Annotated in this window: 57 protein-coding genes, 1 tRNA gene and 1 pseudogene (2 of these 59 only partly in view); 22 read left to right on the top strand and 37 right to left on the bottom strand. The window is 62.9% G+C overall.

The annotated features are described in order from the left end of the window. The 4 genes from pyrC to AC2FMD_RS09870 all read left to right on the top strand — a co-directional run. Positions 1–159: the 3' portion of a dihydroorotase gene (gene pyrC, locus AC2FMD_RS09885; RefSeq protein WP_496741504.1), read on the top strand. The gene continues 1122 nt to the left of window position 1, outside the view; 159 of the gene's 1281 nt are visible here — the last part of the coding sequence; its start codon lies off the left edge, out of view; the stop codon is at positions 157–159. Continuing rightward, positions 159–764, top strand: a complete 606-nt coding sequence (gene plsY, locus AC2FMD_RS09880) for a glycerol-3-phosphate 1-O-acyltransferase PlsY (protein ID WP_496741502.1) — start codon at positions 159–161, stop codon at positions 762–764. The genes pyrC and plsY overlap by 1 nt, the downstream gene beginning before the upstream one ends. Positions 765–936: 172 nt before the next feature. Beyond that, entirely contained in the window at positions 937–1410 is a 474-nt protein-coding gene (locus AC2FMD_RS09875) for a YHS domain-containing (seleno)protein (RefSeq protein ID WP_496741500.1), read from the top strand. Between the two features lie 244 nt (positions 1411–1654). Beyond that, the gene (locus AC2FMD_RS09870) at positions 1655–2176 is read left to right on the top strand and encodes an outer membrane protein (protein ID WP_496741498.1); all 522 of its coding nucleotides are present in this window, start codon (positions 1655–1657) and stop codon (positions 2174–2176) included. A gap of 47 nt (positions 2177–2223) precedes the next feature. Here AC2FMD_RS09870 and AC2FMD_RS09865 read toward each other — a convergent pair whose 3' ends face one another. Continuing rightward, complete coding sequence (locus AC2FMD_RS09865; protein WP_496681786.1) at positions 2224–3207, bottom strand: quinone oxidoreductase family protein; 984 nt, start codon at positions 3205–3207, stop codon at positions 2224–2226. Between the two features lie 192 nt (positions 3208–3399). Between AC2FMD_RS09865 and AC2FMD_RS09860 the strand changes: the two genes are divergently transcribed. Further along, positions 3400–4257 (top strand): DUF2189 domain-containing protein, encoded by an 858-nt coding sequence (locus AC2FMD_RS09860; RefSeq protein WP_496741496.1) that lies wholly within the window; start codon positions 3400–3402, stop codon positions 4255–4257. 20 nt (positions 4258–4277) lie between these two features. On the opposite strand, the gene AC2FMD_RS09855 is transcribed toward AC2FMD_RS09860, so the two are convergent. Then, positions 4278–5264 (bottom strand): NAD(P)H-quinone oxidoreductase, encoded by a 987-nt coding sequence (locus AC2FMD_RS09855; RefSeq protein ID WP_496741494.1) that lies wholly within the window; start codon positions 5262–5264, stop codon positions 4278–4280. 64 nt (positions 5265–5328) lie between these two features. Next, positions 5329–6021 (bottom strand): COQ9 family protein, encoded by a 693-nt coding sequence (locus AC2FMD_RS09850; RefSeq protein ID WP_496741492.1) that lies wholly within the window; start codon positions 6019–6021, stop codon positions 5329–5331. Between the two features lie 112 nt (positions 6022–6133). Here AC2FMD_RS09850 and rpsU point away from each other — a divergent pair, with 112 nt between their 5' ends. Beyond that, on the top strand, positions 6134–6340 hold the full coding sequence (gene rpsU, locus AC2FMD_RS09845; protein ID WP_007818122.1) for a 30S ribosomal protein S21: 207 nt from the start codon (positions 6134–6136) through the stop codon (positions 6338–6340). Positions 6341–6642: 302 nt separating this feature from the next. Further along, positions 6643–7797: a CAP domain-containing protein gene (locus AC2FMD_RS09840; protein WP_496741490.1), complete on the top strand. Its 1155-nt coding sequence runs from the start codon at positions 6643–6645 to the stop codon at positions 7795–7797. Positions 7798–7833: 36 nt separating this feature from the next. Here AC2FMD_RS09840 and ppk2 read toward each other — a convergent pair whose 3' ends face one another. Continuing rightward, complete coding sequence (gene ppk2 / locus AC2FMD_RS09835; protein ID WP_496794970.1) at positions 7834–8796, bottom strand: polyphosphate kinase 2; 963 nt, start codon at positions 8794–8796, stop codon at positions 7834–7836. A 133-nt stretch (positions 8797–8929) separates the two neighbouring features. Then, complete coding sequence (locus AC2FMD_RS09830; protein ID WP_490359842.1) at positions 8930–9388, bottom strand: Lrp/AsnC ligand binding domain-containing protein; 459 nt, start codon at positions 9386–9388, stop codon at positions 8930–8932. Positions 9389–9523: 135 nt separating this feature from the next. Between AC2FMD_RS09830 and ald the strand changes: the two genes are divergently transcribed. After that, entirely contained in the window at positions 9524–10642 is a 1119-nt protein-coding gene (ald, locus tag AC2FMD_RS09825; protein WP_496741487.1) for an alanine dehydrogenase, read from the top strand. A 99-nt stretch (positions 10643–10741) separates the two neighbouring features. On the opposite strand, the gene AC2FMD_RS09820 is transcribed toward ald, so the two are convergent. The 4 genes from AC2FMD_RS09820 to AC2FMD_RS09805 all read right to left on the bottom strand — a co-directional run bounded on the left by AC2FMD_RS09820 (position 10742) and on the right by AC2FMD_RS09805 (position 13467). After that, the gene (locus AC2FMD_RS09820; protein WP_496681805.1) at positions 10742–11548 is read right to left on the bottom strand and encodes a mechanosensitive ion channel family protein; all 807 of its coding nucleotides are present in this window, start codon (positions 11546–11548) and stop codon (positions 10742–10744) included. Positions 11549–11605: 57 nt separating this feature from the next. After that, positions 11606–12034, bottom strand: a complete 429-nt coding sequence (gene mscL, locus AC2FMD_RS09815) for a large conductance mechanosensitive channel protein MscL (protein WP_496741485.1) — start codon at positions 12032–12034, stop codon at positions 11606–11608. A 261-nt stretch (positions 12035–12295) separates the two neighbouring features. Then, positions 12296–12745, bottom strand: coding sequence for a YtoQ family protein (locus AC2FMD_RS09810; protein ID WP_005979113.1), 450 nt, complete (start codon positions 12743–12745; stop codon positions 12296–12298). Positions 12746–12834: 89 nt separating this feature from the next. Next, the gene (locus AC2FMD_RS09805; protein WP_496741483.1) at positions 12835–13467 is read right to left on the bottom strand and encodes a class I SAM-dependent methyltransferase; all 633 of its coding nucleotides are present in this window, start codon (positions 13465–13467) and stop codon (positions 12835–12837) included. 84 nt (positions 13468–13551) lie between these two features. On the opposite strand from AC2FMD_RS09805, the gene AC2FMD_RS09800 reads away from it, so the two are divergent. Next, the gene (locus tag AC2FMD_RS09800) at positions 13552–14436 is read left to right on the top strand and encodes a LysR family transcriptional regulator (protein WP_496681811.1); all 885 of its coding nucleotides are present in this window, start codon (positions 13552–13554) and stop codon (positions 14434–14436) included. A 46-nt stretch (positions 14437–14482) separates the two neighbouring features. Here AC2FMD_RS09800 and pheT read toward each other — a convergent pair whose 3' ends face one another. The 7 genes from pheT to AC2FMD_RS09765 form a co-directional block, all read right to left on the bottom strand. Further along, positions 14483–16879, bottom strand: a complete 2397-nt coding sequence (gene pheT / locus AC2FMD_RS09795) for a phenylalanine--tRNA ligase subunit beta (protein WP_496794969.1) — start codon at positions 16877–16879, stop codon at positions 14483–14485. A 176-nt stretch (positions 16880–17055) separates the two neighbouring features. Beyond that, a complete protein-coding gene (locus tag AC2FMD_RS09790) occupies positions 17056–17463 on the bottom strand; it encodes a hypothetical protein (RefSeq protein WP_496794968.1) in 408 nt (135 codons plus the stop codon). Then, complete coding sequence (gene pheS / locus AC2FMD_RS09785; protein ID WP_496794967.1) at positions 17464–18537, bottom strand: phenylalanine--tRNA ligase subunit alpha; 1074 nt, start codon at positions 18535–18537, stop codon at positions 17464–17466. It abuts the gene before it with no gap. Between the two features lie 73 nt (positions 18538–18610). Beyond that, the gene (locus tag AC2FMD_RS09780) at positions 18611–19678 is read right to left on the bottom strand and encodes a Hint domain-containing protein (protein ID WP_496794966.1); all 1068 of its coding nucleotides are present in this window, start codon (positions 19676–19678) and stop codon (positions 18611–18613) included. Positions 19679–19790: 112 nt separating this feature from the next. After that, complete coding sequence (locus AC2FMD_RS09775) at positions 19791–21161, bottom strand: glutamate--cysteine ligase (RefSeq protein ID WP_496741476.1); 1371 nt, start codon at positions 21159–21161, stop codon at positions 19791–19793. Positions 21162–21238: 77 nt separating this feature from the next. Further along, positions 21239–21766, bottom strand: a complete 528-nt coding sequence (locus tag AC2FMD_RS09770) for a hypothetical protein (protein ID WP_496712247.1) — start codon at positions 21764–21766, stop codon at positions 21239–21241. A 157-nt stretch (positions 21767–21923) separates the two neighbouring features. Beyond that, a complete protein-coding gene (locus AC2FMD_RS09765) occupies positions 21924–22649 on the bottom strand; it encodes a 16S rRNA (uracil(1498)-N(3))-methyltransferase (protein WP_496741474.1) in 726 nt (241 codons plus the stop codon). 12 nt (positions 22650–22661) lie between these two features. Between AC2FMD_RS09765 and ubiA the strand changes: the two genes are divergently transcribed. From ubiA to AC2FMD_RS09750, 3 genes are all read left to right on the top strand, one after another. Continuing rightward, positions 22662–23624 (top strand): 4-hydroxybenzoate octaprenyltransferase, encoded by a 963-nt coding sequence (gene ubiA, locus AC2FMD_RS09760; protein WP_496712245.1) that lies wholly within the window; start codon positions 22662–22664, stop codon positions 23622–23624. A 65-nt stretch (positions 23625–23689) separates the two neighbouring features. Beyond that, complete coding sequence (locus AC2FMD_RS09755) at positions 23690–25621, top strand: OmpA family protein (RefSeq protein ID WP_496681828.1); 1932 nt, start codon at positions 23690–23692, stop codon at positions 25619–25621. A gap of 1 nt (position 25622) precedes the next feature. Then, a complete protein-coding gene (locus tag AC2FMD_RS09750; protein WP_496681830.1) occupies positions 25623–25943 on the top strand; it encodes a hypothetical protein in 321 nt (106 codons plus the stop codon). A gap of 4 nt (positions 25944–25947) precedes the next feature. Here AC2FMD_RS09750 and AC2FMD_RS09745 read toward each other — a convergent pair whose 3' ends face one another. Genes AC2FMD_RS09745 through pgsA form a run of 3 tightly spaced genes read right to left on the bottom strand, consistent with a single transcriptional unit; the run spans position 25948 to position 27313 of the window. Then, on the bottom strand, positions 25948–26391 hold the full coding sequence (locus tag AC2FMD_RS09745; RefSeq protein WP_170342340.1) for a molybdenum cofactor biosynthesis protein MoaE: 444 nt from the start codon (positions 26389–26391) through the stop codon (positions 25948–25950). Between the two features lie 4 nt (positions 26392–26395). Then, complete coding sequence (gene moaD / locus AC2FMD_RS09740; RefSeq protein ID WP_496681834.1) at positions 26396–26641, bottom strand: molybdopterin converting factor subunit 1; 246 nt, start codon at positions 26639–26641, stop codon at positions 26396–26398. Between the two features lie 3 nt (positions 26642–26644). Next, entirely contained in the window at positions 26645–27313 is a 669-nt protein-coding gene (pgsA, locus tag AC2FMD_RS09735) for a CDP-diacylglycerol--glycerol-3-phosphate 3-phosphatidyltransferase (protein WP_496741472.1), read from the bottom strand. A 190-nt stretch (positions 27314–27503) separates the two neighbouring features. Here pgsA and AC2FMD_RS09730 point away from each other — a divergent pair, with 190 nt between their 5' ends. Then, complete coding sequence (locus AC2FMD_RS09730) at positions 27504–28403, top strand: DMT family transporter (RefSeq protein ID WP_496794993.1); 900 nt, start codon at positions 27504–27506, stop codon at positions 28401–28403. On the opposite strand, the gene uvrC is transcribed toward AC2FMD_RS09730, so the two are convergent. From uvrC to AC2FMD_RS09690, 8 genes are all read right to left on the bottom strand, one after another. Further along, positions 28388–30262, bottom strand: a complete 1875-nt coding sequence (uvrC, locus tag AC2FMD_RS09725; protein WP_496712243.1) for an excinuclease ABC subunit UvrC — start codon at positions 30260–30262, stop codon at positions 28388–28390. The two genes, AC2FMD_RS09730 and uvrC, sit on opposite strands and share 16 nt — an antisense overlap. Positions 30263–30552: 290 nt before the next feature. Then, a complete protein-coding gene (locus AC2FMD_RS09720) occupies positions 30553–31332 on the bottom strand; it encodes an SDR family oxidoreductase (RefSeq protein ID WP_496687593.1) in 780 nt (259 codons plus the stop codon). Positions 31333–31353: 21 nt separating this feature from the next. Next, positions 31354–32304, bottom strand: coding sequence for a calcium/sodium antiporter (locus tag AC2FMD_RS09715; protein WP_496687591.1), 951 nt, complete (start codon positions 32302–32304; stop codon positions 31354–31356). Between the two features lie 168 nt (positions 32305–32472). Then, entirely contained in the window at positions 32473–33270 is a 798-nt protein-coding gene (locus tag AC2FMD_RS09710; protein WP_496681844.1) for a S49 family peptidase, read from the bottom strand. 104 nt (positions 33271–33374) lie between these two features. Then, the gene (locus tag AC2FMD_RS09705) at positions 33375–34136 is read right to left on the bottom strand and encodes an ABC transporter permease (protein ID WP_496681845.1); all 762 of its coding nucleotides are present in this window, start codon (positions 34134–34136) and stop codon (positions 33375–33377) included. Beyond that, positions 34133–35062 carry an ABC transporter ATP-binding protein gene (locus tag AC2FMD_RS09700; protein ID WP_496681847.1) on the bottom strand — a complete coding sequence of 310 codons (930 nt, stop codon included), beginning with the start codon at positions 35060–35062 and terminating at the stop codon, positions 34133–34135. The genes AC2FMD_RS09705 and AC2FMD_RS09700 overlap by 4 nt, the downstream gene beginning before the upstream one ends. A 90-nt stretch (positions 35063–35152) precedes the next feature. After that, positions 35153–35677, bottom strand: coding sequence for an SRPBCC family protein (locus AC2FMD_RS09695; RefSeq protein WP_496687583.1), 525 nt, complete (start codon positions 35675–35677; stop codon positions 35153–35155). Positions 35678–35751: 74 nt separating this feature from the next. Further along, positions 35752–37044: a TAXI family TRAP transporter solute-binding subunit gene (locus tag AC2FMD_RS09690; RefSeq protein ID WP_496794965.1), complete on the bottom strand. Its 1293-nt coding sequence runs from the start codon at positions 37042–37044 to the stop codon at positions 35752–35754. A 172-nt stretch (positions 37045–37216) separates the two neighbouring features. On the opposite strand from AC2FMD_RS09690, the gene AC2FMD_RS09685 reads away from it, so the two are divergent. Beyond that, positions 37217–38311 carry a CaiB/BaiF CoA transferase family protein gene (locus AC2FMD_RS09685; protein ID WP_496741467.1) on the top strand — a complete coding sequence of 365 codons (1095 nt, stop codon included), beginning with the start codon at positions 37217–37219 and terminating at the stop codon, positions 38309–38311. A gap of 80 nt (positions 38312–38391) precedes the next feature. On the opposite strand, the gene hemE is transcribed toward AC2FMD_RS09685, so the two are convergent. After that, positions 38392–39426, bottom strand: coding sequence for a uroporphyrinogen decarboxylase (gene hemE, locus AC2FMD_RS09680; protein ID WP_496687577.1), 1035 nt, complete (start codon positions 39424–39426; stop codon positions 38392–38394). 106 nt (positions 39427–39532) lie between these two features. Here hemE and hemC point away from each other — a divergent pair, with 106 nt between their 5' ends. Together hemC and AC2FMD_RS09670 are read left to right on the top strand one after the other, a co-directional pair. Then, entirely contained in the window at positions 39533–40495 is a 963-nt protein-coding gene (hemC, locus tag AC2FMD_RS09675; RefSeq protein ID WP_496681857.1) for a hydroxymethylbilane synthase, read from the top strand. Positions 40496–41049: 554 nt separating this feature from the next. Beyond that, positions 41050–41139, top strand: a tRNA-Ser gene (locus AC2FMD_RS09670). A gap of 201 nt (positions 41140–41340) precedes the next feature. Here AC2FMD_RS09670 and AC2FMD_RS09665 read toward each other — a convergent pair. The 5 genes and pseudogenes from AC2FMD_RS09665 to mgtE form a co-directional block, all read right to left on the bottom strand. Then, positions 41341–42134: pseudogene (locus tag AC2FMD_RS09665) on the bottom strand (IS5 family transposase). A 158-nt stretch (positions 42135–42292) separates the two neighbouring features. Beyond that, positions 42293–43336 (bottom strand): succinylglutamate desuccinylase/aspartoacylase family protein, encoded by a 1044-nt coding sequence (locus AC2FMD_RS09660; protein ID WP_496741455.1) that lies wholly within the window; start codon positions 43334–43336, stop codon positions 42293–42295. 3 nt (positions 43337–43339) lie between these two features. Then, a complete protein-coding gene (gene rimK / locus AC2FMD_RS09655; RefSeq protein WP_496681862.1) occupies positions 43340–44245 on the bottom strand; it encodes a 30S ribosomal protein S6--L-glutamate ligase in 906 nt (301 codons plus the stop codon). Next, on the bottom strand, positions 44242–44727 hold the full coding sequence (locus tag AC2FMD_RS09650) for an ATP-dependent zinc protease family protein (RefSeq protein ID WP_496681863.1): 486 nt from the start codon (positions 44725–44727) through the stop codon (positions 44242–44244). The genes rimK and AC2FMD_RS09650 overlap by 4 nt, the downstream gene beginning before the upstream one ends. A gap of 3 nt (positions 44728–44730) precedes the next feature. Then, positions 44731–46104, bottom strand: a complete 1374-nt coding sequence (mgtE, locus tag AC2FMD_RS09645) for a magnesium transporter (RefSeq protein WP_496741453.1) — start codon at positions 46102–46104, stop codon at positions 44731–44733. Between the two features lie 82 nt (positions 46105–46186). Between mgtE and AC2FMD_RS09640 the strand changes: the two genes are divergently transcribed. From AC2FMD_RS09640 to AC2FMD_RS09620, 5 genes are read left to right on the top strand one after another with little or no spacing between them, the layout of a single operon-like run. Then, positions 46187–46474 carry a hypothetical protein gene (locus AC2FMD_RS09640; protein WP_496687571.1) on the top strand — a complete coding sequence of 96 codons (288 nt, stop codon included), beginning with the start codon at positions 46187–46189 and terminating at the stop codon, positions 46472–46474. 26 nt (positions 46475–46500) lie between these two features. Next, positions 46501–47118, top strand: coding sequence for a paraquat-inducible protein A (locus AC2FMD_RS09635; protein WP_496687569.1), 618 nt, complete (start codon positions 46501–46503; stop codon positions 47116–47118). Next, positions 47085–47720, top strand: a complete 636-nt coding sequence (locus AC2FMD_RS09630) for a paraquat-inducible protein A (protein WP_496687568.1) — start codon at positions 47085–47087, stop codon at positions 47718–47720. The genes AC2FMD_RS09635 and AC2FMD_RS09630 overlap by 34 nt, the downstream gene beginning before the upstream one ends. Continuing rightward, the gene (locus AC2FMD_RS09625; protein ID WP_496794964.1) at positions 47717–49801 is read left to right on the top strand and encodes an MlaD family protein; all 2085 of its coding nucleotides are present in this window, start codon (positions 47717–47719) and stop codon (positions 49799–49801) included. The genes AC2FMD_RS09630 and AC2FMD_RS09625 overlap by 4 nt, the downstream gene beginning before the upstream one ends. A gap of 1 nt (position 49802) precedes the next feature. Beyond that, positions 49803–50360 carry a PqiC family protein gene (locus tag AC2FMD_RS09620; protein WP_496794963.1) on the top strand — a complete coding sequence of 186 codons (558 nt, stop codon included), beginning with the start codon at positions 49803–49805 and terminating at the stop codon, positions 50358–50360. A gap of 242 nt (positions 50361–50602) precedes the next feature. On the opposite strand, the gene gyrB is transcribed toward AC2FMD_RS09620, so the two are convergent. Together gyrB and AC2FMD_RS09610 are read right to left on the bottom strand one after the other, a co-directional pair. Further along, entirely contained in the window at positions 50603–53020 is a 2418-nt protein-coding gene (gene gyrB / locus AC2FMD_RS09615) for a DNA topoisomerase (ATP-hydrolyzing) subunit B (RefSeq protein WP_496687563.1), read from the bottom strand. Positions 53021–53145: 125 nt separating this feature from the next. After that, positions 53146–53718, bottom strand: coding sequence for a TetR/AcrR family transcriptional regulator (locus AC2FMD_RS09610; RefSeq protein ID WP_496741445.1), 573 nt, complete (start codon positions 53716–53718; stop codon positions 53146–53148). Positions 53719–53815: 97 nt separating this feature from the next. On the opposite strand from AC2FMD_RS09610, the gene AC2FMD_RS09605 reads away from it, so the two are divergent. Beyond that, a complete protein-coding gene (locus AC2FMD_RS09605; RefSeq protein ID WP_496794962.1) occupies positions 53816–54382 on the top strand; it encodes a carboxymuconolactone decarboxylase family protein in 567 nt (188 codons plus the stop codon). Between the two features lie 5 nt (positions 54383–54387). Here AC2FMD_RS09605 and recF read toward each other — a convergent pair whose 3' ends face one another. Together recF and dnaN are read right to left on the bottom strand one after the other, a co-directional pair. Next, on the bottom strand, positions 54388–55488 hold the full coding sequence (recF, locus tag AC2FMD_RS09600; protein WP_496794961.1) for a DNA replication/repair protein RecF: 1101 nt from the start codon (positions 55486–55488) through the stop codon (positions 54388–54390). Between the two features lie 59 nt (positions 55489–55547). Beyond that, positions 55548–55913, bottom strand: partial view of a DNA polymerase III subunit beta gene (gene dnaN / locus AC2FMD_RS09595; protein WP_496712189.1) — the 3' end only. Its footprint extends 756 nt past the window's final position; the window shows 366 of its 1122 coding nt (coding positions 757–1122); its start codon lies beyond the right edge, outside the window; it ends in the stop codon at positions 55548–55550.

The raw sequence follows: 55913 nt of genomic DNA, 5'->3' as shown, positions 1-55913 counted from the left end.
CCGGCTGATCTGGTGCTGTTTAACCCGGATGTGCCCTTCGTGCTGGACCGGTTCACGCTGAAATCGAAATCGCAGAACACGCCGTTTGACGGGCAGCGGATGCAGGGTAAGGTCACAGCAACCTACGTTGCAGGCAAAGAAATCTACCGGAGACCCTGATGCCCCCTCTCGACAGCACGACGACCCAACTGATCATCTGGGCCGCGATCGGATACCTGATGGGGTCCATCCCCTTCGGTATGCTTGTCGCGCGCCTGATGGGGTTGGGCAACCTGCGCAGGATCGGATCGGGCAATATCGGCGCCACGAATGTTCTGCGCACCGGGAACAAAGCGGCGGCCGCGCTGACCCTGCTGTTCGATGCGGGCAAGGGCGCGCTGGCGGTTCTTCTGGCTCGGGCGCTGGCTGGCGAGGACGCAGCGCAGATCGCGGCGCTGTCGGCTTTTGTCGGCCATTGCTACCCGGTCTGGCTCGGCTTCAAGGGCGGCAAGGGTGTGGCCACCTTTCTGGGTCTCTGGTTGGCGCTGGACTGGCGGGTCGGCGTTGCTTGCTGCCTGACCTGGCTGGTGGCGGCGATGATCTGGCGGATTTCATCCATCGGTGCCCTTGCGGCGGCGGCGCTGTCGACCATCTGGATCACCCTGCTGACCAACGGCGCCACCTTTGCCCTTGGCGCGGTGCTGACGCTGTTGATCTACTGGCGGCACCGTGAAAACCTGGCCCGCATCAAGGCCGGAACCGAACCCAAGATCGGCAAATCCTAGCGCCGTCTGCCCGTCCACGGCCCAATCACGTTTGATTGCTTTGAACGTGATCGGCGCCTTTCCCACCTGAGGTGTCGTGACACCCGATCACCGGGCGCACGATACGCAATTTCGGAGCCGGAACACCCGCGCGTGGACATGCCGGGCTGGCCCGATCAGGAAAGGTGGAACCATGAACAAGATCAAATCCCTGTTGGGCGGCGTGGCGCTGTCGGTCGCAATAGCAAGCTCGGCCCTGGCGGCCGGGGTCGAAATCAACGCCTCGTCGACCGGTCTGGCCATGCAGGGCTATGACCCGGTGGCCTATTTCACCGAAGGCGAGGCGACCAAGGGCAGCTACAAGATCACGGCCCTGCACAATGACGCGCTGTACCGCTTCGCGACCGAGGAACACAAGGCAGCCTTCGAGGCCAACCCCGAGGCATATCTGCCGGCCTATGGCGGCTATTGCGCATTCGGGGCCGCGATGGGCTTCAAGTTCGACGGGGATCCGACCTATTGGAAGATCGTCGACAACAAGCTGTACCTGAACCTGTCGGAAGACATCCAGCAACGCTGGGAAGGTGACATTCCCGGCTTTATCGAAAAAGCCAGCGCAAACTGGGAAACCATCGCCGACAAGGATCCGGCCGAACTGCAGCAATAATCCGCTGACACCCCGGCGGCAGTTCGCCTCTGCCGCCGGGTGTTGCTTGAAAGCCGTGTGCGCAGGTCCATGTATTCTCAATGAAGACAGCGCATTTCTTCCCCAAAAGAGGGCGTCATATGGCCCGAGCGTCAGACCAGATTGATCCACGGCCGGCGACCGGCCGTATACGATTTCACGGACCGCCGGCGACCTGTGGCCGCGGCACATCATTTGACTGAAAGGAACGAAGATGACGGGAAAATTGGCACTTCTTTCTACGGTTGCGACCTTGGCTGCCAGCACCGCGATGGCGCAATCCTCGGGCGATTGGACCGGTTTCTACGGCGGCGCGCAGATCGGCTATGCCGATATTGGCACCAGCCTGTCCGGGGTCGATGGCGACGGCGTGATCGGCGGTATCATCCTGGGCTACGACTATGATCTGGGCGATTGGGTCGTCGGCGGCGGATTCGACTATGACTGGTCGGATGTGGATCTGTCGGGGGCCGCGACGGTCGAGGATGTATGGCGACTGAAAGCCCGTGCCGGCTACAAGGTTAACCCGCAGGGCCTGCTTTACGGCGTGGCCGGGTACGCCGAGGCCGGTACCGACACACTGGGCAGCGACGACGGCTGGTTCATCGGCGCAGGCTATGAACAGATCATCGTTCCGAACGTCTCGATCGCGGGCGAAATCCTGTACCACGAATTCGACAATTTCAATTCGACCGGCGTGGACGTGGACGCCACGACGTTCCAGATCCGCGCGGCCTACCGGTTCTGACCCCTCCCCCTAAATCGGAAGGCTCGGCCAGATGCGCCGGGCCTTTTTCATGGCAGCAGGATCGTGCTGCCGGTGGTCTTGCGCGCCTCGAGCGCGCGATGCGCCTCGGCCACTTCATCCAGCGCAAACCGCTGGTCGATGTGGATCTTGACCTCGGCGCCGGTGACCTTGTTGAACAACCGGCGGGCCATTGCCTGACAAACCGCGTGGTCGGCGATGTGGGTGAACAGCGTTGGGCGGGTGATCTTCAGAGATCCTTTCTTCGCCAGAATCCCGATGTCGAATAGCGGCACCGGGCCGGAGGCATTCCCGAACGAGATCATCATACCCAGCGGCTTGAGGCAGTTCAGCGACCCGTTGAACGTGTCGGCCCCGATCGAATCCATCACCACATCGACACCTTTGCCGCCGGTGATTTCGGCCACGCGGGATTCGAAATCTTCGGTGCGATAGTTGATGCAATGGGTCGCACCGTTGAACATCGCCAACCGGCACTTGTCGTCGGTGCCCGCGGTCCCGATCAGCTTGATGCCTTCGGACTTGGCCCACTGACAGGCGATCAGGCCCACGCCCCCGGCAGCGGCGTGGAACAGGACCGTGTCGCCCCGCTTGAGCGGCGTGGTGCGGTGGAACAGATATTCGACCGTCAACCCCTTGAGCATCATGGCCGCCGCCGTCTCGAATGAAATCCCGCCCGGCAGCGGGCAGACTTGGGCCGCCGGCATCACCCGCGCCTCGCAATAGGCGCCCGGCGGCATGGCGGCATAGGCCGCGCGCTGGCCGGGTTGCAGATGGGTTACCCCCTCGCCCACGGCCTCGATGACGCCGGCGCCCTCCATGCCCAGCGCATGCGGCAGGTCCAGCGGATACAGGCCCGAACGTTGGTAGACATCGATGAAATTCAACCCGCAGGCATGGTGCCGGATCAGAACCTCCCCCGGCCCGGGATCGCGCAGAGGCCTGTCCTCGATCTTCAGAACCTCGGGGCCGCCGGTTTCATGGATGACTACGTTACGCGCCGATTGCTGCATGCTCACCTCCTGAAAACTGCTGCCAAGCTAGCACGCCTGCGCCACAGGGCAATCACCCGATCTCGGAACAGTGAAGTGCATGACTGCCGGAATGTGGTAAATTGAAATAGGGCGTTGCCGGGTCATCCGGCCACGGGCAACCCGATGCCGGATGCATTCCGCGGCGCGAATGGGCCAAGGAAAGGGATCAAGATGGCAAAAACGATCGGCAATCCAGTCAGCTGGGCCGCCCGCAATCTGGGTGCGACCACCGAGCATATCGCGGAAAACGTCACAGGTATCGGCAGCGCGGACACACGGCACCTGCCGCAGGTGCGCAGGCTGACCCTGCAGGACCTGCGAGCCTGCCTGAAGGCCGGGTACGAGGATTTCAAGGCGGGCCGCGCCGACGCGATCTTCATCGTCCTGATCTATCCGATCGCCGGGCTGGTGATGTTCGGGCTTGGCATGCAGGCCGACATGGTACCGCTGCTGGCCCCGCTGATCGCGGGCTTTGCCCTGATCGGACCGGTGGCGGCCCTTGGCCTGTACGAAATCAGCCGCCGACGCGAACAGGGGTACGAGGTGCATTGGCTGGACGCGTTCGGCGTGTTCCGCTCGCCGTCACTGGGCGCGATCCTGGCGCTGGGCTTCTACCTGGTGATGTTGCTGCTGGTGTGGCTGGCGACGGCGCATGCGATCTTCTTGCACACGATGGGGCCACAGGCGCCAACGGCGCTGAGCCAGTTCCTGATCCAGGCCGTCACCACCAGCGCGGGTTGGACCATGATCCTGGCCGGCACCCTGGTGGGCTTTGGCTTTGCGCTGGTCGCGCTGGCCATCAGCGTGGTCAGCTTTCCCCTGCTGCTGGACAGGAAGGTCGGCCTGCCGGTGGCCGTCGTCACCTCGGTCCGGGTGCTGCGGCGCAACCCCCGGGTCATTTTGACCTGGGGGTGCATCGTGGCCGCATTTCTGGTGCTTGGCGCGCTTCCGCTGATGCTGGGGCTGATCGTGGTGATCCCGGTTCTGGGTCACGCAACCTGGCACCTGTACCGCCGGGCCGTCGCCTGAAGCACGCGGGGCTGCCGCCCTCAGCCCGAAACCTTCAAAACGATCTTGCCGATATGGCCCGAGCTTTCCATCCGCGCATGCGCGGCCGCCGCTTCGGCCAAATCGAACTCGCTGTCCATGACCGGCGCAACCTTGCCCGCCTCCAGCAGCGGCCAGACCGCCTCGCGCAGGTCCTGCGCGATCCGGGCCTTGGCCAGGTCGCTTTGCGGGCGCAGGGTGCTGCCGGTCAGGGTCAGACGCTTGACCATCATCAGGGCAAAGTTCAATTCGGTCACCGGCCCCTGCAGAAAGGCGATCTGGACCAGCCGCCCATCCTCGGCCAGCGCCTTGACGTTGCGGGGGATATAGTCGCCGCCCACCATGTCAAGGATCAGGTCGGCCCCGCCCTCGGCCCGCAGGGCGGCCACGAAATCCTCGGTCTTGTAGTTTATCGCCTTTTCCGCCCCCAGCGCCACGCAGGCCGCGCATTTCTCGTCAGACCCGGCGGTGGCAAAGACCCGGGCGCCGAACGCGTTGGCCAACTGGATCGCGGTGGTGCCGATACCGCTGGAGCCGCCATGCACCAGGAACCGCTCGCCCGCCCTGAGCCCGCCGCGGGTGAAGACGTTGGACCAAACGGTAAAGAAGGTTTCGGGCAAGCAGGCGGCCTCTTTCAAGCCCATGCCGGTGGGCACCGGCAGACAATGCGCAGCGGGCGTGGCGACATATTCGGCATAGCCGCCACCGGGCAGCAGCGCGCAGACCTTGTCGCCCAGGACCAGACCCGAGACCCCCGCGCCGATGGCGACCACCTCGCCCGACGCTTCGAGCCCCGGAAGATCGCTGGCCCCCGGCGGCGGATCGTAGGCCCCGGCCCGCTGCAACGCATCAGGGCGGTTGACGCCGGCATAGGCCACTTTCAGAACCACCTGACCATGGCCGGGGTCGGGTATGGGGCGTTCGGTCAGTTGCAGAACATCCGGGCCGCCCGGCGAGGTGATCTCGACAGCGCGCATCATCTTGGTCATCGGCAAATCTCCTTTGCGCAACTGGTATCAGTCAAATCGGCAAAGGCCCAGCGGGAACAGCTGCTTACTTGCGCGGGTGCAGCATGCCCGGCAGGTCGGCGCGCATCCGGATCGGAGCCCGCACCTGGCCCGCCAGCCAGTTGGGAACGGCCAGAAACGGCTTGAGAAGCGGGTTCTTGTTCACCTGCGCCTTGAGCTTTTCGAACTGCATCACGTTTTCGATGCGACGGTCCAGAAATTCCCATGTGCGCTGATGGTCGGGGCTGTCATCGCCCAGCCAGAACAGCACGGTCGAGGAATATACCCCCGAAAGCGTCGCGCGTTTAGTGTACCAGTTCACGTCTTCGGACGTGTCGCCCAGCGCATCCCAGATCAGGTCACAGGTGCCCCAGACCGCCTTGGCGCCGTCACCGGCATAAATGGGCAGGGAAAACAGGGCCACGCCCCGGCGCACGGCCTCTTTGTCGGGAACCGCCTGCAGGCGGAACCGAACCGCCGCCGCGATCCGGTCGCGAAACTTCAGATCGCTCAGATCCTCGGATTTCAGCCGATCCAGCATCGCCGCATCGCCCCGGTCGTGAAAGGCCAAGGCCAGATCAACCGCACCGCGCGGACAGATCGCGCGCGCCAGCCCCTCGTCCAGGCCACAGTCGGCAATCGCCGCGCGAAAACTGGTGTCCGACCATCCGTCAAAGGGCACATGGGTCAGGATGGCGTCCAGCAACTGCTGCTTGGCGTCCTCATAGATCACGGTCATGGCGGCTCTCCAACTGTCTGGCATAGTACTAGACAAGTTAGGTCCGCTTTGCTATACGGCCAATTCCTGCAATTTCCTTGCAACTCGAACTTAGAAAGGTGGTGACAACCACATGCAGGTTAGTGTTCGCGACAACAATGTCGATCAGGCGCTCCGTGCCCTGAAGAAAAAGCTGCAGCGCGAAGGCGTGTTCCGTGAAATGAAGCTGAGGCAGCATTTCGAGAAACCGTCCGAGAAAAAAGCGCGCGAGAAAGCTGAAGCGATCCGCCGTGCCCGCAAACTGGCACGCAAGAAAGCCCAGCGCGAAGGTCTGCTCTGAGCAAACCTCCTCCAGCTTTGGATGACACTATTGACGACCCCCGAGGCCTTGCCCGGGGGTTTGTCGTTTGCGATTGCCGAATTTGACCGCATTCCTTGTCATGTCCGGTGCAACAGCAGGGCAACGCGCATAGGCAGATTGCCGCACATTGCCGCGCATGTCTGAGTGGTGATCTGCCCAGCGGCGATTTCAGCAGGCTTTCTGCGTTCCATCGTCAAATTGTCGCCACTATGGTCCGGCCAGAATAGACCCGAGTCACTGGAGACGGAACTTTGTCAGTCGCGAGCAACCTTGAACGGCAGATGCTGGACCTCATCAATGCCGAACGCAGCAGTCGAGGCCTTGCTCCTGTCCAACTCGAGCTGCGCCTGAATGACGCGGCCGAAGGCCACAGCCGATGGATGCTGCAGGTGGACCAGTTCAGCCACACCGGCGCCGGCGGGTCGGACCCGTGGGACAGGATGGCCAGCGCCGGGTTTTCGTTTTCGGGCAGTTGGCGCGCGACCGAAAATATTGCATGGCAAAGCGTGCGCGGAGCCCCCGGGCTGAGCGACGACGTGCAGGACCTGCATACCGCCTTGATGAACAGCCCCGGACATAGGGCGAATATTCTGGACCCCAATGTCACGGTTGTCGGAATCGGCATCGAACTGGGCAAGTACCTGCACAATGGCGTCAACTATGACGCGGTCATGGTGACGCAAAATTTTGCGCGCACTGCGGCGCCTGTCCAACTGGATACCGGTACCGCCCCAACACCGCCCGCCCCGACGGACCCACAGCGTCAGATCGTCGCCGCGGGGACGGTGGGCAGCGACGGCGACGACTGGCTGGTTCTGCAAGCCGGAGATTCCGGACGCATCGATGGCGGCGCCGGCGACGACATAGTGATCGGGCAATCCGGGCGCGATGTCCTGATTGGGCGCAACGGGGCGGACACGCTGAACGGGCGTGGCGGCAACGACCTGATCGCGGGCGGATTCGGCGACGACCGGATCAACGGCGGCGACGGCAATGACGTGCTCAAAGGACACGGCGACAACGACCGGCTGGTCGGGGCGGCCGGCATCGATCGCTTGCTGGGTGGCGGCGGGAATGACCTTCTGCACGGCGGCGCGGGCAATGATCTGCTGCTCGGCGCGACCGGAGACGACCGGCTGGTCGGAAGCAGTGGCAATGACAGGCTGGTCGGCGGCGGAGGGGCTAACACCCTGGTCGGCGGTGGCGGAGCCGATCAGTTCGTCTTTTCCAGCGGCATCGACCGGGTCATCGATTTTGGCGCCGGCGATCTTGTCGATCTGCGCGGCAGCGACGCAATCGCCAACTATGCCGATCTGATGAACAACCACGCCGTTCAGTCAGGCAACGACGTGATGATCGACGATGGTCTGGGCCACCAGATGATATTGGAAGACATCCTTCTGGCCGACCTCGGACGCGGCGATTTCCTGTTTTGATCCCGTGAGAGGCGCGCCCCGGATCGGGGCGGTCCATCAATAGATTTTGGGCACGTACAACTCGTCGGGCAGCACACGGCGCTCGTATTCGGGGTTGTATTTGCGGTCGGGCAGCGTGACCTTTTCGTGCGGGACGTCCTCATAGGGGATCTTGGTCAGAATGTGCTCCATGCAGTTCAGGCGCTCGCGCTTCTTGTCGTTGCCTTCGACGATGTACCAGGGCGCCTCGGGGATGTTGGTACGGAACAGCATGTCCTCCTTGGCCTTGGTATAGTCCTCCCAGCGGATGCGCGATTCGAGGTCCATCGGCGACAGTTTCCATTGCTTCATCGGGTCGTGGATCCGCATCAGGAACCGCAGCTGCTGTTCCTCGTCGGTGATCGAGAACCAATATTTCAGCAGGATGATGCCGGACCGGACCAGCATCCGCTCGAATTCGGGAACGTCCTGAAAGAACTGTTCCACCTGGTCTTCGGTGGCAAAGCCCATCACACGCTCAACCCCGGCGCGGTTGTACCAGGACCGGTCGAACAGCACGATCTCGCCCGCGGCCGGCAGGTGCGGCACATAGCGCTGGAAATACCATTGGCTCTGTTCGCGCCGGCTGGGGGCCGGCAGCGCGACGACCCGTGCGACGCGGGGGTTCAGGCGCTGGGTGATTCGCTTGATCACACCCCCCTTGCCCGCCGCATCGCGGCCTTCGAACAGAATGCAGACCTTGGCGCCGGTATGCTGAACCCAGTCCTGTACCTTGATCAGCTCGGCCTGAAGGCGCAGCAGGTTGCGAAAATAGACCCGGCGATCCAGCATGTCGGGGTGCTGCTCGCGGTAGATCTTGCGCACCTCCATCGACAGCATCGGCTCGCTGAACTCGATCTCGATATCCTCGTCCAACGTGTCCTGAAGCTCGGCCTCCAGCCAGTCGGGGGTCTCGTCGTCGGCGTCGCGGCCGTTTTCATTCTGGTCGGCCAACGGGGTTTGTTGTTCTTCTTCGGCCATTGGGCTGCTCCTTGTCTTTCGTGGCTGAGGGTCTTAGCCATCCCGTGTAACCGGGACATGACGCGGCGACCGCTACCGCCGGACCCCGATCTTGGCCCGACCGCCCGGCGGATACAACCGCCGCCGGCCGCGCTTAGACCGGCAAAGCCGTGGTCTTGAACACCGTTCGCAACGCGAACGAACTTTGCATCTGCGCCACGCCCGGCAACCGAGACAGATACTGGCGGTGGATGCGCGCGAAATCCTCGGTGTTTTCGGCCACGACCTTCAGCACATAGTCGGCGGTTCCTGCCATCAGGTGGCACTCCAGCACGTCGGGGATGCGCCGCACCGCCTTCTCGAAAGCCTCCAGAACCTCTTCCGCCTGACCCTGCAGGGTGATTTCGACGAACACGGTCGTCGGAACGCCCAGCTTGCGCGCGTCCAGCAGGGCGACATAGTCGCGGATATAGCCGTCGGCCTCCAGCCGCTGCACCCGACGGTGACAGGCCGAGGGCGACAGGTTGACCTGTTCGGACAGTTCCGCATTCGACATCCGCCCCTTGCGCTGCAGAGCAGCCAGAATCTTTCGGTCGGTCGCATCCAGGCTCATTGGCGCACTTTCTTTGCAAGTTTGTCTAAGTCTATCGAATATTGTCCCGCATTTTAGTTCGAATGCGCATCGAGTTTCACAAAAATTGCGCCACAAACTGCACATAATTTGTGCAGTTTGTGAACGGAGAGCCCAATGAAAATCGGTTGCCCAAAAGAAATCAAACCGCAGGAGTTCCGCGTCGGCATGACCCCGAACGCCGCGCAGGAGGCCGTCGCGCGCGGGCATGAGGTCATCATCGAACGCGGCGCCGGCCTGGGGTCGGGGTTTGACGACGAGGCCTATGTCGCCGCCGGTGCCCGCATCGTGGACACCGCCGCCGAGGTCTTCGCCACCGCCGGGATGATCGTCAAGGTCAAGGAACCCCAGGCGGTCGAACGCAAGATGCTGCGCGAAGGCCAGGTGCTGTTCACCTATCTGCACCTCGCCCCCGATCCCGAGCAGACCAAGGATCTGCTGGCGTCGGGCTGCACCGCGATCGCCTATGAAACCGTGACCGATGCCAATGGCGGGCTGCCGCTGCTGGCACCGATGTCCGAAGTCGCCGGGCGCCTGGCCCCGCAGGTCGGCGCGTGGACGCTGCAAAAGGCCAATGGCGGGCGCGGCGTGTTGATGGGCGGCGTGCCAGGCGTGGGGCCGGCCAAGGTCGTGGTGATCGGCGGCGGGGTGGTCGGCACCCACGCGGCCCGCATCGCTGCCGGGATGGGCGCGGATGTCACGGTTCTGGACCGCTCGCTGCCGCGGCTGCGGTATCTGGACGATGTGTTCCGCGGCCAGTTCAAGAACCAGTACTCGACCGCCGGCGCCACGGCCGAGCTGATCCGCGATGCCGACATGGTGATCGGCGCGGTTCTGATTCCGGGCGCGGCCGCGCCGAAACTTATCAGCCGCGCTCAACTGTCGACCATGAAGCCCGGCGCGGTTCTTGTGGACGTGGCCATCGACCAGGGCGGGTGTTTCGAAACATCGAAACCCACCACCCATGCCGACCCGATTTACGAGGTCGACGGCATCATGCACTACTGCGTGGCCAACATGCCGGGCGCGGTCGCCCGCACCTCGACCATCGCCCTGGGCAACGCAACCATGCCCTTCATGCTGGCGCTGGCCGACAAAGGCTGGCGGCAGGCCTGCCAGGACGACCCGCACCTGCTGGCCGGGCTGAACGTCCATGCCGGGCAGTTGACCTACTACGCCGTCGGCAAGGCGCTGGGGATCGACGTGGTTTCCCCGTCGGTCGTGATCAAGGGCTGATCCCGCCTCGGCCAGAAACAACGGCGCCGCGCGAAACGCGCGGCGCCACGCCCAACCGAAACAGGGCATTTCCAATGCCCGACTGACGGGCGGGAGCGCTCAGCCCTCTTTGTGGATCTCCACCGAATGCGGATAGGGGATCGAGATGCCCTTGGCATCGAACGCCTCTTTCACCGCCTTGGTCAGATCGAACTTGACGTCCCAATAGTCGGCGGCGGCACACCACAGGCGCGCGGTCAGATCGACCGAGCTGTCGCCCAGGTTGGTCACACGCACCCAGGGCTCGGGGTCGGCATGAACGCGGCCATCCGCCTTTGCGACATCCAGAATGATCTTCATCGCCTCGTCGGCGCTGTCGCCATAGTCGATCCCGAACACCAGGTCGACGCGCCGCGTGTCATGGGCCGAGTAGTTGGTGATGATCGACCCCCAAGCCTGACCGTTCGGCACGATGATCTGAACGTTGTCCGGCGTCACCAGTTCGGTGGTGAACAGGTTCAGGTCTTTCACCGTTCCCGCCGTCCCGCCGATATCGACAAACTGACCCAGCTTGTAAGGCCGGAACACGACCAGCATCACACCGGCGGCAAGATCGCTGAGCGTACCTTGCAGCGCAAGACCGATCGCCAGCGAGGCGGCGCCCAGAATGGCCACGATGCTGGTTGCCTGAATGCCGAAGATGCCAAGGACGGCGACCAGGACAATGGCCAAGATCACCCATTTGACCGTACTGGCGGCGAAATTCCCAAGGGTCGGGTCTATCTGCGGGGTCCGGTTGATACGATTTCGGACAACGCCCGAAATCGACCCCGCAGCGATCCACCCTAAAACCAGAACGATCAGCGCCTTGCCCGCGCTGATCACCAACGGCCACGCCTGGCCCGCCATATCCATTGCTTGATCCATCTGTCCCCTCCCGTCTGTTTCGGAACGGCAACCCCGAACGGGTTGCCGAAAGCGCACTTATGTTTTCAAAGCGTCGCGGATCTCCATGAGAATATCCAACTCGCTGGGTCCTGCCGGCGCCTCTTCCGCTGACTCTTCTTGTTTCGCAGCGGCATCCTTCACCCGTTTCACCATCTTGACCAGAAGGAAGACCACCCAGGCGATGATCAAAAAGTTGATGACCGCCATGATGAACGCCCCATAGGCAAAAATCGAAGCGCCGGTTTCCCTCGCAGCCTCGAGGCTGGCACCTTCCGGAACATCGCCGGCCAGAACGGCATAGTTGTTGGTAAAGTCGACGCCACCCGTGAACAGCCCGATGAGCGGGTTGATCAGATCGCCGACCAGCGAAGTGACGATTGCGGTAAAGGCTGCCCCGATGATGATACCGACAGCCATATCCATGACATTGCCCTTGGCAACAAATGATTTGAATTCCTCGAGCATTTCGTCCCCGTGCGTTTCAATTCGCGCATATACGCATCATTCGATATCTCTTTTCCACGAACCTTGTGCAGTATTTCATGGGAAACAGCACAAACTTTTCCCCAAAATGCATCTTTTGGGCATCGTTCATGCTTGGGGCGCACGGCCGAATTTCAGAACCAAAAAATCCTCCGGACCGAGATGCCGCCCGGCCTGCCGACTGTCGCCGCGGCCAGCCTGTAAATATACCGAACACGTGTCGGGCTGCAGCCTCTGTTCCGGTCAACCGGGCAGCTTCCCGGTCAGAACATATCGCAGGATCTCGACCACCTGGCGCGGCTCTTCGGCCACCGCCAACGCGGCAGCATCGACCTCTTTCAGCGCATGCTGATGTTCGGGGCCGTGCAGCACGATGATCGACTTGCCCAAGGCGGCAGCATAGCCCGCATCAAAAGCCGCGTTCCACTGTTTGTACTTGTCCCCGAACCGCACCACGACGACATCGGCATCGGCGATCCCCTTGCGGGTTCGGATCGCGTTGACCATCGCGCCTTTGTGGTCGTGCCAGTACTTGTTCGGCTCGGCCCCCAGAATGGCGACTCCGCAATCGTCGCTGGCCGCATGATCGGTCACTGGGCTGTTGAACGTGACGTCCAGCCCTTGCGCGCCTTCGATGATCTGTTCGCGCCAATCCGTGTGGATCTCGCCCGACAGGTAGACATTCAATCCCATTGCAGCCTCCTCATTTTGCTTCTGGCCCTGTTTACTGCCCAATCCCGCAAAGCCCAACGCGGAAGTTGCCTGCCGATGCGGCGCTGGCTTCACAGCTTGCGGGCCACCAGATAGCGCGAGGGCGGTTTCACCGGGAAATTCCCGCTTTCGATGATCTCGAACCCGGCCCTTTCAATGGTCGTTTCCAGCGTCTTGATGTCGAACTGGCTGACGAATGGCGCCTTGCCCAAAAGCTGCATGACCGGCAGCAGCAGCTTCAGCAAGCCGAACTTGAACCCCAAACCACCTTGGGCAAGACACGGCGTTTTTGAAATGAACAGGCCGCCGGGTTTCAACACCTCATGAACCCCGGCCAGCGTCGCGTCGAGATCCCGGATCAGGTGTAGCAGATTGAACGCCATTACCACATCAAAGGTCCCATTCGGGGGGCGGTTCGCGTCTGCCTCGACAAAGACGACGTTTTCGATCTGCTCCTCTTGGGCCAGCCTCTGCCCCACGGCCAACATGCCTGGAGAGACATCGCTCGCCGTGATCGTAGCCGCATGGCGGGACAGCCGCAGCGCGGTGCGCCCCGTTCCGCAGCCCAGTTCCAGCACCTGATCGGTCGGCTTCAAATAGGACACCGTGCGTTGCAACGTGTGCTCGTAGGACTCCATGTCCCGGATCGGGGATTTCGCGTATTTCTCGGCGATACCATCCCAGAATTTGGTTGTGGCGGTCATGTCGGCTCTCCTTTGAGCGCAAGGTAGTGATACGCGTTTCAAAGGTGAATTGCCGAAATTCGCAGAATCTTTATACATTCATGCATGGATGATCCGCGCAAATTCGACTGGAACCATATCCGCGCCTTTCTGGCCACGGCCGAGACCGGCTCGCTTTCGGCGGCGGCACGACGATTGGACCAGACACAACCGACCCTCAGCCGCCAGATCGCCGCGCTTGAATCCGACCTGGGCGTGATGCTGTTCGAACGGGTCGGCCGGTCACTTCAGATCACCACCGCCGGGATCGAGCTGTTGGAGCACACACGGACCATGGGCGCAGCTGCAGATCGCATTGCGCTGGCGGCGTCCGGTCAGGCGCAGTCGATCGAGGGGCAGGTGCGGATCACCGCAAGCGACGTGATGTCGGCCTATATCTTGCCGGATCTGCTGCGCAAGATCCGCGCGCAGGCTCCGAAACTGCGGATCGACGTGATCGCCGCGAACGACATCCGCGATCTGATGCGGCGCGAGGCGGATATCGCCATCCGCCATGTCCGCCCCGACCAGCCAGACCTGATCGCAAAACTGGTGCAAGAAGCTGACGGGCATTTCTATGCCGCCTCCGCCTACCTGAACCGCGCTGGACGTCCCAAATCACTGTCAGACTTGTCCCGGCACGAGTTCATCAGTTTCGGCGACACAGCCCAGATGATCGCCTATTTCGAACCGATCGGCCTGCACCTCACGGAAGAAAACTTCCGGCTGGGGTCGCAGAACGGCATCGTCGCGTGGGAGTTTGCCCGGCAGGGCTTTGGCATCGCGCCCATGTCCGAGCCGGTGGGCAATGCCACGCCGGGTATGGAGCGTGTGCTTCCCGACATGGAGCCGCTGCGGTTCCCGATCTGGCTGACCACCCATCGCGAACTGCATACCAGCCGCCGCATCCGGCTGGTCTTTGACCTGCTGGCGGAGTTCTTCGCAAAATGAAACACGCGCGCCACAGGCGCGCGTGTCACTTCGGGTTCACGCCACCTCAGCCGCGCAGAACCCCGCCGGTGGCCTTGGTGACCTTGGCGATGATCTTTTCCGCCACCGTCTCGATGTCTTTTTCCTTCAGAGTCTTTTCCGTCGGCTGCAGACGAACGGTGATGGCCAGAGATTTCTTGCCCTCACCCAAGCTGCCGCCGATGAACTCATCGAACACGCGCACCTCTTCGATCAGCGCCTTGTCGGCTCCGGCAGCGGCATTCACGAGCGTCAGCGCCTCGACATCGGCATCGACGACAAAGGCAAAGTCACGCTCGACCGCCTGCAGGTCGCGCAGTTCCAGCGCCGAGCGGGTGGTGCCGGATTTGCGCGGCAGCGGCACCTCGTCCGGCCAGATGGTGAAGGCCACGGCCGGACCCTTGATGTCCAGCTGCTGCAGCACGCGCGGATGAAGTTCGCCGAACACGCCCAGCACCTTTTTGGGGCCCAGGCAGATCTTGCCGTGGCGGCCCGGATGCCACCAGGCATCGCCATCGCGCAGGATCTGCACCTTGGCCGGGGCACCGATGGCGGCCAGCACAGCCTCGGCATCGGCCTTGGCGTCGAACACGTCGACCGCGCGGGTGGTGCCATGCACATCCTTGGGTCCGGTCCGTCCGACCAGAAGGCCCGCGATCTGGGTGCGTTCCTCGCCGGGTTCACCGCCGAAAAAGACGGGGCCGACCTCGAACAAGGCCAAATCGGCAAAGCCGCGCGCCTGGTTGCGGGCCGCGGCCTGCAGCAGGCCGGGCAGCAGGTCCGGGCGCATGTGGCTCATTTCGGACGAGATCGGGTTTTCCAGCATTGTCGCGTCATCGCCGCCGCCGAACAGCGCGGCCGAGGCCCTATCGATGAAGGTATAGCTGACGCATTCATTGTACCCCAGCGCCGCGCAAGTGCGCCGCGCCATCGACTGACGCCGCTGGGCCGGAGTCATGACCGGCTTGGGAATACCGTCCGTGACGCGCGGCAGCGGCTTGCCCTGCAGCTTGGTCAGCGAAGCGATGCGGGCAACCTCCTCGACCAGATCGGCCTCGCCTTGGATGTCGGGGCGCCAACTGGGCACATGGGCCATATCGCCTTCCAGCCGGAAGCCCAGCCGCGTCAGGGTCTGGCGCTGCTCGCTTTCGGGGATGTCCATGCCCACCAGCGACTGCACCCGCGCGGCATCCAGCCGATAGGCGCGCGAATGGTCCGGCGCCTTGCCGGCTTCGACCACCTTCGAAACCTCACCGCCGCAGATATCCAGGATCAATTGGGTCGCGTGCTCCAACCCTTCCAGCGTGTATGCCGGATCGACCCCGCGTTCGAACCGGTATCGCGCGTCCGAGTTGATCTTGAGCGCGCGCCCCGCCAGCGCGATCTGGACATGATCCCAAAAGGCGCTTTCCAGGAACACGTTCACCGTGTCTTCGGTACAGCCGGTCTCTTGCCCGCCCATGATGCCGGCGATGGATTCCGGGCCGTTGTCGTCGGAAATCACCATCATGCCGGGCTGCAGCGTGTATTCCTTTTCATCCAGCGCCACCAGCTTCTCACCGCCCTTGGCGCGGTGCACCCGCAGGTTGCCCTTGACCTTGTCGGCGTCAAAGACGTGCAGCGGGCGGTTGCTGTCGAAGGTCATGTAGTTGGTGATGTCCACCAAGGCCGAGATCGGACGCAGGCCGATCGCCTTCAGCTGATCCTGCAGCCATTGCGGGCTGGGGCCGTTCTTGACGCCGCGGATCAGGCGGCCGGTGAAATGCGGGCAGCCATCCAGCGTGTCGTCTTCGATCGTCACCTTGATCGGGCTTTCGAAATCCCCCGGCACCGGGGCATAGTCGCGCTGCTTCAACTTGCCCAGACCCCGCGCCGCCAGATCGCGCGCGATGCCCGCAACGCCCAGCGCATCGGGGCGGTTGGGGGTGATGGCGATCTCGATCACCGGGTCGATCTTGGCGGGGTCGTTCTCGGCCAGCCAGTCGACGAACCGCTGGCCCACCTCGCCCGAGGGCAGCTCGATGATGCCGTCGTGCTCGTCCGACAGTTCCAGCTCGCGCTCGGACGCCATCATGCCAAAGCTTTCGACGCCGCGGATCTTGCCGACCTGGATGGTGGTGTCGATGCCGGGCACATAGGTGCCGGGCTTGGCGACGACCACGGTGATGCCTTCGCGCGCATTCGGGGCGCCGCAGATGATCTGCTTTTCGCCCTCGTCGGTCTCGACCTTGCAGACACGCAGCCGGTCGGCATCGGGGTGCTTCTCGGCATGTTTCACGTAACCGAGGGTGAAATCCTTGAGCCGCTCGGCGGGGTTGATGACCTCTTCGACCTCGAGCCCGAGATCGGTCAGCGCCTCGGCGATTTCGTCAACCGAGGCGTCGGTGTCCAGGTGGTCTTTCAGCCAGGAGAGGGTGAATTTCATTGCACGCGGCCTTTTTTGGCAAACATCCAGTCGGCACAGGCAATGGCAAAGAATGGGCCAAGGTGCAAGCCTTGGGCGGGGTGGATGGCCCAACCTGTGCGCTTTGCGCCAAGCCGCGCCATCGCCAGACCGCATCGGAACCTTATTGAGAAACTCTGGGAGATCTAAGGCGTCGCCTATCCCAAATCAAGCTTTACGCCGTAGTGACCTTCGCTGATACCGTCGTCCCACCCGCCTACAATCACAGCGTCCAGTTCGACTTCTGGCAAGCAGCCCAGCCTTTTCTTTAGCATTCGCCGCCAAGAAACGGCGTCATCGCGCGACAGGTGACCTACCTTTTTGCCATTGATCGTAACAGCTACCGCGTTTTCATCGTGCGGATTGTCGGATTCGCAGATTAGGACGGCGACACAAAGAAGTTCTTTTCCACCCTCAGTCTTAGGTCCCGCGATCTGCTCCAGGGCGCTCTGATAGAATGACTCGCCTACGATCTCTTGGCTGTATGAACCGTCGCCATCTAGCTTTATTCGGCGCGGCGATTGCTGACTACCATCGCCCTTTTTCCCAAAAAGCCAGCCAAGCATCTACCGACTAAGTCCCCCATGCAGGTTCGGCATATCCAGCGCCGCAAACCCATAGTGGCGCAGCCAGCGCAGGTCGGAATCAAAGAACGCCCGCAGATCCGGGATGCCGTATTTCAGCATCGCCAGACGGTCGATGCCGATGCCGAAGGCAAAGCCCTGATAGACCTCGGGATCGATCCCGCCGGCGGCGATCACCTTGGGGTGGACCATGCCGGAGCCCAGAATCTCCATCCAGTCGTCGCCCTCGCCGATCTTCAGCTGGCCGTTGTCCCACGAACAGCGGATATCGACCTCGGCCGAGGGTTCTGTGAACGGGAAATGCGAGGCGCGGAAGCGCAGTTCGACGTCGTCAACCTCGAAGAACGCCTTGACGAATTCCTCCAGAACCCATTTCAGGTTCGCCATCGAGATATCCTTGTCGATGGCCAGGCCTTCGACCTGATGGAACATCGGCGTGTGGGTCTGGTCATAGTCGGCGCGATAGACGCCGCCCGGGCAGATCACGCGGATCGGAGCGCCCTGCTTCTCCATCGAGCGGATTTGCACCGGCGAGGTATGGGTGCGCAGCACATGCGGCGGGCGATTGTCGCCCGGCGCGCGGTGCATGTAGAACGTGTCCATCTCGGCCCGCGCGGGGTGGTGGCCGGGGATGTTCAGCGCGTCGAAATTGTACCAGTCGGTTTCGATCCGGGGGCCTTCGGCGACGGAAAAGCCAAGCTCGGCAAAGATCGCGGTCAGCTCCTCGGTGGCCTGGCTGACCGGGTGGATCGAGCCCTGGCGGCGCGGGCGCACGGGCAACGTCACGTCCAGCCACTCGGTCCGCAGACGTTCATCCAGCGCGGCATCGGCCAATGCGGCCTTCTTGGCGGCCAGCGCCGCGTTGATCTCGTCCTTCAGCGCGTTCAGCGCGGGGCCGGCGACCTGGCGTTCCTCGGGCGTCATCTTGCCCAGTTCGCGCATCTTCAGCGCCACTTCGCCCTTTTTGCCCACCGCGGCCACGCGGATCGCTTCCAGCGTGCTTTCGTCGCCTGCGTCAGCGATCTGACCCAGGTATTTTGCCTTAAGATCGTCCATGACGGTCCCCTGAATTCTGTTGCTGTCCTGCTATCACAGCAGCGCGCGAAAGCAAGAGGGCCGGGCCGCGCGATCAGGTCGCGCGCAGAACCGCTGCCTGTCGATCACACCGGACCGGGCGGATCGTGGGGCCATAGCCCTGCGGATGGGTCCGAAGTTCGGGGAACAGCGCAAACAGTTCGCGTGCGGCCTCCTGTTCCAGCCCCGCGAGCGCCTCCTGCCCCGGAAAGAAGCTCTCGGACACAAGACCCGAAGTGGTGACCAGCTGGTGCCGGTCGAAGAACAGGTGGACATAGCGGACGATGTCGCAGGGCTGCACGGTGACGGTATCGCCGTTGACCAGCGACTTGGCCGGAACCAGAACCTCATCCTCGCCGAACAGAAGCTGGGCTTGCCAGCCGCCGAAAAGAATGCGGTGCTGGGGCGAGACCAGAATGTCTGTCGTGGCGCCCAGAACACCCGCGCGGATGCGCACCGGCGCGAACCGGCCGACACCGCGCACCGTGCGGCCACCGATCCAACGCACCCGGCAGGGGCCGTCATCGACGGTCAGGACCGTGTCGCCGGGCTGCAGCGTCTCGATCCGGCGGGGCCGCTCGGGGGTATCCACCAAGGTTCCTGCCGTGAAACAGGCGGCCCCGGTATCCCCGGGCGATAAGGGGCCATATGTCAGCGTGTCAGGATCGGGCTGGTTGAACTGCAGGGTCGTCGTGGTCTGGTTCGGCCCGACCAGCACCGGCAGGTTGACCGAGGTTTCCCCGGCCGCCAGCCCATCGAACGCGACGATGTTCTGCGTGCCGCCACCGATGTCGTAGAAATCGATCACCTCACCCGTGGCGGTGTTGGTCAGCGCATAGGCTTCGTAATTGTTGGGGCCGCCGCCATTCGGGTCGGTCAAGAGGATCGGGAAATCATCGGCCGAGATGACATAGACGATCTCGTTGTTGTCCGGGTCCACGGTGACTTGAATGGCCGGATCGTCCAGCGGAATTTCGATCCCGACCTGCCCGTTGGCCTGATAGAAGGACACGGTGAAATCCGCCGGGTCTTCGTCCGGGCGAAGTGACACCTCCAGGAACTCGGACACGCCCGAACTCGCGGCATAGGCATTGGAATAGTGCAGCTCACTGATACGCGCCATGTCAGTACCACGCTCGGAAAACCTGACCCGAATATATCGCGCAAACGCCGCCGCCGAACAAGGCGCGATGCGGGAAAGTGGCTAACAGGCCCCTAATTGCAACAGGTCGCGGTCAGTAGCTGTATTCGGGGTAGATCCGCGTCAGATCGCCCTGCCAGTCGCCGTGGTAATGCTCGAGCAGTTCGTCGGCCGGTACTTTGCCGGACTGGATGCTTTCCTTCAGCGCGTTCAGGAAATGCGTCTCGTCCGGGACAAGCCCACCCGCACCCGGCCGCGCCCGCGCCTTCAGGCCGGACTCGGCAATGGCCAACACCTCGCGCGCCAGATCGTGCATGTTGATGCCGCCGACCTGCGCCTGCAGCCCGTCCCGGGCCGCGGCCACGCGCAGCCCCTCGCGGGTTTCGGCGTCCCAGCCCTTGACCAAATCCCATGCGGCATCCAGCGCGGACTGGTCATAGGTCAGCCCCACCCAGAAGGCGGGCAGCGCGCACAGGCGGCGCCACGGGCCGCCGTCAGCCCCGCGCATTTCCATGAATTTCTTGATCCGCGCCTCGGGGAAGGCGGTGGTCAGGTGGTCGGCCCAATCCGAAAGCGTCGGCGTCTCGCCCGGCAGCGCGGGCAGCTTGCCCTGCAGGAAATCGCGGAACGACATGCCCAGCGCGTCGATATACTTGCCGTCGCGATAGACGAAATACATCGGCACATCCAAGGCATATTCTACGTAGCGCTCGAACCCGAAGCCGTCCTCGAACACGAAGGGCAACATGCCGGTGCGCGCGTCATCCAAATGCCGCCAGATATAGCTGCGCCAGCTTTTGTGGCCATTGGGCTTGCCCTCGAAGAAGGGCGAGTTGGCAAACAGCGCGGTCGCCACCGGCTGCAGAGCCAGCGCCACGCGCAGCTTCTGCACCATGTCCGCCTCGGAGCCGAAATCGATGTTGACCTGAACCGTGCAGGTCCGGCGCATCATGGCGCGGCCCATGTCGCCGACCTTTTCCATGTAGTCGTTCATCAGGACATACCGGCCCTTGGGCATCAGCGGCATGTCCTCGTGCTTCCAGATCGGTGCGGCGCCCAGCCCGATGAAGCCCACGCCGATCTTGTCGGCGATGTCCTTCACGTCACGCAGATGCGCGTTCACCTCGTCGCAGGTCTCGTGGATGGTCTCAAGTGGCGCGCCCGACAGTTCCAGCTGCCCGCCCGGTTCCAGCGAGACATTGGCACCATCCTTTTCCAGCCCGATCAGCTTGCCCGCCTCTTCCACCGGGGTCCAGCCATGCCCGTCGCGCAGCCCCTCCAGCACCGCCAGGATCGAGCGTTCGCCTTCATAGGGCAGCGGCTTCAGCGTGTCCTTGCAATAGCCGAATTTCTCGTGCTCGGTCCCGATGCGCCATTCGCTTTTGGGTTTGCAGCCATCGGCCAGGTATTCGGCCAGTTGTTCGTGGCGTTCGATCGGCCCGCCGCCGGACTGAGGGATGGACATGAACCGTGCTCCGATCCTGATGTGTCGAGTCGTGGGGGTCAGTGGTGGTCGCAATCTCCCCCGGTGTCAATGCATCCTCAGTTCAATCGGATGTGTGCCGGACGCGAGGGGTGGCGTTCCCAGATCACCACCGGATGCGACGCCCCGGCCCTCAGTTCCGACAGCATCCGCTCGGTCCGTAGCCCCGGCAGGGCCGAGAACACGTCGAACAGCGCCTCGGCCCCCTCGGCATTCACGGGAATGTGAAGCGGCGGCTGGCCGGGCTGCTGCAGCACCCAATGCGCGGGGCTGGCGGTGGGGTCCAGCGTCAGGCTCTCGATTTCGCGGGTGGCGACGATGCCGCCGTCCAACGGCCCCAGATAGGCAATCTGCCCTTCATCCACAGACACCAGGCCCGGCCCGCCCGCGCCCAGCCGGAACCGCGCGCGCTGTATGCCGATCACGGCCAGCGCGACCGAGACCACCACAAGCACCCAGCCCAACCAGCCCAGCAACCCGCCCGGACCGCCGATCCAGCTGAGGCCAAGGATCAGAACGAACCCGGCGGCCAGCACCTCGCGCCAGCGCCACAGGGCCAGTTTGGCTTCGGGTCGGATAAAACTCATGACGCGGCCTCCATCTGATCGCTGAACAGGACCAGTGAAAAGGTCCCAGCAGGGGCAAACCCAATCGCAACATAAGCACGCATGGCGGCTTGTGAAGCCAAAAACAATACGGCCCTTCGGACGTCAGCGGGTTCGCGTAGCCGCGCCGGGCGCCGCATCAGGACCAATCCCCCAGCGACTGCTGCCAAAGGGTCATCGCGGCCACCGCCGCCGTATCGGCCCGCAGGATTCGCGGCCCCAGGCTGACCACATGCGTGAACGGCAGATCCTTCAGCCGCTGGCGCTCGGCATCGGAAAACCCGCCCTCGGGGCCGATCAGGATGGCCCAGGGCCGACCCTTGTCCTGCGCGGCCAGGCGCAGGGCCGACCCGGCCTCGGCCTCGTCGCAGAACATCAGCTGGCGGCCGTCGGGCCAGTTGTCCAAAAGCTTGTCCAGCCGCTGTAGGTCGCAGACCTCGGGCACGAAGGTGCCGCCGCATTGCTCGGCCGCCTCGACCGCGTGGGCCTGCAGACGGTCCTGGCGGATGCGTTCGGAATTGGTGAAGGCGGTCTGGACCGGCATGATCTTCGCGGCCCCCATCTCGGCCGCCTTTTCGACGATGAAATCGGTGCGCGCCTTCTTGATCGGAGCAAACAGCAGCCACAGGTCCGGCGGCAGTTGCAGTGGTCGGGTCTGTTCAAGACAGCTCAGAACGCCGCCGCGTTTGCCCGCCTCGGCCACCTGCGCCAGCCACTCGCCATCGCGGCCGTTGAACAGGGCCACCTGCCCGCCCACGGCCAGACGCATCACGCCGAACAGGTAATGGGCCTGCTCGCGCGTCAAAGGAACCGATTGCCCCGCACCCAAAGGGTGATCTACATACAGCCTGATCTTCGCACTCATGAGACCCTACATATGCAAGGCAATGCCCCAACACCAGACGGTCAGGTCGCCGACGCCGTTACCGGCAACTGGGTCGATACCCGCGCCCCGGCCTTTGCCCGCCCCTATCTGCGGCTGTCGCGCGCGGACCGGCCGATCGGGACGTGGCTGCTGCTGATACCGTGCTGGTGGGGCCTGGCGCTGGCGATCCTGCATGACGGTCAGCCGCGGTGGGGCGACCTCTGGATTGCCGCGGGGTGCGCGGCCGGGGCCTTTCTGATGCGTGGCGCGGGTTGCACCTGGAACGACATCACCGACCGCAAGTTCGACGCACAGGTCGCCCGCACGCGCTCGCGGCCCATCCCCTCGGGTCAGGTCAGCGTGCGGCAGGCCGTGATCTGGATGGGCATCCAGTGCCTTCTGGCGCTCGCGATCCTGCTGACCTTCAACCAGGCGGCCATCGCGATGGGCGTCCTGTCACTGCTGCCGGTGACGATCTATCCCTATGCCAAGCGCTTCACCTGGTGGCCGCAGGTGTTTCTGGGGCTGGCCTTCAACTGGGGCGCCCTGCTGGCCTGGGCGGCGCATCGCGGCACGGTCGAATGGCCCGCGATCCTGCTGTACCTGTCCGGCATCGCTTGGACGCTGTTCTACGACACGATCTATGCCCACCAGGACGCCGAGGATGACGAGCTGATCGGCATCAAGTCCACCGCGCGCCTGTTCGGGACCGACACCGCGAAATGGCTGAAGTATTTCCTTGTGGCGACCGTGGCGCTGATGGGGCTGGCCATCGTCGAGGCCGCCCTGCCCGATGCCAGTTTCCTGGCACTGGTCGTGGCCATCGGCGGGCCGTGGGCGATGGGGTGGCACATGGCGTGGCAACTGCGCGGGCTGGACATCGAAGACAACGCGAAACTGCTGCAACTGTTTCGCGCCAACCGGGATACCGGCCTGATTCCGCTCATCTTCCTTTGCGTCGCATTGCTGCTGTGATTGCACCGCTGTACCGCAGCCTGTAAAACCCGACCTCAATCGCCCGAGAAGATCGAAGCCTGTCCATGCGCCTGCCCTACTTCCTGACATCAGCCGTGGTCTTTGCCCTGTCGGCCGCCCTCTGCCTGCTGGCCGCCAGTTTCGCCGTGACCCGGGTCGAGGAAGACTCGGAATTGGCCGTACGCAGGGCGCTGAGCCTGCAAGGTCACGAATGGGCCGAGGTCGAGGCCGACGGGTTGCGCGTCGTTCTGACCGGCACGGCGCCCGACGAGGCCACCCGCTTTGCCGCACTGACCGCCGCAGGATCCGAGGTGGATACTTCGCGCGTCATCGACGAGATGGACGTGGCGCCCACCGCCGACCTCGCGCCGCCGCGCTTCTCGGCCGAAATCCTGCGCAATGACAGCGGCATTTCGGTGATCGGCCTGATCCCGGCCAGCGTGGACCGAAACGCATTGGTGCAGCGGCTGCAAAGGCTGGACACAAGCGTTTCGGTATCGGACCTGATGGAAACCGCCGACTACCCCAAACCCAAAGGCTGGGATGCCGCCATCGACTATGCCGTGCTGGCCCTGTCGAGGCTCCCGCGGGCCAAGATCTCGGCCAGCCCCGAACTGGTCAAGATCACGGCCATTGCCAACAGCCGGAAAGAAAAGGAAACGCTGGAACAGGAACTGACCCGCGCCGCGCCGCCCGGCCTGCGCATCGGGCTGGCGATCTCGGCGCCGCGTCCGGTAATCACGCCGTTTACCCTGCGCTATCTGGTCACGGACGAGGGCGGGCGGTTCGATGCCTGTTCGGCGCAGGATGAACAGGCCCGCGATGCCATCATCGCCGCCGCGCAACAGGCCGGGCTGACCGGGCCCTATTCCTGTACGATCGGGCTGGGCGTGCCTTCACCCCGTTGGGCCACCGCCGCCGCGCTGAGCATCAAGGCGCTGGCCGAAATCGGGCGCGGCTCGGTGACGCTGTCGGATGCCGACATCTCGTTGATCGCCGAACCCAGCACCGATCCGGCCTTGTTCGAGAGGGTCGTGGGCGAATTGGAAAACGCCCTGCCCGAGGTTTTCGCCCTGCATGCAGTGCTGCAGAAACCCGAAACCGACAAGCAGGACGGCCCGGTCGAATTCACCGCGACGCGCAGCCCGGAAGGCTTGGTGCAGCTGCGCGGGCGCCTTGGTGACGAACTGCAACGCGAGATGATCGACAGCTATGCCCGCGCTGCGTTCGGATCCGACGTGGTTCATGCCGCCGCCCGCGTTGTCGACGGCCTGCCCCAATCCTGGCCCGTACGGGTCCTGGCCGGGCTTGAAGCCCTGTCCTGGCTGAACAATGGCGTTCTTACAGTAACGCCAGACACGGTGGCGATTTCCGGTATGAGCCATGATGAGACTACACGGGCCCAGATCGCCGGCCTGCTGTCCGAGAAACTGGGCGAAGGGCAGGATTTCGACCTGTCGATCACCTATGAACCTGCCCCCGAGCCCGAAGACGCCCTGCCCGACCCCGAGGACTGCATCGCCCGCATCGCCCAGGTCCAGTCCGAGCGAAAGATCACATTCGAGCCGGGCTCGGCCACGGTCTCTGCCGACTCACGCGACAGTTTGAACCGGATCGCCGACATCCTGCGCGAATGCGGACCGATCCGAATGGAAATCCAGGGCCACACCGACAGTCAGGGCCGCGAGGAAATGAACCAGACTCTCAGCCAGGCACGCGCGCAGTCCATTCTGAACGAATTGCGCGCCCGGCGGGTGCCGACCTCGAGCTTTTCGGCCGTGGGGTACGGTGAAGCCCAGCCGATCGCAGACAACGGAACCGAAGAAGGCCGCGAAGAGAACCGCCGGATCGAGTTTCTCCTGATCAGGCCCGAACCGGTCGCCCCCGAGGAAACCGGGCTCGAGGCGCTGGAAACTCCGGCCGGGGCGGAAGCAACCGAGCAAGCGCAAGACAACGCACAAGAAAACGTGTCCGACACGGACGCAGAGGACCAGTAAGTTGAACAGAACCGAATTCATCATCGCCACCGCCCTGATCCTGTTCGCAGCCTTCTGCATGGGCTGGTTCGCGAACTGGCTGGTGCATCGTCTGACCCGGGTCCGGCAGAGCGACGTGGCTGATCTGGACCGCATGAGCCAGGAGTTGCACGAGGCCGAAGAAGCGCGCGATCAGGCCATCACCTATCTGCAGCAGCGCGAGGCGGAACTGACCAACCAACTGACCCAGACCGAGGCCGAGCTGGCCGCGGCCATGGACGGGCTGCGCGCCGCACGTGAGGAAGCCGAGGAATTGCGCGGCCGGATCAACAACGCCGACTGAGCGCCTACCAGCGCGACAGAGCGTCCTCGTCCTCGTCCTTGGCGGCAACCCAATCGGCCCCGGATGCAGTGATTTCCTTCTTCCAGAACGGGGCGCGGGATTTCAGGTAATCCATCAGGTATTCAGCGGCTTCGAACGCATCCTTGCGGTGCGGGGCTGCCGTTGCGACCATCATGATCCGGTCGCCCGGAGCCAGCCGCCCATGGCGATGGATCACCAGCACATCACCCAGCGACCACCGGTTTTTGGCTTCCTCGGCGATCTTGGCGATGGCGCGTTCGGTCATCCCGGGATAGTGCTCGATCTCCATGCAGGCCAGATCGGTCTGCGCCAGATCACGCACGACGCCGGTAAAAGTGACGATGGCGCCATTGGCCGTGTCACCCGCGGCAAAGGCATTGGCCTCGGCCCCCAGATCGAACGGCTCTTGCTGGACGGAAATCCGCATCGCCCTACCCGCCGGTCATGGGTGGGAAAAAGGCCACTTCGCGGACACCGGTCAGGGGCGCGTCGAAATCCGACAGTTCCTGATCCAGCGCAACCCTCAGGGCCGACAGGTCGGCAAACGCCGCCGCATAGCGGTCTTCGCGGGCGCTGAGTTCCGCCACCAGATCGGACACCGTGGCGGCGCTGGTTTCGACCTTTTCCTTCGGCACGCCGATCCGCTCGCGGACCCAAGCGAAATACAAGACATCCATGCGTCAGCCCTCCTTCAAATGGGGCAAGGCTTTACGTAGGTAGTCGTAGCCGGTGATCAATGTCAGCGTCGCCGCGACCCACAGCAGCCACAACCCGATGCGGCCCGACCAGAACATGCCATCCAGCTTCCATTGCAGGCCCGAGATGTCCTCGACCTGGCCCGACAGGATCTGGTCGATCAGGTCGGTATCCATGCCATAGGTAGACATGACGAAATAGTGCTCGAAAATGCCTTGCGAAAACAGCACGGCGATCGCCACCATCTGCGCGGTCGTCTTCCATTTGGCCAGCTTCGTGACCTTGAGAGTTCCGGCCACGTCGCCCAGATACTCACGCAGGCCCGAGACGAAGACCTCGCGGAACAGGATCACGGTGGCGGGCAGCACCAGCCAGGGCGTCCAGTGCTCGGTCGAATAGCCCACCAGGATCATTAGCGCGATCACCACCATCGCCTTGTCGGCGATCGGGTCCAGCATCGCGCCCATCTTGGTTTCCTGCTTCCACGCGCGCGCCAGATAGCCGTCGAACCAATCGGTTATGGCCGCCGACAGGAATAGGATCAGCGCGAACCAATCGGCATAGGGCCGCGTGAAATACAGAAACATCACCGCCAGGCCGGGCGCGGCCAGAAGGCGCAGCAAAGTCAGAATATTCGGCAGGTTCCACTTCATGCGCCGGACCCTACAACCATGGCCGGGAACAGAAAAGACGGCATAACAAAAAACTGCCCAGAACGCAGGTGTTTGGGCCACGGCAGATCATTCCGTCGCAGGCCGCCGCTCGATGACCGTTTCCCCCTTGGCGCGGCGCGAAGAACGGGTCAGGTTGCGCGGGTATCGGCAGCCAGGAAAGATCCGCCCCGTGACCTCACATATCAGAACCGATGCGCGCGCCAACCTGACCGGCAGCGCCTGGATGATCGCGGCCATGGCTGGGTTCGCCCTGGAGGACGCGCTGTTGAAAAGTACAGCCAAAGTGCTCCCCATCTGGCAGGTTCTGGTGCTGTTCGGGCTGGGCGGGGCGCTGATTTTCGCCGGGTTCGCGTTGCTACAGGGGCGGCGGTTGCTGCACCCCGATGTCCTGTCCAAGCCGATGAAGATCCGAGTGCTGTTCGAAGTCTTCGGTCGCCTGTTCTATGTGTTGGCCATCGCCCTGACGCCGCTGTCCTCGGCCACGGTGATCCTGCAGGCCACGCCGCTGGTCGTGGTGGCGGGTGCCGCGTTGTTCTTCGGGGAAACCGTCGGCTGGCGACGCTGGAGCGCCATCATGGTCGGACTGATCGGAGTGGTGATCATCATCCAGCCAACCGGAGACAGTTTCTCGGCCCTGTCCATTCTTGCGGTGCTGGGAATGCTGGGCTTTGCCGGCCGCGATCTGGCCAGCCGCGCCGCCCCTGCCACGCTGGGGACCACCGTTCTTGGGTTTTACGGCTTTCTGTCAATTGTCGTTGCCGGTGGTCTGTACCTGGTTTTCGAGGGCGCCGCCGTGGTGCCGGTGGACGCCCAAACCGCCCTGCATCTGACCGGAGCCGTGGTGATGGGGGCGGTGGCCTATGCTTCGCTAATGCTGGCCATGCGGACGGGTGAAGTGTCGGCCGTGACCCCGTTTCGCTATACCCGCCTTATTTTCGGCATCGGGCTGGGCGTGCTGATCTTTGACGAACGTCTGGACCAGGCCATGTGGCTGGGCAGCGCGCTGATCGTGGCCTCGGGGCTGTACATTCTGTGGCGCGGGCGCCAGCGGAATCAGCCTTTTTCGTGAAAGAAATCATAGACCTTCTGCGCCAGACCGGCCGAGATCCCGTCCACCGCCTTCAGATCCGCCAGATTGGCGCGGCTGACCGCCTTGGCGCTGCCGAAATGCGCCAGCAGTGCGCGTTTACGGGCCGCGCCCACGCCCGGGATTTCATCGAGCGGCGTCGCTCCCATCGCCTTGGCGCGTTTGGCGCGATGGGTGCCGATGGCAAAGCGGTGCGCCTCGTCCCGTAGCCGCTGAATGAAATACAGAACCGGGTCGTTGCGCTTCAGGGCAAAGGGGCGCTGGCCGATGCGGTGGAACTCTTCCTTGCCATGGTCGCGATCGACGCCCTTGGCGACACCGACCATTGGGATGTCCTCGACCCCATGCGCCTGCATGATCTCGTGCACGGCGCTCACCTGCCCCGCGCCCCCGTCGATCAGCAGCAGATCGGGCCACATGCCCTTGTCGCGGTCGGGGTCCTCTTTCAGCAGGCGGGTGAAGCGGCGGGTCAGCACCTCTTTCATCATGCCGAAATCGTCGCCCGGCGTCAGGTCGTCGCCGCGAATGTTGAACTTGCGATAGGCATTCTTGATGAACCCATCGGGACCGGCCACGATCATCGCACCCACCGCGTTGGTGCCTTGGATATGCGAGTTGTCATAGACCTCGATCCGGTTCGGCGGCGCGTCCAGATCAAAGGCCTCGGCCAGACCGCGCAGGAGCTTGGCCTGCGTCGCGCTTTCCGACATGCGGCGGGCCAGCGCCTCGCGCGCGTTGCGCAGCGCGCCAGAGACCAGCTCGAGCTTTTCGCCCCGCTGCGGCACCAATATCTCGACCTTGCGGCCGGCCTTTTCGGACAGGGCCTGCTGCATCAGGTCCGCGTTTTCGATCCCGTCCGACAGGATCAGTTGGCGCGGCGGTTCCTTGTTGTCGTAGAACTGACCCAGAAAGGCCTCCATCACCTCGGCCGAGGAGACGTCGGGCCCGACCCTTGGATAGAAATCGCGGTTGCCCCAGTTCTGGTTGGCACGGATGAAGAACACCTGAACGCAGGCCTGACCGCTGTCCATGTAGAGGCCGATCACATCCGCCTCGGCCACACCGCGTGGGTTGATGCCCTGCGCCGTCTGTACCTGCGTCAGCGCGCGGATCCGGTCGCGCAGGGCGGCGGCACGCTCGAACTCCATCGCGTCCGAGGCCTCCTGCATCTGCGCGGCCAGTTCCTCTTGGATACGGGTCGAGCGTCCGGACAGGAACCGCTCGGCGTCGCGCACGCTTTCAGCATAGTCGGCCTGCGAAATCATGCCCACGCACGGCCCCGAACAGCGCTTGATCTGATAGAGCAGGCAGGGCCGGGTGCGACTGTCGAACATCGAATCCGAACAGTTGCGCAGCAGAAACGCCTTCTGCAGCTGGTTCAGCGTGCGGTTCACCGCGCCCGCGCTGGCGAAGGGGCCGAAATAGGCGCCCTTTTCCTTCTTGGCCCCGCGATGTTTCTTGATCTGCGGAAACGGGTGGTCCTTGGCGACGAGTATGTTGGGAAAGCTTTTGTCGTCGCGCAGCAGCACGTTGTATTTGGGCTTGAGCTGCTTGATCAGGTTCTGCTCCAGCAGCAGCGCCTCGGTCTCGGTCCGGGTGGTCAGGAACATCATCGACGCGGTCGAGGCGATCATCCGCTCGATCCGGGGCGAATGTCCCGGTCGGGTGTAGTTCGACACCCGCGCTCGCAGGTTGCGCGCCTTGCCGACATACAGAACCCGGCTGTCCGCATCCAGCATCCGATAGACACCCGGCGAACTGTCCAATGTCTTCACATAGCGCTGGATGCAGGCGTAACCCGTGATTTCAGGATCAGCTTGAGATCTGTTGTCCGCGGTCATGCTCATCAGATACGATTCTCTGCCCGTGGCTGCAATCTTGCGCGCCCCAGATCAAGAGAAAACAAATCCACGATTCCTGTGGATAACTGTGCGGACAAGTTTCCCTGAACTGGAATTCTTCCTTGAATCCTTGCGTTTTCTCCGCCTTGCACAAAAAATAGGCGGAATATCAAGCTATTGTTTTTGCATGAAATTTTTTTGACCGGCGTACAAGTGCATGAAAAAAAAGGCCTTTTTGTAACGGACATGTAACACGATCGCGAGCGGTGCAAAACTTGCACCGGATTCACCTATTCTACGCCCAGAACGTCCGGCGTCTGCCAGCCCAGATGCTGCCCGCCGTCGACGCACAATAACTGCCCCGTGACCGCATGCGCATCGAGGAAATAGCCGAGCGCGGCAGTGATGTCCGACGGGTTTGCCCCCCGTTCCAGAATGGTGTTCCTGCGCTGCGCCTGAAAATGTTCGGGGCTTTGTCGGTGGCCCTGCAAGGTCGGACCCGGCCCGATCGCATTGACGCGGATCGTCGGGGTCAGCGCCTGCGCCGCGGTGCGGGTCAGGGCCCACAACCCCATCTTGGCAATGGTGTATGACATGAATTCGGGCGTCAGCTTGCGCACCCGCATGTCGATCATGTTGACGACCAGACCAGTCGCCACCGGCTCGCCACTGTCGTCGATTGCGGGCTTGAGACCCTGCCGCGCCATGGCCTGTGTCAGCACGAAGGGGGCCCGCAGGTTGCTCTCCATGTGCCGGTCCCAACTTTGGCGCGTTGCGGTATGGATGTTGTCGTATTCAAAAATCGAGGCGTTGTTGACCAGGCAGGTGATCGGCCCGCCCAGCGCCTCGGCCGCGCGCGGCAACAGGGCCTCGACCTGGGACTCCTCCAGCAGATCGGCCTGCAAAGCAGTCGACTTGCGGCCCTGGGATTCGATCTGGGACACGACCTCGGACGCCGCCCCTTGCGAGGTCGCGTAATGTACGGCCACATCTATGCCACGTTGCGCAAGATAAAGCGCCATCGCCCGCCCCAGGCGGGCACCCGCACCGGTCACCAATGCTCGGGTCATACGCAGCCTCCCCAGGTCAGATCACGCCAGCAGCGCCACGAGATAGGCCGCATAAAGAAACGTCAAGATAAAGCCCCAGGTGCGGGTAATGTCGCGCTTGAAAAACACGAACGGAACCAGCAGAAGCGACGCAGCCAGCATGACCCACAAGTCGAATCGCAGAAATTCGGGATCGACCGGGATGCGCCCGAACAGCGTAGCGATGCCGACGATGGCCAGCAGGTTGAACATGTTCGACCCAATCACGTTGCCCAGCGCAACATCCGCCTGCCGACGCAACGCCGCCATCACCGTCGTCGCCAGTTCCGGCAACGAGGTGCCGACGGCCACCAATGTCAGACCGATCACGGTTTCGCTGATACCATAGGTGCGGGCAATGATCGTGGCGTTGTCCACCAGCAGATGCGCCCCCATAGGCAGGCCGACCAGCCCCAGGATCAGGAACATCGCGACCTTCCAATAGGGCATGTCCGGGTCGGCCTCTTCCAGAAGCTCAATCTCTTCCTGCGCGGTGCAGGCGTTTCGATGAGCCCGCGCCTCGCGGAAGGCGTTCAGCAGTATCAGGGCCAGCCCCGCCAGCAGAATCGCGCCGCTGAACAGGGTGAACACGCCGCAGAAAGCAAGCCCGATGAAAAGAACCGAGGCCAGGATCATGTAGATGAAGTTCCTGCGGGTGTCGCATTCGCTGCTGTGGATGGTTGCCAACAGCGCCGGAATGCCCAGGACCAGCAGGATGTTGGCCGTGTTCGACCCCACCACATTGCCCAGCGCGATACCGGGCGCATGTTCCTGAACCGCCTTGATCGCGATCAGCAATTCGGGCGCCGAGGTACCGAAGGCCACGATCGTCAGGCTGACGATCAATGCCGGCACGCCCAGCCGCAGGCTGAGGTTCACCGCGCCACGCACCAGCGCGTCGCCCGCCAGCAAAAGGATCAACAGACCAAGGCCGGAAAGCAGCCACGCCGTCATCCACGGCCTCCTTTTTCACATGCACAGGGGCCTTTACCAATGCGGAACCGCCCGCACCGCGGGCATTTGGCCGAGCTCAGACGTCTCTGACCGGGAAAGCGCAGCTTGCCGAACATCGCCAGCACGCCCATCGCGATCAGGAAAAGAGTGACAGCCTTGATGATCATGTCACATGCCGAAACGCGCGAAGGCCGCGCGCTCCTCGAGCATAGCCAGCGCGTCTTGGGCCATTTCCGCCCCGAAACGCGACCAGATCGGCCTGCGCAGGCCATAGCGGCGGAACCGGACCTTGTCGCCGAACAGCTCCTGCATCTTGGGTTTCAGATGCGCGATGCCGTCGATCAGGCCCAGATCCTGCGCGCGCCGCGCCAGCCAGACCTCGCCGGTGAACAGATCGGCCGTTTCATCCAACCGATCGCCCCGGCGGGCTTTGACATGCGCGATGAAGTTGTGATGGATATCCTCGAGCAGCCCCTTCAGCCGCGCGACATCCTCGGGCTTTTCCGGGGCGAAAGGGTCCAGCATGGATTTCGACTGACCCGCCGTATGTACGCGCCGCTCGATGCCCTGACGCGCGATGAAGACATGCGCACCGAACCCCGAGGAAATCACCCCGATCGACCCCAGAACCGAGCTGTCGTCGGCCCAGATCCGGTCCGCCGAGGCCGCCAGCCAATAGCCACCCGAGGCCGCCACGTCCTCGACGAAGGCATGCACGGGCACGTTCAGCTCGTCGGCGAGCCGACGGATTCGCGCGCCGATCAGAGAACTTTGCACCGGAGATCCGCCGGGCGAGTTGATCTCGAGCGCGACGGCGGCAGGCTTGCCCTTGCGGAATGCCTTTTCAAGAACCGGCGCCAGCACGGTATCGCTCATCGAGGCGCGACCGGCCATGCCGATGGCGCCCGACAGACGGACCACGGCAACGACGGGGTGCTTTTTCAGAAACGGCAGGCTGAGTTTCATGGGTGCCGATGTAGAGTGCGCCCAACCCGTAAACAAGGGACCGGAACCGGCGGAAACGCGACGTGACTGAAATTCGCGGCCGTGATCGGCAAAAATGCAACGCCCTAGCTGCGGATGCGCCATCCGGTTTTGAAGATCCAGCCGATCACCGCAAGGCAGATGCCGGTAAAGGCAAGGATCGCCAGCAGGCTAAGCAGGATGGGCACGTCAGACAGCCCGTAGAACGACCAGCGAAAACCCGAAATCAAATAGACCACCGGATTGAACAGCGAGATCGTCTGCCACACCGGCGGCAGCATCGAGATCGAGTAGAACGTGCCGCCCAGAAAGATCAGCGGCGTCACCACCAGCTGCGGCACCAGCGACATCTGTTCGAAATTGCTGGCCCAGATACCCACGATGAAACCCAGCAGCGAAAAGCTGAGGCAGGACAGGATCAGGAAAGCGGCCATGGCAAAGGGGTGTTCAATGCGGATATCCACGAAGAAGGTCGCCGTGACCAGGATCACCAACCCCACGAACAGCGCCTTGGTGGCCGCCGCGCCGACATAGCCGATCACGATCTCGATGAAATTCACAGGGGCCGAAAGCAATTCATAGATCGTGCCCAGGAACTTGGGAAAATAGATGCCAAAGGACGCGTTCGAGATCGACAGCATCACCACCGACAGCATGATCAGCCCCGGCACGATGAAGGCGCCGTAGGATACGCCCTCGATCTCCTGGATCCGGCTACCGATGGCGGTTCCGAATACCACGAAATAGAGCGAGGTGGACAGGACCGGCGACAGAAAGCTCTGCGCGAGGGTGCGGAAGAACCGGGCCATTTCGAACCGGTAGATGGCGGCGATGGCAGTCCAGTTCATGCGACGTCTCCGGACACGAGCGTGACGAATATCTCCTCGAGGCTCGATTGCCGGGTCTGCACGTCGCGAAGTATCAGCCCGGCCTCAGCCACGTCGTTCAACAGGGTGGTGATGCCGGTCCGTTCGGCATTGGTGTCATAGGTATAGATCAGCGCATCCCCCTGCCCGTTCAGCACCAGGTTGTGATGGGCCAATCTGTCGGGAATGGACGGGATCGTGCAGGTCAGCATGACCTCGATCTGCTTCTTGCCCATCTGCGCCATCAACGTCTTCTTGTCCTGAACCAGCAGCAGCTCACCCTTGTCGATCACGCCCACGCGGTCGGCGATGGCCTCCGCCTCTTCGATGTAGTGCGTGGTCAGGATGATGGTGACGCCGGCGGCCTTCAGCTCGTCGACGATGGCCCACATGTCCTTGCGCAGCTCGACATCCACGCCGGCAGTGGGTTCATCCAGAAACAACACTCGCGGCTCGTGCGCCAGCGCCTTGGCGATGAGCACCCGCCGCTTCATGCCGCCCGATAGTTCCTTGATCGCGTTCTTGCGCTTGTCCCACAGCGACAGCTTGCGCAGGATCTCCTCGATCCGGGCGCTGTCTTGGCCCAGGCCGAACAACCCGCGGGAAAAGCGCACGGTGTTCCAGACCTTCTCGAACGGCTCCAGCGCGATTTCCTGCGGCACAAGGCCGATCATCCGACGCGCGGCCCGGAAATCGGCCTGAATGTCGTGCCCGCCCACGGTGACGGTGCCAGAGGTCGGCGTGGTGATCCCGCAGATGGTCGAGATCAGCGTGGTCTTGCCGGCGCCGTTGGGCCCCAGAAGTGCCAGTATCTCTCCCTGCCGGATGTCCAGCGACACGCCTTTGAGCGCCTCGAAACCGTCATCGTAGGTTTTGCGCAGATCCTTGATCGAAAGAATGGTCGTCATGCGTCCTTCCCGTTCCGGTGCAGACCCTAGCGCGCCGATCCTGCCCGGAACAGGCCAAATCCGCACAAGGGCATGCGCATCCGTGCAGACCTAGTCGCGCCCGGTCAGGCGGCCCAACCACCCTTTCTTTTCGGGTTTCGCCTCGGGGTCGGCACTCTCGTCCGGCTGGGCGGGGCCTTCGAAATGCTCCTGCAGGTTGGCAAAGAACTGGTCGGCCATCTTCTTGGCAAAGCCGTCGATCAAGCGGCTGCCCAGTTGCGCCAGCTTGCCGCCAACCTTGGCCTCGACGTCATAGGACAGAACGGTTCCGCCGCTGTCGCTGGGGGCGAAGGTCACCGTGGCGCCGCCCTTGGCAAAGCCCGCGGCCCCGCCCTTGCCTTCCCCCTCGATGGTCAGGCGCTGACCCTCGACCATGTCCGACATGGTCACCGTCCCCTTGAACGTCGCCTTCACCGGGCCGACCTTCTGCACCACGGTGGCCTCGTACCCGTCGGACGGATTGCCGGTGACCTCTTGCGCGCCGGGGACGCAGGCTTTCAGGACCTCGGGGTCCAGCAGAGCCGCAAAGACATCCGCAGGCGCCGCCTGAATCTCGCGCGTGTCACTCATCTGCATGGGTGCGCCCCCTTTCTTGCCTGGCATGGTTCCCAAAAGACCTAGCCCCGAAAGACGGTAGCTTGCAACAGCCATCATGCGCGGGTGGCGCGGTGCGCCTGCCGCAGGTCGACCTGTGCCTGCAATTCGGCAACCCGCTTCTGGACCAGATCGACATGCAGCCGCGCGTCATACTGGCCCTGCCGGTAAGCGGCCGGCAATCGAAGCTCGGCCAGCCGTTCATCCAGTTCGTGCAGACGCGCCTGCATGTCCCCAAGCTGATCCGGCGACGGGTCGGCGGCAAGCTCAAGCTCGATCTGCCGGATTTCGGGGTAATGCTGCCAGACACGCCACCGTTGCAGATAGGCATAGGCCTTGGGCAGTACACGCACCAAAGGCACCACGATGAAAAAGAATGGCAGGAACAGCAGCAACACGCGGTTGACCTGGGCCGCGATCCAATAGGCCAGAAGATTGTGCCACGTGCTGGGGCCTTCGTCGATCAACCTTCGCGCGGCACTGCTGACCGGCAGGCCCGTTCCCTCGACTCCCGGAAATTCTCCTGCATCGGTGATGATGCCCCGCGCCCGATGCAACTCGATCGCGGCCATCGTCAGACGGTTGACCAAGGCGGGATGAATGTCGGCCTGCACGACCAATCGCGCTTGCAGCGCGATCAGCTTGACCGGCCGCGGCGGCAGGACCGGATCCAGTGACATTCCGCCGGCCGGAACCGTGACCACCGTCGCATAGGACAACCGGCGCGAGATCGCCTCGACATGCTCCAGTTCGAGCACCTTCAGCCCTGGCTCCTGATAGGCCGCCAGCAGGTAGGGCGCCTCGATCGGGGCAACGAAGACCGCGATATCCAACCTGTTGTCCAGCAAGGCCTCGGCAGCCTGATCATAATCGAGCGACACATGGATGTTGTCCGCCTCGGACAGGCCGACCACACGCTCGAAATCGCGAAAGGCATCGGCCGTGCCTGACCCGTCCGCGCCACGGTTGATACTAAGGTCTCGCCAAAGCGCCGGGTTGCTGGGAATACTGGCATCCGCGCGCGTCATGAATATCATCGGTTCGTAGAAAACCGTTCCGATTGCTTCGACCTTGTCGGGATCGACCACGATGCCGCCTTGCAGCAGCGCGGCATTTGCCTCGCCGCTTTCGATCAGACGGGCATTCTCGACCGAACCCGCAGTTTCCAGAATCTCCACCCGGATCTCGTCACGCGCCAGAATCTCGGCATAGTCCTGCGCGATCTGCTCATAGGCCCCGCCGCTCGGGCCTCCGGCCATCCGCAGGCTGCCCGGAGGGTGCAGATGCAGGACGATCGCGGTCAATGCCGCCGCCACCAGCGCCGCGCCGATCATGATCCAAAGCCGCATTCCAGCCCTCGCTCCACATCCCGCCGAAAACGCTAGGCCAGCCGACCCTGGCTTGCAAGCGCCCCGAAGACCGGGCCGTTCATCGGTTTTTTCACCCGACGCCACGTTTTCGGCACCCAGCCCTTGCATTCGCATGGCCAAGCCGAAAGCATCGCGAACCGGGAGGATACATATGCTCAACGGATTCCGCGTCGTCGAAATCGAGGGGCTTGGCCCCGGCCCGTTCGCCGCCATGCTGCTGGCGGATCTGGGGGCCGATGTCGTGACCATCCACCGCAAGGGGGGTGCCGTCACACCGGGCATGCCGGACCGATCCGTGCTGGACCGGGGCAAACGCTCGATCGCGCTCGACCTCAAGGACCCCGACGACCTCGAAACCGCCCGGCGCCTGATCGCATCCGCCGATGCGTTGATCGAGGGCTTCCGGCCCGGCGTAATGGAGAAGCTGGGCTTGGGGCCCGATACCTGCCACGCGCTGAACCCGGCGCTGGTCTATGGCCGCATGACTGGCTGGGGCCAGGACAGCCCGCTTTCCGACACCGCAGGACATGATCTGAACTACATCGCCCTGTCCGGAGCGCTCTGGTACGGCTCTCCACCCGGCACCGAACCGATGACCCCGGCCACGCTGGTCGGCGACATCGGCGGCGGCGCGATGTATCTGGTCACCGGCATACTGGCCGGGCTGCTAAACGCGCGCGTAACCGGCACGGGCACGGTCGTCGACGCCGCCATCTACGACGGGTCCGCGCATATGATGAACCTGCTGATGAGCCTGGGCCAGACCGGCAACCTGTCCGACACGCGCGGCCAGAGCCTGTTGGACGGCCCGCATTGGAGCCGCACCTACACCTGCGCGGATGGCGGCTTTGTTTCGGTCCAATGTCTCGAACCGAAATTCTATGCCCAATTCCTGGAAATCCTGGGCCTGTCCCACGACCCAGCATTCCAGCAACAATACGACAGCACACGCTGGCCAGACCTGACCCGGCATCTGGCGGAAATCTTCGCAACCAAACCGCGCGACCATTGGGCCGAACTGTTTGAAGGCTCAGACGCCTGCGTCGCCCCGGTGCTCAGCCCCGACGAGGCCGCAACCCATCCGATGAATACTGCCCGCCAAACCTGGCGCGCGGCAGACGGCACCTTGCAGGCCGCCGCCGCCCCGCGCTTCTCCACCCATCAATGGCAGCCGAAACCTAGCCCGGCCCGCGGCCAACACACGACCGAAATCCTGATCGAACTCCAAGGCTCCCAAAAGACCTGACACACCCTTCATCTGGCCGAAAGTATCCCGGGGGTGAATTGGCCAACGGCCAAGAGGGGGCTGGCCCCCTCGCACGCTGCCTACCCGCTGCGCACCGTGTCGATCATCAACTGCACATTTTCCGGGTCGGCATCCGGTGTTATCCCGTGACCCAGGTTGAAAATATGCGGCCCCTTGGAAAAGGCGCGCACAATGCGACGGGTCTCATCCACCAGCGCTTGCCCGCCGGTGACCATGTGCGACGAGGCCAGGTTGCCTTGCACGCAGCCATCTACCTGCACCTGTTCGGCCGCCCATTCCGGCGCAACCGAGTTGTCCAGCGCCACGCAATCGACGCCGGTGGCCTTCGCGAAACCGACATAACCCTCGCCCGCCTCACGCGGGAAACCGATAACCGGAATGCCCGGGTGGCGTTCCTTGAGCGCCTCGGTGATGATCCGGCACGGCTCGACCGCGTATTTGGTGAAAGCCTCACCTTTCAGCGACCCGGCCCAGCTGTCGAAAATCTTGACCACCTCGGCCCCCGCTTCGATCTGAGCCGACAGATATTCGATCGTGGCCGCCGTGATCCGGTCCATCAACGCCTCGAACAGCGCGGTGTTTTCCTCACGCAGGGCGTGGGCGGGGCCCTGATCAGGGGTGCCACGCCCGGCGATCATATAGGTCGCAACGGTCCACGGGGCGCCGGCAAAGCCGATCAGCGTCGTCTCGGACGGCAGTTCGCGCGACAGGATACGCACGGTTTCATAGACGGGCGACAGGGTTTCGTGGATCGTATCAACGGGTTTCAAGGCGTCGAAATCCGATTGCTGCGTGATCGTCGACAGGCGCGGCCCTTCACCGGTGACGAACCAAAGATCGGCGCCCAGCGCCTGCGGCACCAGAAGGATGTCGGCAAAAAGGATCGCGGCATCGAACCCATAGCGGCGGATCGGCTGCAGCGTCACCTCGGCCGCCAGATCGGGGGTGTAGCACAGCGACAGGAAATCGCCCGCCTGTTCCCGCGTCGCGCGGTATTCGGGCAGATAGCGTCCGGCCTGTCGCATCATCCAGATCGGCGGCGTGTCCAGTACCTCGCCCGCCAGCGCCCGCAGCAGTTTCTTGTTCTCGGCCATGTCAGCCCCCACTATTCCGGTTCGCGCAACGGGTCCGCCTTCAGCGGCAAAATGTCAAGCGTGGCCCCCATTGTCAGGGCAATGTGACGCGACTAAAGCTGTGCCCATGACTTTGACCCTGCCCACCCCCGCATCGCCGCTGAAGATCGGCACCCGTGGTTCGCCGCTGGCGCTGGCCCAGGCCCATGAAACCCGTCAGCGGCTGTGCGATGCCTTCGACCTGCCCGAACAGGCATTCGAGATCGTGGTGATCAAGACCACTGGCGACAACCGCGCCATGATCGACGCGGACCGCCCATTGAAAGAGATCGGAAACAAGGGCCTGTTCACCAAGGAAATCGAAGAGGCGATGCTGGGTGGGGACATCGACATCGCCGTGCACTCGACCAAGGACATGCCCGTCGAACAGCCGCAGGGGCTGGTGCTAGACACGTTCCTGCCGCGCGAGGACGTGCGCGATGCCTTCATCTCGCCTCGCCTCAGCTCGATCCTTGACCTGCCCGAGGGCGCGGTCGTCGGCACCTCGTCGCTGCGGCGGCGGGCACAATTGTTGCACCGCCGACCCGATCTGAACGTGGTCGAATTCCGGGGCAACGTGCAGACCCGGCTGAAGAAGCTGGCCGATGGTGTGGCCCAATGCACGTTCCTGGCCATGGCCGGCCTCCGCCGCCTGAACATGCAGGACGTGCCTGCCACCGCGATCTCGCCGGACGACATGCTGCCGGCCATCGCGCAAGGCACGATCGGCATCGAACGCCGCGCGGACGACAGCCGGGCCGCCGCAATGCTGGAGGCCATCCATCACGCGGAAACCGCCCAACGCCTGACGGCGGAACGCGCCTTGCTGGCCGCCCTGGACGGGTCCTGCGAAACGCCGATCGCCGGCTTGGCCGAGATAGCGGATGGCCAGCTGCGTCTGCGCGGCGAAGTCCTGCGCCCCGACGGCTCCGAATCGATCTCCGATACTTTGACCGGCGCCATCGAAGACGCTTTAGAGATGGGCCGCGCCATGGCAACCAGATTGCTTCGGCAAGCAGGGCCGGGCTTTTTCGATTGGCGCAAAATTTAGAAAAATTTCGGGAATGTGAACTGCTTCACTGTCGCGGAAGTTGATCCCCGGCATAACTGGTATACCGGATCGGGCAAGTCGCTGGTCTCGAATGTATCGAAGATTTTATTTCGTATTCTTTGTAGTTGGTATTCGAGGGGGCGAGACCGGATTGACGGCCTGATCGAGACGGACCGTTGCCAAAATGCTGGCAGCGGTCCGTCGACGACCGCACCAAAGGTACGACCAGATTGGTAACTGGTCGCAGACGGGAAAACTGGGCCGAATCGACCTCATTCGTCGCGCCTGTGTTTGACGTGGTTGAACTTTGCGGAGGAACGTTTTGCCATTGCGTGCAGCTTGTCCTGGTTCCGTCCGCCTTTCGGTTGGAGCAATCGCGGAAACAGACATCGTGCTCGCAACCTCTCAGCAACTGTTTCTGTTCGCGACTCATCCCGAACAAGCCAATGAGATGACACGAGTCATCCCGTCGAGTTTCTACCGTTCACAAAAAATGGATCTTTGCTGGAAAATCGCCTTGTATCCGGGTGTCGGGCAAGGATATACCCGCCAACGGAGACGTGGCCGAGTGGTCGAAGGCGCTCCCCTGCTAAGGGAGTAGGCGGGAAACCGTCTCGAGGGTTCGAATCCCTTCGTCTCCGCCACCCATCCTCACATTGAGATTTTCTCAAGCCTTTGTCTTTGAGTGTTTTTTTGCCATTCCGCAAAGTAGCCCGCTCTACTTTGGCCAATTCTGCTATACAAATCGCTTTACATTTTTCTTTACATTGCTTGCCAGGCAGTGAAGTGACAATGGCTATCAAAACCAGGGAAAAAAGCTTTCTTTATACAAAGGGGTTCGAGGGTCAGGGTTCATAACAATAGGTAACGGTCGCGGCCAGAGCGATGGCCGTGAGGAAAACCTTTGAACAGCAATCATAACGCGTCGCCAGTCCTTGAGTCTGCCTAACATGATCTCAATGCGGTTGCGTCGTTTGTAGCGGCGCTTGTCGTACTTGATCGGTTTCTTTCGCTGTTTCCGGCCAGGGATGCATGCGCGTATCCCTTTGTCTTTCAACGCTTCTCTGAACCAATCCGCATCATAGCCGCGGTCGCCAAGCAACTAATCCACATTCGGCAGGCAGCTAAGCAGCGCCCGCGCGCCGACGTAGTCGCTGACTTGACCGGTGGTGACGAACAGGTCAATTTGTCGTCCCTGGCTGTCGCAGATGGCATGCAGCTTGGTGTTCATGCCGCCCTTGGTTCGGCCCCTCTCGGCAGATTGCTTTGCAATCGCCTGCCGGACAACGGATCAGGCGTCCACACCCTTCTTTTTGACGCCCATGCCGGTCGCGGTGCGGTGTGCCTTCAGATAGGTGGCATCGATCATCACGGTCTTCGTCTCGCCATGTTCGGCGGCCAGACCAGACATCATCCGGCCGAAGATGCCCTTGTCGCTCCTACGCTTCCAGCGATTGTAGAGTGTCTTGTGCGGACCATTAGCTGCAGGCGCATAGCGCCATCTTAACCCATTGCGATTGATGAAAATAATACCGCTTCACACACGCCGATCATCGACGCGGGGTTTGCCGTGGGGCTTCGGAAAGAGAGGCTCAAGACGCGCCATCTGCGCATCTGTCAGCCAGAAAAGATCAGACATGTTCACCGCTCGTTTTTGAACCATGAAACACGCCGTCACCCAGAACCCAAGGGGTCCTGACCCTAGCGACTGGAAAAGCGTTTTTACAGTAAGTTCAAATCAAGGTTTTCTGTTCAAAGAAGCATTGTCTTGCTGAGGTGCTCCCCGTTACGTCCGTGTCAGAGAATTTCATCCTCATCGAACATCGGGTCGTCTTCCAATTGCGCGCTGAGGTCTTCTACCGACTCGCCGGCCTGCTCAACTGACTCAACACGGCCAAGGTGGAACACGGCGTCGCCTTCGTTGACCACGGGCATCACTGCCCGGCCGACAATCAGCCCGTCGAACGGGGCAAGTATTTCCATCTCCTGCTCTCCGAACGGGTCCGAGACCGACCCCATCAGGTCGCCCTTGCGCACCAGTTCACCATCGGCTTTGTAGACGCGAAGGACGCCCCCCATCGGTGCGCGCAGCCATTTGCTGGAGTTGCAGAAATGCGGCTTGGCCTTGGGTTTTGAGATGCCTTTTACAGGAACCATCTTCATGTGCCGCATCACGCGCAGGATACCCGCGAGCCCCGCCCGTATCGACAGCTCGTCGAACCGCAGGCCTTCGCCGGCCTCGTAGAGCAGAACATCCGTTCCGGCTTCCTTGGCGGCGGCGCGCAGTGAACCATCGCGCAACGGTGATTTCATGACGATTGGCGCACCGAAAACCTCGGCCAGTTCCTTGGTGCGTGGGTTGTCCGGCGAGATCCGGATCTGCGGGTAATTCGTCCGATGGATCGCGGCCGAGTGCAGGTCGATCCCCAGATCGGACCGCGCCACGATCTCGGTCATGAAAAGATGCGCCAGCCGGGACGCAAGCGATCCGTGTTCGCTGCCCGGAAAGACGCGGTTCAAGTCACGCCGGTCGGGCAGGTAGCGGGAATGGCTGATGAACCCGAATGTGTTGACGATCGGTACCGCGATCAGCGTGCCCCTGAGCGTGGACAGGTTGGGCGCGCGCAGCAGGCGGCGGATGATCTCGACGCCGATCACCTCATCGCCATGCACGCCGCCGCTGACGAACAGCGTGGGGCCATCATACCGGCCATGCACGACATGGGCCGACATGGTGACCGGTGTGTGATCCGACAGCACGCTGACCGGCAGATACACGGTGAGCCGGGACCCCGGCGCCACCTTGGTTTTTCCGATCGTGAAATGAGGCCGCGTCTTCATGGATCAGCCTTTGCCTTTGGTTTTGGTCGCCCCGGCCTTGGCGTTCTTTTCAAGGAACTCGATCATCTTGCCGGCGATGTCCAGGCCGGTCGCCTTTTCAACGCCCTCCAGGCCGGGCGACGAGTTGACCTCCATCACCACCGGGCCGTGATTGGCGCGTAGCATGTCCACGCCGCAGGCGTTCAGGCCCATGGTCTTGGCGGCGCGCACGGCCGTGGCGCGTTCCTCGGGTGTCAGCTTGACCACCTGCGCCGATCCGCCTCGGTGCAGGTTCGAGCGGAAGTCGCCCTCGGCCCCGGTGCGCTTCATGGCGGCCACCACCTTGCCACCGATCACGATGGCGCGAATATCAGTTCCGCCGGCCTCTTTGATGAATTCCTGCAGCATGATGTTCACGCCGGCGCCGCGAAACGCCTCGACCACGGATTTCGCCGAGCGGTTGGTGTCGGCCAGAACCACGCCGATGCCTTGGGTGCCTTCCAGCAGCTTGATCACGATCGGCGCGCCGCCGGCCAGCTTCAGCACTTCTTCCGTCTGTTTCGGGTCATGGGCGAAGGTGGTGACAGGCAGACCGATACCGTCGCGCGCCAGCAGCTGCATCGAGCGCAGTTTGTCCCGCGACCGTCCGATCGCCACGCTTTCGTTCAGCGGGTAGACGCCCATCATCTCGAACTGACGCAGCACGGCCGTGCCGTAGAACGTGACCGAGGCCCCGATCCGCGGGATCACCGCGTCATAGCCCGTGAGCTTCTGCCCGTTGTAGTAGATCTCGGGGCGGCGGCTGGCGATGTTCATGTAGCATCGCAGCGTGTCGATGATGTCCAGCTCGTGCCCGCGCTCTTCGGCGGCGGCCTTCAGGCGCTGGTGGGTATACAGTTTGGCATTGCGCGCCAGCATGGCAATTTTCATTGGCTTACCTTTACTCTGCGTTTCCTGGGTTTCTTGCGCAGCAGGTGCGCGCGATTGGTGTGCACGGCGATGGAATGTTGTTTCAGCGCCGCGCGGCCGACGATCATTTGAAACTTCATGTTGCTGCGGTCAGTCAAAGACACGTCCAGCGGCCAGGTTTCATCGCCGACCCTGATGGTCGTCCGGATGACGATCCGGTTCTCGGGCACCCCGCTTGTGTTCTTGATGTCCCTCCTTTCCTTGATGGGCGCTTCGATCTTTACGAGGCCGTCGCCGGCCGTGTCCTCGGTCAGAAACGAAACCCATTGATGGCCGTCGCGCAGAAACCGTTTGATCTCCATCGCGTGCAGGGCCGAGGTCAGCGCCCCGGTGTCGATCTTGGCCTTGATGTTGTTCAGCGGCAGGTCGGGTAGATCGACGTATTCCATCCAACCTATGATCCGCGTCGTATTGTCCATGGTCCCGTCCTGTTTCTGTTTCATGTGTCACACCAACCACGGCATCAGCAATGTCGCCAGGCTGAGCACGAAGAAGAACCCGGCCATGTCGGTGATCGTGGTCAGCAGCGGCCCGCTGGCGGCGGCCGGGTCCTGACCCAGACGCTTGAGCATCAACGGGACCACGCCGCCGATCGACACGGCCAGCATCGTGTTCAGGGCCAGCGCGACGCCGATCACGATCCCCAGCGCCGGGTTGCCCTTCCAAAGCCACGCGACCACCCCGATCAGGATACCCAGCGCGATTCCGTTGATGACCCCGACCGAGATTTCCTTGACCCAGACCCTGAATGCATCCATCGGGCGCACCAGGCCAAGGCTGAGTTCGCGCATGGTGACGCCCACCGCCTGGTTGCCGGAACAGCCGCTCATGTCCGAGACCATCGGCAGGAAGATGGCCAGCGCGATGACGGCCGCCAGGGTTTCCTCGTAGGCTGAGATCACGCTGGCCGCGATGATGTTCAGCCCGATATTCGCGGTCAGCCATGCCAGACGGCGGCGCGACCGCAGCATCAGCGGCATCGAGCGCAGCTCGTCGCCCACCACACCCTGACGCTTCAGGCTTTCGCTTTCCGACCGTTCGCGGATCGCGTCGGCCACCGCCGTCCGCGACACCACCCCGACCAGGACGCCGTTTTCATCGACGACCGGCACGCCCAGGAACGGGTGCTCGTCAAACACGTCCTCAAGCTGGTCCAGCGGTGCATGCAAAGGAACCGTCAAGGGCGGCACCATGATCGTGGTCAGCTTGTCGCTTCGCTTCGCCGTCAGCAGGCTGCGCAGCGAGACCACACCGACCGCGCGCCCATCCGCATCGACGATATATGGGTGCTGACCACGATACCGCTCGAAATCCTCATCGTCCGATGCCAACTGGCGCAGAACGTTGCCGACGGTCTGATCGTCGCGGAACTTGAACACCTCGGACATCATGAGGCCGCCCGCGGTGTCGTCGTCATAGGCGCTCAGGCGACGGACATCGGCGGCCTCTTCCTCGTCCATTTCGGACAGGATGGCCTCGGCGTCCTCTTCTTCCAGTTCGCCGATCACGTCGGCCTGGATGTCGGAATCCAGCTGCTCGATGATCTCGGCCGCACGATCCGGTTCCAGCCGTTCGACCAGTTCGACGGCCATCTCGTTGGGGGCTTCCTCGATCAGGTCGGCTGCCAGTTCGACCGGTAGGATCTGCAGAACCGTATCCCGCTCCACCGGCGTCAGCTGCAACAGCTCGCGCAGCGCCTCGCTGCTGGTCAGCGGGTCCAGCAAGGCAACAAGATCTTCGGCGCGCGCGTCATCCGCCGCAGCCTTGATCCGCTGGGACAGATCTTCGGGTTCCAGAACGGTTTCTGCTGAATCGGTCATCGTCTCGTTGCCTCGCCTGTTGCGCCCGATGTATATTGGTGATAAATTTTTGTCTATAGGCAAAAAATTATGGCTAAATGGCATGCAGGAACTGGAACAGGTCGCAGAAAAGCTGGCTGAACTCTATGGGCGGGAATTCGGCGGAAAATCTTCGGGTCGATACCGGATTCCGCAAAAACTGCTGCGGGAGTTGTGCGGGCGTCGGCGTCTCTACGAGGACGACGTGACGGCGTTGTCTCGCGCATTGCTCGAGAAGGGTTATGTACTGATTGATATGGACAGCTTTTTCGTGGTCATGAGTGCGAATTCGTTTGTCAACTACAGGCGGGTGGGCAAGGACGTGTTGCACGGATCGGTTCCACCCGAATGACGGCGCAACCGTTTCAGGGTGGCACGATGAACACTGATGACCTGATTGCCTGTCCCGTGTGCGATGTGCTGCATCGTGATCGGGACGTGCCAAAGTACCGGATCGCCAGATGCGCGTGCTGCGGCTCGGTGCTGGCCGCGCCCAAATCGGGTGCGATGACACGTGTCACAATGCTGTCGGTGACCGCGTTGATCCTGCTTGTGGCCGCGGCAGGCTTTCCGTTTCTTGAACTCAACGCGCAGGGGCTGTCGCATCGCGCGTCGGTGTACGATGCCGTTCTGGCATTCTCGCAGGGGCCGATGGCCATTTTGTCTTTTGCCACGGCCTTCCTGATCGTGTTGCTGCCGGCGGCGCGGTTCTGTGCGCTGATCTACACGCTGGCGCCGATGGCCTTGGGGTGGCGTCCCGCCAAACACGCGGTGGAAGTCTATCGCTGGGCGGAATGGATCAAGCCCTGGGCCATGGCCGAGATCTTCATAATCGGGGTGGCGGTTGCGCTGGTCAAAGTGTCGGGCCTGGCCCGGGTCGATTTGGGGCCGGCGTTTTGGTCCTTTGCGGCGCTGCTGGTGGTCACGGTGATGACCGACAGCGCAATCTGCAGGATGACGGTATGGAAAACACTGAAAACGCGCAGCGATTCCTGACCGCCAGCCGCGCAGGGTTCATAGGCTGCCGGATGTGCGGGGCCGTCAATCCCGGGGGCTCTGGGGTTTGCACCCTGTGCGGCAGCGCGATTGCGCCGCCGGATCCGGCCAGCTTGCAAGCCGTTTGGGCCTGGCTGGCTGCCGGGCTGATTGCCTATGTCCCAGCCAATGTCTACCCGATGCTGCGCACGACCACGCTGGGGCACAGTTCGGAAAGCACGCTGATCGGCGGCATTGTCGAACTGTTTGCCCATGGCGCTTTCGGGGTCGGTTTCATCGTGTTTTTCGCCAGCATCTTCATCCCGATCGCAAAATTCGTGGCCATCGGATATCTGGCGATTTCGGTGCGCCGCCCGTCGACTCTGGACAGCCACAGCCGGCTGGTTCTGTTCGAGATTGTCGAGTTCATCGGCCGCTGGTCGATGATCGACGTGTTTGTCGTGGCGATCCTGACCGCGCTGGTCCAGCTTGACTTTGCAGCCAGCATCAGCCCCGGTATTGCCGCGGTAAGTTTCGCATTGTCGGTTGCTTTTACCATGCTGGCGGCCCAGAGTTTTGATCCGCGGCTAATTTGGGCCGCCAACAGCCGGAGCGCTGAATGACCCCCCCTGAACCTGCCGATCTGGATGTTTCGGAACCGCGCCCGTCGATGTGGCGCAACCTGTCGCCGATCTGGCTTGTGCCGCTGGTGGCCTTGCTGGTTTCGCTGGGTGTGGCGTGGAAATCCTATGCCGATCGCGGCATCCTGATCGAAATCACTTTCGAAAACGCCTCGGGGATCACCCCGGATGACACAACCGTCCGCTATCGGGACGTGGTGATCGGCAAGGTCGAGGACGTGGGATTTGCCGATGACCTGTCACGCGTGTCCGTATGGGCCCGCATCGACAAGGAGATTGCACCCTACCTTGATGAGGACGCGACCTTTTGGGTCGTGCGCCCCGAGGTCAGCGCGCGCGGCGTGTCCGGCCTCAGCACCGTCTTGTCCGGCGTCTATATCGAAGGTGCCTGGGATCAGACCACCGGCAAGGCGCGCACCCGCTTCGATGGTGCCGAAAGCCCACCCCTGGCCCACCCCGGTCGGGCCGGCCGGCGGATCACGCTGCGCACCGAGGATGGCCGCATGGTCTCCGAAGGCGCCCCGGTCTTGTTTCGCGGGATCGAGGTCGGACGGCTGGAACGCCCGCGTCTGACGGTCAGTGGCGACAGCATCGTGGTCGACGCCTTCATCGAGGCCCCGCACGACCGCCGCATCAACTCGGCAACGCGGTTCTGGGATTCGTCCGGGTTTTCGGTCTCAATCGGGGCAGGTGGGCTGTCGCTGGACGTGGACAGCATCGCCTCGCTGGTTGCAGGCGGCATCGAATTCGACACGGTGTTCGAGGGCGGCAGGCCGGTCAGTTCCGGCGCGGTCTTCGACATCTACCCCGACGAAGCGTCTGCCCGACGCACGGCGTTCGCCCGGTCGCGATCCGGCGGGGTCGAGGTTGCCGTTGCCTTCGATGAATCCGTTGCCGGCCTGACCAATGGCGCCGCCGTCAAGCTGGGCGGGGTTACGGTAGGCGAGGTTGGCAGTGTCAACGCCGTAATCGAGAACGAAAGCGACGAAGCCGAGGTGCGGCTGGTCGTGAAGCTGTTGCTTGACCCCGCGCTGATGGGGCTGCCGCAAGGTGCGGGCGAAGAGGAGGTTTTCGATTTTCTCGAACAGGCCGTCATCAACGGCATGCGGGCTCGTCTTGCCTCGTCCGGGTTGTTCAGTTCCGAGTTGTTCGTCGAACTGGCGATGCTGGAGGATGCTGACCCGGCGGAATTCCAGCGCGATGCCGAGCCGTTCCCGCTGCTGCCAAGCGCCCCGTCGGATTTGCCGGATTTCACGGCCACCGCAGAAGGGGCGTTGGAGCGGATCAGCAACCTGCCGATCGAGGAGTTGATTTCCCAGGCCGTCGACACCTTGGCCAGCATCGAGGCGCTGGTCTCGGATGAAAACATCCGCCAGGCCCCACAGGCGGCGGTGGCGCTGTTGCAGGACACCCGCGCGCTCGTGTCGGATCCAGAGACGCAGGCCTTGCCGGCCGAGCTGCGGGCGGCGATTGCCGGCCTGCGGTCCATAATGGCCGAACTGGAGCGGGGTCAGGCGGTCGCCAATCTGGCCTCTGCGCTGGAACAGGGCAGGAAGATCACGGCGAATCTGGCCGCGACCTCGGAAGAACTGCCCGCGCTGGTCGATGAATTCCGCACGCTCGCTGCCAAGGCCAACGCGCTGGAAGCCGAAGAGTTGATCCGGGCCGCCAATCAGTTGATATCCAGTGCCGACGCCTTGATCGGAACCGATGACGCCCGTGCGCTCCCTGGGGCGATGGTCGACGCGCTCGACGAGGTGCGGGCGACCCTGACTAGCCTGCGCGAGGGCGAAATGGTGGACAACGCCAACGCCGCGATGGCCTCGGCCCGCAGCGCCGCCGAAGCCGTCTCGGCGGCGACTGAGGATCTGCCGTCCCTGACCGCCCGGCTGGAGCAGTTGCTTGCCCAGTCCGAAGCCCTGCTGGCCGCTTACGGAGACAACTCGGCGTTCAACACCGAGGCGCTGAGCGTTCTGCGCGAGGTCAAGGCCGCCGCGCAGGCGGTGTCTTTGCTGGCCCGCAAGATCGAACGGAACCCGAATTCCCTGGTTTTTGGAAAATGACATGAAAAAAGCTGCGATACTGCTTTTGCCGATTGCCCTTTTGTCGGCCTGTTCAGGCGCAAACGATCCGCGCTACTTGATTGCGGCCCCTCCTGGGGAGCGCACCGCCAACCTGCGGTCACGCACGATCGAGGTGAGGCAGGTCTCGTTGCCGGCCTACGCCGCAGGATCGGATATCGTGGCGCAAGGCGAAGGTGGGGCACTGTTCACGCAAGATCGCGCGCAATGGGCCGATGATCCGGCGCGTGGCATGACTTCGGCCCTGGCACGCGGACTGAGCGAACGAACTGGCGCATCGGTCGCGGCCGAGCCCTGGCCGCTGAATACCGGCCCGGATGTCCGGCTGGATGTGCGTGTCGATCAGGCCTATGCCCGCGCCGACGGCAATTTCGAATTGTCGGGCCAATACGCGGTCTCATCACCTGAACGAACCGTTCGCGAGTTGGTGCGGCGTTTCGATATCGTGACGCCGATTGTCGGATCAGGCGCGCCGGCCACTGCCAATGCGTTGGGCCGAGCGCTGGCCGAGTTGTCCAGGCAGATATCGCAAGCGATGTGAGGGGAAGTGGCCGCTGAGGGGCCTCGGGGTAGCTACCTCGATCTAAAAGTACAGGACGCACGATAGTCACGGCGCACCATGAAGCGTGGGATCTACAAACCCTCGCGGGGTGTGAGTATCGGCTTCCAGAAATCTCCCAAAGAACTGGCATGGCGCTCGAGTACGACGCCACGCGCAGACTTTTGGGCAAAGCGCGCAAGCTTATGCGGCGAGCGCAAGCTTATGGGCGGTCGTACACCACCTCAGAAATCCAGGTTCTCGACGCTCAGCGCGTTTTTCTGGATGAACTCGCGGCGCGGCTCAACAACGTCGCCCATCAGCTTGGTGAACAAATCATCTGCCTCGACCATGTCATCGACACGCACCTGCAACAGCGTCCGCGCGTCGGGGTCCAGCGTGGTTTCCCAAAGCTGATCGGGATTCATCTCACCCAAGCCCTTGTACCGCTGCAGCGACAGACCCTTTTCACCCTCTTCCAGGATCGCGCGCAACAGGTCCAGCGGGCCGTGGATCACCTGTACCCGATCCCGTCGGACCAAAGTGGCCGGCAGGCTATAGACCTCTTGCAGGCTCTGGGTGAAGCTGCCGGTCTTGCGCGCCTCGCCGGATCGCAGCATCGGGCCATCCAGCGTCCGCACTTCCTCGACGCCGCGCAGGATGCGGGCCAGGCGGATACCGTGATCCTGCGTGATCCGGCCCTGCCAGCCGCGCTCGTATTCCAGCGCGATCAAATCCAGCCGCGCGGCGACCTTGTCGGCCACGCCCTGAAGGTCAGCATCCACCGCGCCAGGTACGAAGGCTCCCGCAACCGCGGCCTGTTCCAGGATATGCCGCGGGTAGTGCGTCGGGAATGCATCCAGCACGCGTTTGAGTTGCCGTGCCTCGTCGACCACGCGGGCCAGATCCTGCCCCACGATTTCTTCGCCCGACCCCAGCCTGAGCACCGCGCCCTCGATCCCCTGGTTGATCAGATAGTCGTCCAGAGCGGCCTGATCCTTCAGGTAGACCTCGGACTTGCCACGCGAAACCTTGTAGAGCGGCGGCTGCGCAATATAGAGATAGCCGCCTTCGATCAACTCGGGCATCTGCCGATAGAAGAAGGTCAAGAGCAGGGTGCGGATATGCGCGCCGTCAACGTCGGCATCGGTCATGATGACGATCTTGTGGTAGCGCAGCTTCGAAATGTCGAATTCGTCCCGCCCGATCCCGGTGCCCAGCGCCATCACGAGGTTGCCGATCTCCTGACTGGACAGCATCCGGTCGAAGCGCGCGCGCTCCACGTTCAGGATCTTGCCGCGCAGGGGCAGAACCGCCTGCGTCAGACGATCGCGGCCGGTCTGGGCCGAACCACCGGCCGAGTCCCCCTCGACCAGGAACAGTTCGGTCTTGGACGGATCCTTCTCGGAACAATCCTTGAGCTTGCCGGCCAGATAGTTCACGTCCATCGCCGTCTTGCGGCGTGTCAGTTCGCGCGCCTTGCGGGCGGCCTCGCGCGCCAGCGCGGCCTCGATGATCTTGCTGACGATGGTCTTGGCCTCGTTGGGGTTTTCCTCGAACCACTCGGCCAGTTTCTCGTTCATCAGCCCTTCGACCGCAGGGCGCACCTCGGAGCTGACCAGCTTGTCCTTGGTCTGGCTCGAGAATTTCGGGTCGGGCACCTTGACCGACAGCACGCAAGTCAGACCTTCGCGCGCGTCATCGCCGGTAAAGTTGACCTTTTCTTTCTTCGCGATCCCGCTGGACTGGGCATAGTTGTTGATCGTGCGCGTCAGGGCGGCGCGGAAACCGGCCACATGGGTGCCGCCATCCCGCTGCGGGATGTTGTTGGTGAAGGGCAGGACCGTCTCGTGATAGCTGTCGTTCCACCACATCGCGATCTCGACGCCGATCTCGTCGCGCTCGCCCGTGATATAGATGGGCTCGGGCATCATCGGCGTCTTCGAGCGGTCGAGATACTTCACGAACTCCTTGACGCCACCCTCGTAGAACAGCTCGGTCTCCAGCCGCTCGGCCGGGCGCTCGTCGATCAAAATGATCCGCACGCCCGAATTCAGGAAGGCCAACTCGCGCAGTCGCTTTTCCAGCGTCTCGAAGGAATAGTCGAGGTTCGAGAACGTGTCGGTCGAGGCCAGGAACCGCACCTCGGTTCCGGTCCGGTCGCCACATTCGCCAACCACCTTCAGGTGCTCGGCGGTCTCGCCGCGTTCGAACCGGGCGAAATGTTCCTTGCCGTTGCGCCAGATGCGCAACTCCAGCCAGTCGGACAGGGCGTTTACCACCGACACGCCCACGCCGTGCAGGCCGCCCGACACCTTGTAGGAGTTCGAGTCGAATTTCCCGCCGGCGTGCAGCTGGGTCATGATGACCTCGGCCGCCGAGACGCCTTCTTCGGGGTGGATGTCCACCGGAATCCCGCGGCCATTATCGCTGACCGAGACGCTGGAATCGGCGTGAATCTTGACCGTCACATGGTCGGCGTGACCGGCCAGAGCCTCGTCGATGCCGTTGTCCACGACCTCGTACACCATGTGGTGCAGGCCCGAGCCGTCGTCGGTGTCGCCGATATACATCCCGGGGCGTTTGCGGACAGCCTCCAACCCCTTGAGAACCTTGATAGATTCCGCGCCGTATTCCTGATTTGCCTGTGCGTCTTCGGACATGCCGTCAGTACCTATATTATTTTGGTAACTTATACGTTCTCTGGTGGGGAATGTCACGTCATCCCCCCAGATTTTGTGCCGGTTCTTTCGGGCGCGGACCAAGCTGATTTGCCGACCTCAGACGGTCACAACCGATCCAGATCGGCGGCGATGTCAGCGGCGATTTGGCGGGCATCGACATCGCCGCGCTCGGCCGACAGGCGCAGGCCCAAAAGGTCGGATTGATAGCGCGCCGCCAGCCGTTCGGGATCATGGTCGGCTCCGATCTGCCCTTCCGCCTGCGCCTGCCGGAACAGATCGGCGAAACAGGCTTTCATTCGCGACAGATGGGTCGCGGCCAGTTGCGCCAGATCGTGGTTCTTGGCGCTCAACTCGGCATAGGTCTTGGCCAGCATGCAGGCCTTTGCGGGCGCATTCGCAGCCTCGACGACCAAACGCGGCTGGTTTTTGAGCGCACCCAGCGGCCCCAGCTCCCGGGCCAGGGCGTCAAGCCGGGCAATACCTTCATCCGCATAGCGCTCCAGCGTCAGGGCATACAAGGCATCCTTTGACCCGAAGGCGGCGTAAAAGCTGCCTGGCTTCAACTTCAACGCACGCTCGAGATCCTTCAGGGATGTGCCCGCCCAGCCCTGACGCCAGAACAGGTCTCGGGCCTGCGCGATCAGCGCGTCACGGTCATAGGCAGGTTTGCGGGGCATGTGATCACCAATTCTTGAGCGATTACTCAAATATATACTTGAGTGATCACTCAATAAAGCCTATTTCGGACTCAGCCGCCAGAAAAGGAGACCCGAAATGGCCGAATTCCCCTCGCATGACCTGAACACCGCCCCCGAAGGCTCAAAACCCCTGCTCGAGAAATCGCAGGCCGCGTTTGGCCGCCTGCCGGGCCTGCACAAGGTCATGTCCGAAAGCCCTCAGCACCTTGAGGCCTATCAGGTTCTGCACCACCTTTTCCTGCAGACCGATTTCGACAATGACGAGAAAACCGTCGTCTGGCAGACCATCAACGTGGAAAACGAATGCCACTATTGCGTTCCGGCCCATACCGGCATCGCCAAGATGATGAAGGTGTCGGACGAGATCACCGAAGCGCTGCGCAATGAAACCCCGCTGCCCTCGCCCAAGCTCGAGGCGCTGCGGACGTTCACGCTTCAGGTGATGAACCAACGCGGCAACGTGACCGACGCGCAGTTGCAGGCGTTCTTCGATGCGGGTTATTCGCACCGCGCTGTTCTGGACGTGATCCTGGGCCTGGCGCAGAAAACTATGTCGAACTACGTCAACCACATGGCCCGGACACCGGTGGACGAAGTGATGCGTCCGTTCCTGTGGGAACGCAAGGTCGGCGAGCCGGCCTGATCCGGTCAGGCGGGGGTGACGGTCGAGCCGTCACCCGCGTCATTGACCACGAAAGACTGCACCCGATCGCCCAGTTCGGTAAACAGCTCGGGGCCTGTTCCGGTCATCCAGGCCTGCGCCCCCAGCGCGCAGATTTCATCATACAGCGCCGCCCGGCGGTCTGCGTCCAGATGGGCCGCCACCTCGTCCAGCAACAGGATCGGCGGCGCCCCGACCTGCGCGGCCAGCGCCCGCGCATTGGACAGAATCAGCGACACCAGAAGCGCCTTCTGCTCTCCGGTCGAACACTCACTGGCCGCAACGCCTTTGGCCGCATAGACCCCATGCAGATCCGACCGGTGCGGCCCCACCAATGTGCGCCCCGCCGACAGGTCGCGGAACCGGCTTTCGGCCAACGCCTCCAACAGATCCTGCGCGCTTTCGGGCATGTCCCCTTCGGACTGAACAAGTTCCAGTTCCGCCGAGGGAAAGGCGGTCTCGGCCTGTTCCTGCGCTGCGCGCAACTGCGCCAGAGCACCCAGCCGCGCAGTATGAATGCGATGCCCGGTTTCGGCCATCTGTGCCTCGAGCGCCGCGTACCAATGCGCGTCACGCACCTGCTCTTTCAGCAGGCGGTTCCGTTCGCGCATGGCCTTTTCATAGGTCAACGCCGCCTCGGCATGGCTTGGGTCGAAACTCAGCGTCACCCGGTCCAGAAAGCGCCGTCGGCCTTCGGCGCCTTCGATCCAAAGCCGGTCCATCGCGGGCATCAGCCAGACGACCCGCGACAGCTTGCCCAGATCGATCTGGCTGGCTGCCTTTCCGTCGATCCGAACCTGCCGCGCCGCACCTCCCTCCGACCAGGTTTCGATCTCGGACCGGCGGCCCTGAACGTCCAGCAGACCGCTCAGCTTCCAGCCCAGCGCCTCGGGCCGGCGCGTCATCTCGGCGGCACTGGCCCGGCGCATGCCGCGGCCGGGCGAAAACAGGGATACTGCTTCGAGGATATTGGTCTTGCCGGCCCCGTTCGGTCCGTACAAGGCCACCGGCCGCCCGTCCAGCGCCAATCGCGCCAGCTTGTGCGACCGAAAATGCGAAACCTTCAATTCGGTCAGGGCCAAAGCCATGACCCCTCCCTTCATCCTTGCACAAACACGCGCTCCGGACGCACCCCGCGCCCGCGCGATCAGACGCGCATCGGCATCACGACATAGACCGCGCTCTGGTCATTGCCTTCGCGCATCAGGGTCGGGTCGCCCGCCGAGTTAAACAGGAACACCGCGTTCTCGCGGTCCACCTGGCTTGCGATTTCCAGCAGGTATTTGGCGTTGAACCCGATTTCCAACCGTTCGTCGCCATAGGCCACGGCCAGTTCTTCCTCGGCCGCACCGCTGTCCGGCGCATTCACCGACAGGACCAGCTTGTCGTTTTCCAACTGCAGTTTGACCGCACGGGACCGCTCGGACGATACGGTGGCCACCCGGTCGACGGCCTGGGCAAATTCTGCCGCGTCCACTTCCAGCTTGCGGGTGTTGTTCTGCGGAATCACGCG

This window comes from Ruegeria sp. BHSC276 (genome assembly GCF_059612945.1).
Note: the sequence above shows the minus strand (reverse complement) of the source record. Positions and strands in the feature narration are given on the sequence as shown.

Coding starts and splice junctions, on each gene's coding strand:
- recF (WP_496794961.1), bottom strand. CDS start 55,488: ATGGCTTTGGCCCTGACCGAATTGAAGGTTTCGCATTTTCGGTCGCAC.
- AC2FMD_RS09850 (WP_496741492.1), bottom strand. CDS start 6,021: ATGACCGTGATCTATGAGGACGCCAAGCAGCAGTTGCTGGACGCCATC.
- AC2FMD_RS09605 (WP_496794962.1), top strand. CDS start 53,816: ATGGCCGAATTCCCCTCGCATGACCTGAACACCGCCCCCGAAGGCTCA.
- AC2FMD_RS09840 (WP_496741490.1), top strand. CDS start 6,643: ATGCTGGACCTCATCAATGCCGAACGCAGCAGTCGAGGCCTTGCTCCT.
- AC2FMD_RS09640 (WP_496687571.1), top strand. CDS start 46,187: ATGCAGGAACTGGAACAGGTCGCAGAAAAGCTGGCTGAACTCTATGGG.
- AC2FMD_RS09710 (WP_496681844.1), bottom strand. CDS start 33,270: ATGAAACTCAGCCTGCCGTTTCTGAAAAAGCACCCCGTCGTTGCCGTG.
- rimK (WP_496681862.1), bottom strand. CDS start 44,245: ATGAAAATTGCCATGCTGGCGCGCAATGCCAAACTGTATACCCACCAG.
- AC2FMD_RS09720 (WP_496687593.1), bottom strand. CDS start 31,332: ATGACCCGAGCATTGGTGACCGGTGCGGGTGCCCGCCTGGGGCGGGCG.
- AC2FMD_RS09810 (WP_005979113.1), bottom strand. CDS start 12,745: ATGGGATTGAATGTCTACCTGTCGGGCGAGATCCACACGGATTGGCGC.
- AC2FMD_RS09765 (WP_496741474.1), bottom strand. CDS start 22,649: ATGAGTGCGAAGATCAGGCTGTATGTAGATCACCCTTTGGGTGCGGGG.
- AC2FMD_RS09685 (WP_496741467.1), top strand. CDS start 37,217: ATGCTCAACGGATTCCGCGTCGTCGAAATCGAGGGGCTTGGCCCCGGC.
- AC2FMD_RS09715 (WP_496687591.1), bottom strand. CDS start 32,304: ATGACGGCGTGGCTGCTTTCCGGCCTTGGTCTGTTGATCCTTTTGCTG.
- plsY (WP_496741502.1), top strand. CDS start 159: ATGCCCCCTCTCGACAGCACGACGACCCAACTGATCATCTGGGCCGCG.
- pheS (WP_496794967.1), bottom strand. CDS start 18,537: ATGGACGATCTTAAGGCAAAATACCTGGGTCAGATCGCTGACGCAGGC.
- ppk2 (WP_496794970.1), bottom strand. CDS start 8,796: ATGGCCGAAGAAGAACAACAAACCCCGTTGGCCGACCAGAATGAAAAC.
- AC2FMD_RS09620 (WP_496794963.1), top strand. CDS start 49,803: ATGAAAAAAGCTGCGATACTGCTTTTGCCGATTGCCCTTTTGTCGGCC.
- AC2FMD_RS09650 (WP_496681863.1), bottom strand. CDS start 44,727: ATGAAACAGAAACAGGACGGGACCATGGACAATACGACGCGGATCATA.
- pgsA (WP_496741472.1), bottom strand. CDS start 27,313: ATGAAGTGGAACCTGCCGAATATTCTGACTTTGCTGCGCCTTCTGGCC.
- ubiA (WP_496712245.1), top strand. CDS start 22,662: ATGCAAGGCAATGCCCCAACACCAGACGGTCAGGTCGCCGACGCCGTT.
- hemC (WP_496681857.1), top strand. CDS start 39,533: ATGACTTTGACCCTGCCCACCCCCGCATCGCCGCTGAAGATCGGCACC.
- AC2FMD_RS09630 (WP_496687568.1), top strand. CDS start 47,085: ATGGAAAACACTGAAAACGCGCAGCGATTCCTGACCGCCAGCCGCGCA.
- AC2FMD_RS09805 (WP_496741483.1), bottom strand. CDS start 13,467: ATGACCGCCACAACCAAATTCTGGGATGGTATCGCCGAGAAATACGCG.
- AC2FMD_RS09745 (WP_170342340.1), bottom strand. CDS start 26,391: ATGCGGATTTCCGTCCAGCAAGAGCCGTTCGATCTGGGGGCCGAGGCC.
- AC2FMD_RS09755 (WP_496681828.1), top strand. CDS start 23,690: ATGCGCCTGCCCTACTTCCTGACATCAGCCGTGGTCTTTGCCCTGTCG.
- AC2FMD_RS09635 (WP_496687569.1), top strand. CDS start 46,501: ATGAACACTGATGACCTGATTGCCTGTCCCGTGTGCGATGTGCTGCAT.
- AC2FMD_RS09770 (WP_496712247.1), bottom strand. CDS start 21,766: ATGAGTTTTATCCGACCCGAAGCCAAACTGGCCCTGTGGCGCTGGCGC.
- mgtE (WP_496741453.1), bottom strand. CDS start 46,104: ATGACCGATTCAGCAGAAACCGTTCTGGAACCCGAAGATCTGTCCCAG.
- AC2FMD_RS09860 (WP_496741496.1), top strand. CDS start 3,400: ATGGCAAAAACGATCGGCAATCCAGTCAGCTGGGCCGCCCGCAATCTG.
- ald (WP_496741487.1), top strand. CDS start 9,524: ATGAAAATCGGTTGCCCAAAAGAAATCAAACCGCAGGAGTTCCGCGTC.
- AC2FMD_RS09695 (WP_496687583.1), bottom strand. CDS start 35,677: ATGCAGATGAGTGACACGCGCGAGATTCAGGCGGCGCCTGCGGATGTC.
- AC2FMD_RS09820 (WP_496681805.1), bottom strand. CDS start 11,548: ATGGATCAAGCAATGGATATGGCGGGCCAGGCGTGGCCGTTGGTGATC.
- AC2FMD_RS09780 (WP_496794966.1), bottom strand. CDS start 19,678: ATGGCGCGTATCAGTGAGCTGCACTATTCCAATGCCTATGCCGCGAGT.
- mscL (WP_496741485.1), bottom strand. CDS start 12,034: ATGCTCGAGGAATTCAAATCATTTGTTGCCAAGGGCAATGTCATGGAT.
- uvrC (WP_496712243.1), bottom strand. CDS start 30,262: ATGACCGCGGACAACAGATCTCAAGCTGATCCTGAAATCACGGGTTAC.
- moaD (WP_496681834.1), bottom strand. CDS start 26,641: ATGGATGTCTTGTATTTCGCTTGGGTCCGCGAGCGGATCGGCGTGCCG.
- AC2FMD_RS09700 (WP_496681847.1), bottom strand. CDS start 35,062: ATGACGACCATTCTTTCGATCAAGGATCTGCGCAAAACCTACGATGAC.
- AC2FMD_RS09660 (WP_496741455.1), bottom strand. CDS start 43,336: ATGAAGACGCGGCCTCATTTCACGATCGGAAAAACCAAGGTGGCGCCG.
- AC2FMD_RS09855 (WP_496741494.1), bottom strand. CDS start 5,264: ATGACCAAGATGATGCGCGCTGTCGAGATCACCTCGCCGGGCGGCCCG.
- rpsU (WP_007818122.1), top strand. CDS start 6,134: ATGCAGGTTAGTGTTCGCGACAACAATGTCGATCAGGCGCTCCGTGCC.
- AC2FMD_RS09830 (WP_490359842.1), bottom strand. CDS start 9,388: ATGAGCCTGGATGCGACCGACCGAAAGATTCTGGCTGCTCTGCAGCGC.
- hemE (WP_496687577.1), bottom strand. CDS start 39,426: ATGGCCGAGAACAAGAAACTGCTGCGGGCGCTGGCGGGCGAGGTACTG.
- AC2FMD_RS09775 (WP_496741476.1), bottom strand. CDS start 21,161: ATGTCCATCCCTCAGTCCGGCGGCGGGCCGATCGAACGCCACGAACAA.
- AC2FMD_RS09875 (WP_496741500.1), top strand. CDS start 937: ATGAACAAGATCAAATCCCTGTTGGGCGGCGTGGCGCTGTCGGTCGCA.
- AC2FMD_RS09705 (WP_496681845.1), bottom strand. CDS start 34,136: ATGAACTGGACTGCCATCGCCGCCATCTACCGGTTCGAAATGGCCCGG.
- AC2FMD_RS09790 (WP_496794968.1), bottom strand. CDS start 17,463: ATGCTTGGCTGGCTTTTTGGGAAAAAGGGCGATGGTAGTCAGCAATCG.
- gyrB (WP_496687563.1), bottom strand. CDS start 53,020: ATGTCCGAAGACGCACAGGCAAATCAGGAATACGGCGCGGAATCTATC.
- AC2FMD_RS09865 (WP_496681786.1), bottom strand. CDS start 3,207: ATGCAGCAATCGGCGCGTAACGTAGTCATCCATGAAACCGGCGGCCCC.
- AC2FMD_RS09800 (WP_496681811.1), top strand. CDS start 13,552: ATGGATGATCCGCGCAAATTCGACTGGAACCATATCCGCGCCTTTCTG.
- AC2FMD_RS09690 (WP_496794965.1), bottom strand. CDS start 37,044: ATGCGGCTTTGGATCATGATCGGCGCGGCGCTGGTGGCGGCGGCATTG.
- AC2FMD_RS09610 (WP_496741445.1), bottom strand. CDS start 53,718: ATGCCCCGCAAACCTGCCTATGACCGTGACGCGCTGATCGCGCAGGCC.
- pheT (WP_496794969.1), bottom strand. CDS start 16,879: ATGAAATTCACCCTCTCCTGGCTGAAAGACCACCTGGACACCGACGCC.
- AC2FMD_RS09625 (WP_496794964.1), top strand. CDS start 47,717: ATGACCCCCCCTGAACCTGCCGATCTGGATGTTTCGGAACCGCGCCCG.